The 44502-nt window shown below is 56.3% G+C and carries 59 protein-coding genes (1 of these 59 running past the window's edge); 45 read left to right on the top strand and 14 right to left on the bottom strand.

Going from position 1 to position 44502, the window contains the following annotated elements:
• From tuf to BM352_RS17950, 12 genes are all read left to right on the top strand, one after another.
• On the top strand, window positions 1-1176 hold a 1176-nt coding region (gene tuf, locus BM352_RS18005), incomplete at its 5' end, for an elongation factor Tu (protein ID WP_090219728.1).
• Between the two features lie 322 nt (window positions 1177-1498).
• Window positions 1499-1810: a 30S ribosomal protein S10 gene (rpsJ, locus tag BM352_RS18000; RefSeq protein WP_021101968.1), complete on the top strand. Its 312-nt coding sequence runs from the start codon at window positions 1499-1501 to the stop codon at window positions 1808-1810.
• Between the two features lie 13 nt (window positions 1811-1823).
• Entirely contained in the window at window positions 1824-2672 is an 849-nt protein-coding gene (gene rplC / locus BM352_RS17995) for a 50S ribosomal protein L3 (protein WP_090219726.1), read from the top strand.
• Window positions 2662-3282, top strand: coding sequence for a 50S ribosomal protein L4 (rplD, locus tag BM352_RS17990; RefSeq protein WP_090219724.1), 621 nt, complete (start codon window positions 2662-2664; stop codon window positions 3280-3282). The genes rplC and rplD overlap by 11 nt, the downstream gene beginning before the upstream one ends.
• Window positions 3279-3575 carry a 50S ribosomal protein L23 gene (locus BM352_RS17985; RefSeq protein ID WP_090219722.1) on the top strand — a complete coding sequence of 99 codons (297 nt, stop codon included), beginning with the start codon at window positions 3279-3281 and terminating at the stop codon, window positions 3573-3575. The genes rplD and BM352_RS17985 overlap by 4 nt, the downstream gene beginning before the upstream one ends.
• A gap of 130 nt (window positions 3576-3705) precedes the next feature.
• Entirely contained in the window at window positions 3706-4218 is a 513-nt protein-coding gene (locus tag BM352_RS17980; RefSeq protein WP_090219720.1) for a hypothetical protein, read from the top strand.
• Window positions 4219-5129: 911 nt separating this feature from the next.
• Window positions 5130-5972, top strand: a complete 843-nt coding sequence (rplB, locus tag BM352_RS17975) for a 50S ribosomal protein L2 (protein WP_090219717.1) — start codon at window positions 5130-5132, stop codon at window positions 5970-5972.
• Window positions 5973-5975: 3 nt separating this feature from the next.
• Entirely contained in the window at window positions 5976-6254 is a 279-nt protein-coding gene (rpsS, locus tag BM352_RS17970) for a 30S ribosomal protein S19 (protein WP_090219715.1), read from the top strand.
• Window positions 6255-6257: 3 nt separating this feature from the next.
• Complete coding sequence (gene rplV / locus BM352_RS17965; protein ID WP_090219712.1) at window positions 6258-6638, top strand: 50S ribosomal protein L22; 381 nt, start codon at window positions 6258-6260, stop codon at window positions 6636-6638.
• The gene (gene rpsC, locus BM352_RS17960; RefSeq protein ID WP_090219710.1) at window positions 6638-7345 is read left to right on the top strand and encodes a 30S ribosomal protein S3; all 708 of its coding nucleotides are present in this window, start codon (window positions 6638-6640) and stop codon (window positions 7343-7345) included. The genes rplV and rpsC overlap by 1 nt, the downstream gene beginning before the upstream one ends.
• A gap of 14 nt (window positions 7346-7359) precedes the next feature.
• A complete protein-coding gene (rplP, locus tag BM352_RS17955) occupies window positions 7360-7773 on the top strand; it encodes a 50S ribosomal protein L16 (protein ID WP_090219707.1) in 414 nt (137 codons plus the stop codon).
• Between the two features lie 196 nt (window positions 7774-7969).
• A complete protein-coding gene (locus BM352_RS17950; RefSeq protein WP_090219705.1) occupies window positions 7970-8665 on the top strand; it encodes a hypothetical protein in 696 nt (231 codons plus the stop codon).
• A 9-nt stretch (window positions 8666-8674) separates the two neighbouring features.
• Here the strand turns inward: BM352_RS17950 and BM352_RS17945 are convergent, their stop codons facing one another.
• Together BM352_RS17945 and BM352_RS17940 are read right to left on the bottom strand one after the other, a co-directional pair.
• The gene (locus BM352_RS17945; protein ID WP_090219702.1) at window positions 8675-9295 is read right to left on the bottom strand and encodes a TIGR02466 family protein; all 621 of its coding nucleotides are present in this window, start codon (window positions 9293-9295) and stop codon (window positions 8675-8677) included.
• A 91-nt stretch (window positions 9296-9386) separates the two neighbouring features.
• Window positions 9387-9764 carry a hypothetical protein gene (locus BM352_RS17940; protein WP_090219700.1) on the bottom strand — a complete coding sequence of 126 codons (378 nt, stop codon included), beginning with the start codon at window positions 9762-9764 and terminating at the stop codon, window positions 9387-9389.
• A gap of 258 nt (window positions 9765-10022) precedes the next feature.
• Here BM352_RS17940 and rpmC point away from each other — a divergent pair, with 258 nt between their 5' ends.
• The 30 genes from rpmC (at window position 10023) to BM352_RS17790 (ending at window position 31981) form a co-directional block, all read left to right on the top strand.
• Window positions 10023-10229, top strand: coding sequence for a 50S ribosomal protein L29 (gene rpmC / locus BM352_RS17935; RefSeq protein ID WP_090219698.1), 207 nt, complete (start codon window positions 10023-10025; stop codon window positions 10227-10229).
• Between the two features lie 3 nt (window positions 10230-10232).
• A complete protein-coding gene (gene rpsQ, locus BM352_RS17930; protein WP_090219696.1) occupies window positions 10233-10463 on the top strand; it encodes a 30S ribosomal protein S17 in 231 nt (76 codons plus the stop codon).
• Between the two features lie 70 nt (window positions 10464-10533).
• Window positions 10534-10902: a 50S ribosomal protein L14 gene (rplN, locus tag BM352_RS17925; RefSeq protein ID WP_025045929.1), complete on the top strand. Its 369-nt coding sequence runs from the start codon at window positions 10534-10536 to the stop codon at window positions 10900-10902.
• Between the two features lies 1 nt (window position 10903).
• Complete coding sequence (rplX, locus tag BM352_RS17920) at window positions 10904-11209, top strand: 50S ribosomal protein L24 (protein WP_090219693.1); 306 nt, start codon at window positions 10904-10906, stop codon at window positions 11207-11209.
• A complete protein-coding gene (rplE, locus tag BM352_RS17915; protein ID WP_090219690.1) occupies window positions 11209-11772 on the top strand; it encodes a 50S ribosomal protein L5 in 564 nt (187 codons plus the stop codon). The genes rplX and rplE overlap by 1 nt, the downstream gene beginning before the upstream one ends.
• Window positions 11773-11791: 19 nt before the next feature.
• Window positions 11792-12097, top strand: coding sequence for a 30S ribosomal protein S14 (gene rpsN, locus BM352_RS17910; protein WP_073142245.1), 306 nt, complete (start codon window positions 11792-11794; stop codon window positions 12095-12097).
• A 15-nt stretch (window positions 12098-12112) separates the two neighbouring features.
• Window positions 12113-12505, top strand: a complete 393-nt coding sequence (gene rpsH, locus BM352_RS17905) for a 30S ribosomal protein S8 (protein ID WP_090219686.1) — start codon at window positions 12113-12115, stop codon at window positions 12503-12505.
• A 12-nt stretch (window positions 12506-12517) separates the two neighbouring features.
• Complete coding sequence (gene rplF / locus BM352_RS17900) at window positions 12518-13051, top strand: 50S ribosomal protein L6 (protein ID WP_089947407.1); 534 nt, start codon at window positions 12518-12520, stop codon at window positions 13049-13051.
• Window positions 13051-13410 carry a 50S ribosomal protein L18 gene (rplR, locus tag BM352_RS17895; RefSeq protein WP_090219683.1) on the top strand — a complete coding sequence of 120 codons (360 nt, stop codon included), beginning with the start codon at window positions 13051-13053 and terminating at the stop codon, window positions 13408-13410. The genes rplF and rplR overlap by 1 nt, the downstream gene beginning before the upstream one ends.
• A gap of 126 nt (window positions 13411-13536) precedes the next feature.
• Window positions 13537-14109, top strand: a complete 573-nt coding sequence (gene rpsE / locus BM352_RS17890) for a 30S ribosomal protein S5 (RefSeq protein ID WP_090219680.1) — start codon at window positions 13537-13539, stop codon at window positions 14107-14109.
• A gap of 11 nt (window positions 14110-14120) precedes the next feature.
• The gene (rpmD, locus tag BM352_RS17885) at window positions 14121-14309 is read left to right on the top strand and encodes a 50S ribosomal protein L30 (protein ID WP_090219677.1); all 189 of its coding nucleotides are present in this window, start codon (window positions 14121-14123) and stop codon (window positions 14307-14309) included.
• A 165-nt stretch (window positions 14310-14474) separates the two neighbouring features.
• Complete coding sequence (locus BM352_RS17880) at window positions 14475-15113, top strand: MarC family protein (protein WP_090219674.1); 639 nt, start codon at window positions 14475-14477, stop codon at window positions 15111-15113.
• Between the two features lie 355 nt (window positions 15114-15468).
• Complete coding sequence (gene rplO / locus BM352_RS17875; RefSeq protein WP_090219671.1) at window positions 15469-15936, top strand: 50S ribosomal protein L15; 468 nt, start codon at window positions 15469-15471, stop codon at window positions 15934-15936.
• A 110-nt stretch (window positions 15937-16046) separates the two neighbouring features.
• Window positions 16047-17408, top strand: a complete 1362-nt coding sequence (gene secY / locus BM352_RS17870; protein WP_090219669.1) for a preprotein translocase subunit SecY — start codon at window positions 16047-16049, stop codon at window positions 17406-17408.
• Complete coding sequence (locus BM352_RS17865) at window positions 17405-18049, top strand: adenylate kinase (RefSeq protein WP_090219667.1); 645 nt, start codon at window positions 17405-17407, stop codon at window positions 18047-18049. Before secY ends, BM352_RS17865 begins: the two co-directional genes overlap by 4 nt.
• A 208-nt stretch (window positions 18050-18257) precedes the next feature.
• Window positions 18258-18626: a 30S ribosomal protein S13 gene (gene rpsM / locus BM352_RS17860; RefSeq protein ID WP_090219665.1), complete on the top strand. Its 369-nt coding sequence runs from the start codon at window positions 18258-18260 to the stop codon at window positions 18624-18626.
• A gap of 14 nt (window positions 18627-18640) precedes the next feature.
• Window positions 18641-19030 (top strand): 30S ribosomal protein S11, encoded by a 390-nt coding sequence (gene rpsK, locus BM352_RS17855; protein ID WP_090219662.1) that lies wholly within the window; start codon window positions 18641-18643, stop codon window positions 19028-19030.
• A 117-nt stretch (window positions 19031-19147) separates the two neighbouring features.
• On the top strand, window positions 19148-20164 hold the full coding sequence (locus BM352_RS17850) for a DNA-directed RNA polymerase subunit alpha (protein ID WP_090219659.1): 1017 nt from the start codon (window positions 19148-19150) through the stop codon (window positions 20162-20164).
• 138 nt (window positions 20165-20302) lie between these two features.
• A complete protein-coding gene (gene rplQ, locus BM352_RS17845) occupies window positions 20303-20719 on the top strand; it encodes a 50S ribosomal protein L17 (RefSeq protein WP_090219657.1) in 417 nt (138 codons plus the stop codon).
• Window positions 20720-20880: 161 nt separating this feature from the next.
• Window positions 20881-21426: a hypothetical protein gene (locus BM352_RS17840; protein WP_245781018.1), complete on the top strand. Its 546-nt coding sequence runs from the start codon at window positions 20881-20883 to the stop codon at window positions 21424-21426.
• Between the two features lie 70 nt (window positions 21427-21496).
• Window positions 21497-22879 carry a trypsin-like peptidase domain-containing protein gene (locus BM352_RS17835; RefSeq protein ID WP_090219652.1) on the top strand — a complete coding sequence of 461 codons (1383 nt, stop codon included), beginning with the start codon at window positions 21497-21499 and terminating at the stop codon, window positions 22877-22879.
• Complete coding sequence (locus BM352_RS17830) at window positions 22879-24177, top strand: replication-associated recombination protein A (RefSeq protein ID WP_090219649.1); 1299 nt, start codon at window positions 22879-22881, stop codon at window positions 24175-24177. Before BM352_RS17835 ends, BM352_RS17830 begins: the two co-directional genes overlap by 1 nt.
• A 37-nt stretch (window positions 24178-24214) precedes the next feature.
• Window positions 24215-24592 (top strand): fluoride efflux transporter CrcB, encoded by a 378-nt coding sequence (gene crcB, locus BM352_RS17825; RefSeq protein WP_090219647.1) that lies wholly within the window; start codon window positions 24215-24217, stop codon window positions 24590-24592.
• Window positions 24589-25647: an RluA family pseudouridine synthase gene (locus tag BM352_RS17820; RefSeq protein ID WP_090219644.1), complete on the top strand. Its 1059-nt coding sequence runs from the start codon at window positions 24589-24591 to the stop codon at window positions 25645-25647. The genes crcB and BM352_RS17820 overlap by 4 nt, the downstream gene beginning before the upstream one ends.
• Window positions 25635-26318, top strand: a complete 684-nt coding sequence (locus BM352_RS17815; RefSeq protein WP_090219641.1) for an HAD-IA family hydrolase — start codon at window positions 25635-25637, stop codon at window positions 26316-26318. Before BM352_RS17820 ends, BM352_RS17815 begins: the two co-directional genes overlap by 13 nt.
• On the top strand, window positions 26315-27022 hold the full coding sequence (locus tag BM352_RS17810; RefSeq protein ID WP_090219638.1) for an ATP12 family chaperone protein: 708 nt from the start codon (window positions 26315-26317) through the stop codon (window positions 27020-27022). Before BM352_RS17815 ends, BM352_RS17810 begins: the two co-directional genes overlap by 4 nt.
• 243 nt (window positions 27023-27265) lie before the next feature.
• Window positions 27266-28282, top strand: a complete 1017-nt coding sequence (locus tag BM352_RS17805; RefSeq protein WP_090219635.1) for an amino acid ABC transporter substrate-binding protein — start codon at window positions 27266-27268, stop codon at window positions 28280-28282.
• A 142-nt stretch (window positions 28283-28424) separates the two neighbouring features.
• Window positions 28425-29642, top strand: a complete 1218-nt coding sequence (locus tag BM352_RS17800; protein WP_090219633.1) for an amino acid ABC transporter permease — start codon at window positions 28425-28427, stop codon at window positions 29640-29642.
• 1 nt (window position 29643) lies between these two features.
• The gene (locus tag BM352_RS19185) at window positions 29644-31200 is read left to right on the top strand and encodes an amino acid ABC transporter permease (RefSeq protein ID WP_245781017.1); all 1557 of its coding nucleotides are present in this window, start codon (window positions 29644-29646) and stop codon (window positions 31198-31200) included.
• Between the two features lie 13 nt (window positions 31201-31213).
• Complete coding sequence (locus BM352_RS17790; RefSeq protein WP_090219629.1) at window positions 31214-31981, top strand: amino acid ABC transporter ATP-binding protein; 768 nt, start codon at window positions 31214-31216, stop codon at window positions 31979-31981.
• A gap of 70 nt (window positions 31982-32051) precedes the next feature.
• Here BM352_RS17790 and BM352_RS17785 read toward each other — a convergent pair whose 3' ends face one another.
• The 9 genes from BM352_RS17785 to ttcA form a co-directional block, all read right to left on the bottom strand.
• A complete protein-coding gene (locus tag BM352_RS17785; protein ID WP_090219627.1) occupies window positions 32052-32564 on the bottom strand; it encodes a SixA phosphatase family protein in 513 nt (170 codons plus the stop codon).
• On the bottom strand, window positions 32561-33223 hold the full coding sequence (locus BM352_RS17780) for a ferredoxin (RefSeq protein WP_090219624.1): 663 nt from the start codon (window positions 33221-33223) through the stop codon (window positions 32561-32563). Before BM352_RS17780 ends, BM352_RS17785 begins: the two co-directional genes overlap by 4 nt.
• Window positions 33220-34014 carry a sterol desaturase family protein gene (locus BM352_RS17775; protein WP_090219622.1) on the bottom strand — a complete coding sequence of 265 codons (795 nt, stop codon included), beginning with the start codon at window positions 34012-34014 and terminating at the stop codon, window positions 33220-33222. Before BM352_RS17775 ends, BM352_RS17780 begins: the two co-directional genes overlap by 4 nt.
• A gap of 78 nt (window positions 34015-34092) precedes the next feature.
• Window positions 34093-34962 carry an acetylglutamate kinase gene (gene argB / locus BM352_RS17770; RefSeq protein WP_175500721.1) on the bottom strand — a complete coding sequence of 290 codons (870 nt, stop codon included), beginning with the start codon at window positions 34960-34962 and terminating at the stop codon, window positions 34093-34095.
• Between the two features lie 72 nt (window positions 34963-35034).
• Window positions 35035-35688, bottom strand: a complete 654-nt coding sequence (gene yihA, locus BM352_RS17765) for a ribosome biogenesis GTP-binding protein YihA/YsxC (RefSeq protein WP_090219616.1) — start codon at window positions 35686-35688, stop codon at window positions 35035-35037.
• A complete protein-coding gene (locus tag BM352_RS17760) occupies window positions 35685-36428 on the bottom strand; it encodes an MOSC domain-containing protein (RefSeq protein WP_090219613.1) in 744 nt (247 codons plus the stop codon). The genes yihA and BM352_RS17760 overlap by 4 nt, the downstream gene beginning before the upstream one ends.
• Window positions 36425-38251 carry a membrane protein insertase YidC gene (gene yidC / locus BM352_RS17755; protein WP_090219611.1) on the bottom strand — a complete coding sequence of 609 codons (1827 nt, stop codon included), beginning with the start codon at window positions 38249-38251 and terminating at the stop codon, window positions 36425-36427. The genes BM352_RS17760 and yidC overlap by 4 nt, the downstream gene beginning before the upstream one ends.
• A 118-nt stretch (window positions 38252-38369) precedes the next feature.
• On the bottom strand, window positions 38370-39893 hold the full coding sequence (locus BM352_RS17750) for a bifunctional diguanylate cyclase/phosphodiesterase (RefSeq protein WP_090219606.1): 1524 nt from the start codon (window positions 39891-39893) through the stop codon (window positions 38370-38372).
• 58 nt (window positions 39894-39951) lie between these two features.
• Window positions 39952-40842 carry a tRNA 2-thiocytidine(32) synthetase TtcA gene (gene ttcA / locus BM352_RS17745; protein WP_090219603.1) on the bottom strand — a complete coding sequence of 297 codons (891 nt, stop codon included), beginning with the start codon at window positions 40840-40842 and terminating at the stop codon, window positions 39952-39954.
• Window positions 40843-40929: 87 nt separating this feature from the next.
• On the opposite strand from ttcA, the gene BM352_RS17740 reads away from it, so the two are divergent.
• Complete coding sequence (locus BM352_RS17740; protein ID WP_090219600.1) at window positions 40930-41457, top strand: DUF3833 domain-containing protein; 528 nt, start codon at window positions 40930-40932, stop codon at window positions 41455-41457.
• An 8-nt stretch (window positions 41458-41465) separates the two neighbouring features.
• Here the strand turns inward: BM352_RS17740 and yidD are convergent, their stop codons facing one another.
• The 3 genes from yidD to rpmH are packed head-to-tail and all read right to left on the bottom strand — an operon-like array spanning window position 41466 to window position 42247.
• Window positions 41466-41687: a membrane protein insertion efficiency factor YidD gene (gene yidD, locus BM352_RS17735; RefSeq protein WP_090219597.1), complete on the bottom strand. Its 222-nt coding sequence runs from the start codon at window positions 41685-41687 to the stop codon at window positions 41466-41468.
• A complete protein-coding gene (rnpA, locus tag BM352_RS17730) occupies window positions 41684-42082 on the bottom strand; it encodes a ribonuclease P protein component (protein WP_090219594.1) in 399 nt (132 codons plus the stop codon). Before rnpA ends, yidD begins: the two co-directional genes overlap by 4 nt.
• Before the next feature lie 27 nt (window positions 42083-42109).
• A complete protein-coding gene (rpmH, locus tag BM352_RS17725; protein ID WP_021101915.1) occupies window positions 42110-42247 on the bottom strand; it encodes a 50S ribosomal protein L34 in 138 nt (45 codons plus the stop codon).
• 282 nt (window positions 42248-42529) lie between these two features.
• Between rpmH and BM352_RS17720 the strand changes: the two genes are divergently transcribed.
• On the top strand, window positions 42530-43255 hold the full coding sequence (locus BM352_RS17720) for a TVP38/TMEM64 family protein (protein ID WP_425434562.1): 726 nt from the start codon (window positions 42530-42532) through the stop codon (window positions 43253-43255).
• A 3-nt stretch (window positions 43256-43258) separates the two neighbouring features.
• A protein-coding gene (locus tag BM352_RS17715; protein WP_090219589.1) for a dihydrolipoyl dehydrogenase family protein crosses the window boundary here: on the top strand, window positions 43259-44502 show its 5' portion. It continues 175 nt past the right edge of the window; 1244 of the gene's 1419 nt are visible here — the first part of the coding sequence; it begins with the start codon at window positions 43259-43261; its stop codon lies beyond the right edge, outside the window.

The raw sequence follows: 44502 nt of genomic DNA, 5'->3' as shown, positions 1-44502 counted from the left end.
ATGGCTAAGGAAAAATTTGCACGTAACAAACCGCACGTAAACATCGGCACGATTGGTCACGTTGACCACGGCAAGACGACGTTGACGGCAGCGATCACGAAGTACTTTGGCGACTTCAAAGCCTATGACCAGATTGACGGCGCGCCAGAAGAGAAAGCCCGCGGGATCACGATCTCGACAGCGCACGTGGAATACGAAACCGAAGCACGTCACTACGCTCACGTTGACTGCCCCGGCCACGCCGACTACGTCAAAAACATGATCACCGGTGCGGCGCAAATGGACGGCGCGATCCTGGTTGTGAACGCGGCTGACGGCCCAATGCCACAGACCCGTGAGCACATCCTGCTGGGCCGCCAGGTTGGTATCCCTTACATGGTCGTTTACATGAACAAAGTTGACCAGGTTGACGACGCCGAGCTGCTGGAACTGGTGGAAATGGAAATCCGCGAGCTTCTGTCCTCGTACGAGTATCCTGGCGACGACATTCCTGTGATCCCTGGTTCGGCTCTGGCCGCTCTTGAAGGTCGCGACGAGGACATCGGCGAGAACTCGATCCGTGCGCTGATGGAAGCTGTCGACAGCTACATCCCGACCCCTGCGCGTGCGGTTGACCAGCCGTTCCTGATGCCGATCGAGGACGTGTTCTCGATCTCTGGCCGTGGCACTGTTGTGACCGGTCGTGTCGAGCGTGGCGTGATCAACGTGGGCGACGAAATCGAGATCGTGGGTATCCGCGACACCTCGAAGACCACCTGTACCGGCGTTGAAATGTTCCGCAAACTGCTGGACCGCGGTGAAGCTGGCGACAACATCGGCGCGCTGCTGCGCGGCGTTGACCGTGAAGGCGTCGAGCGTGGTCAGGTTCTGTGTAAGCCAGGTTCCGTGAAGCCTCACACCAAGTTCGAAGCCGAGGCCTACATCCTGACCAAGGAAGAGGGTGGCCGTCACACGCCGTTCTTCGCCAACTACCGCCCACAGTTCTACTTCCGCACGACGGACGTGACCGGCACTGTTGAGCTGCCATCCGGCACCGAGATGGTTATGCCAGGCGACAACCTGAAGTTCGACGTCGAGCTGATCGCGCCGATCGCCATGGAGCAAGGCCTGCGCTTTGCTATCCGCGAAGGCGGCCGGACTGTTGGCGCGGGCGTTGTGTCCAAAATCACCGAGTAACGGCGGGTTCTCCCGCCACGTGGGTGGCAGTTGCTCGCAAGAGCAATGAGAACCCACTCGGTTGTTAATGATTAGAAAAGGCCGCTCCGAAACGGGGCGGCCTTTTTTTACGTTCAGTTTCCGAGATATGCCTAGCTTGTGTCCCGCGAAAACTGCGCAAAAGGTGTTGCGCGCGCGACCGACTCCCCCTATAGCACCCACACGGAACAGGGGTATGCCACGCATGCCCCTCTTTATGTTCCACATATAACGACGCGACGAGGGGTGTGGATGAGCCACATTCGTCCAATCCGTTGAGACCCCAAATCCAAGGGGAAATGTCATGGCTGCTAGCCAAAACATTCGTATCCGCCTGAAGGCGTTCGACTACCGGGTCCTGGATGCATCTACCCAAGAGATCGTAAACACCGCAAAGCGCACTGGCGCTGACGTGCGTGGTCCGATCCCTTTGCCCAACAAAATTGAAAAATTCACCGTTCTGCGTGGCCCGCACGTGGACAAGAAATCCCGCGACCAGTTCGAGATCCGCACGCATAAGCGTCTGCTCGACATCGTGGACCCGACGCCGCAGACCGTGGACGCGCTGATGAAGCTCGACCTCGCCGCTGGCGTTGACGTCCAGATCTCGGTTTAAGGAGGGCTTCTGAATGTTGCGCTCTGGTGTAATTGCGAAGAAGGTCGGCATGACCCGCCTCTTTATGGAAGACGGCAAGCAGATTCCTGTTACCGTTCTTCAACTCGACAAGCTGGAAGTGGTTGCCAACCGCACCATGGAGAAGGACGGCTACACTGCTGTTCAGCTCGGTGCTGGCACTGCCAAAGCCAAACGGACTTCTAAAGCCATGCGCGGCCACTTCGCCGCTGCAAAGGTGGAGCCTAAGCGCAAGATCGCTGAGTTCCGCGTAGCTGAAGAGAACCTGATCCCAGTTGGTGAAGAAATCATCGCGGCCCACTACTTTGAGGGTCAATTCGTGGACGTTGCCGGCACTTCGATCGGTAAAGGTTTCGCGGGTGCTATGAAGCGCCACAACTTTGGGGGCCTTCGCGCTACTCACGGTGTGTCGATCTCTCACCGTTCGCACGGCTCGACCGGCCAATGTCAGGACCCTGGTAAGGTGTTCAAAGGCAAGAAAATGGCTGGCCACATGGGTGCTGCTCGGGTGACCACGCAGAACCTGCAAGTGGTTAAGACCGACATCGACCGTGGTTTGATCATGATCAAAGGCGCTGTTCCTGGCTCCAAAGGCGGCTGGGTCACAGTTAAAGATGCTGTTAAGAAACCGCTGTCCGAAAACGTGATCTTCCCTGCCGCATTGGCGTCTGCTGCGAAAGAGGCTGCGAAAGCTGCTGAAGCCGCCGCCGCTGCCGCTGCCGCCGAAGAAGAAGCCGCAGCAGCCGCTGCAGCCGAGGCCGAACAAGCCGCAATCGAAGCTGCTGAAACTGAGGCACCTGCCGCAGATGCAGCCCCTGAAGGAGACAAGTCCGATGAAAGCTGATGCCATCAATCTCGACGGCAAGAAGGCTGGCTCTGTAGAGCTGGACGACGCCATCTTCGGCCTGGAGCCCCGTGCGGATATCCTGCACCGTGTGGTCCGCTGGCAGCGTAACAATGCGCAGGCTGGTACCCACAAGGTGAAGACCCGTTCCGAGGTTAGCTACTCGACCAAGAAGATCTATCGCCAAAAAGGCACCGGTGGCGCACGTCACGGCGCTCGTTCGGCTCCGATCTTCCGCGGTGGTGGTGTTTACAAAGGCCCAACCCCTCGCAGCCACGGCCACGATCTTCCTAAGAAGGTTCGTAAGCTTGGCCTGATGCACGCATTGTCTGCGAAAGCAGTTGCAGGCGAATTGGTCATCATCGACAGCATCGAGATCAAGGACGTGAAAACCAAAGCACTGGCCGCACAGGTTAAAGAGCTGGGTTGGAAACGCGCGTTGATCATCGACGGTGCGGAAGTGAACACCGATTTCGCACAAGCCGCGCGCAACATCGCTGGTCTGGACGTTCTGCCTTCTATGGGTGCCAACGTCTTCGACATCCTGAAACGCGACACCTTGGTGATCACCAAGGCCGGTCTCGAAGCACTGGAGGCTCGCCTGAAATGAGCACGAAGTCTGAGCATTACGATGTGATCCGCAAGCCGATCATCACCGAGAAGGCCACCATGGCCTCCGAGGCGAACGCGGTTGTGTTTGAAGTCGCTATCGAAGCAAACAAGCCAATGATCAAAGAAGCGGTGGAAACACTCTTCGGCGTCAAGGTGAAGGCGGTGAACACCACCATCACCAAAGGTAAGGTCAAACGTTTCCGGGGCCAGCCTGGTAAACGTAAAGACGTTAAGAAGGCCTATGTTACTCTCGAAGAGGGTAACACGATCGACGTCTCCACCGGTCTGTAAGTCCGGTACACAATAGATTTGAAAGCCCCGGCTCGCACAATGCGATCGGGGCTTTTTATATTTCGGGCGGGTATAGTCACCGTCTCTGCCGCCTCATGAACGCGGGGTTATTTCTTGAGGAGAATGCACCATGGAAGCTTCACTGAGCGTACCTGAATTGGTCGCCGCGGCACTGGACACGGCGAAGACCCCTCAAGACTGGATATCAGAGGTGCTGGCACAGATGGGTGGCCAAGACGGTAGGATCACCCAAGCCGAAGAGCTGCGCGACGCAACCGTGGCGCTTGAGGCGGTGGCCGTTGATCTATTCTCGGCCTTCGAGGCGCGGATGCAGCATAATTTCAAACGCGGTCCGTTTTCGCGCAAATTGAAATCGCTGCTGTTGGAGGAAGGTTACCCTGACCTGGCGGACAGGCTTCACCAGTACTACCTTGCGATCAACGTCCTAAAGCACGGAAAAGGTGCCAGTTATCGCGAGCTGCTGGAGGCGCGTCGCAGCTTTGTGGTGGTCAAACCTGCTGATGAGGCCATCGCCGATGACATGATCCCTGCGGCGGGGCTTATCGACGTTACTGTCGCGGGCTTCTTTGAGGGGCTGGCCTCGACCATACTTGAAGCCTACGACTTCCTTGAAAGCCGATAGCAAAATCGGCTCCAAGATGTACGCGATCTAACCGAGCCACCCTGTTAGGAATCAAGCCGCAGGCGCCGAGCATCGCTGGCCCGTCCCACGGGCTGGCGATTTGGTTGGGCTTGGTTTTACCTTGAAGGGGAGGACGTGCTCGGCTGCCATAAAGTGGTGTCCACGGAAGTTAGATCGCCATCCCCCGGTCCAGCGATGCTCGACTTGAAGTTGCCTCCGTTTGTTCCGAGCCCGTTCGGTGAGACTGATCCTTGCTTCTACTTAATTCCCGTTGGATGATGATATTCTGGCAATATTGAGGAATCCTATGCGGAATGTCTGTGCTTTAGCTTTTTCGATGATTCCAACATTTGCGAATGCGACCGATATTTCTTTTCTATGTAGCTGGTCAAGTCGAGCGCCCATAGAGATTATAGTGAAAGTTGATGCGGGAACGGCAATTCGAAGCGACGGCGGAAGTTAGTACCGAGTAGTAAAAATTTCGGATTCTGCTGTTTGGCTGGCGGTTAATGAGCCAAACAATTCCGAACGTTTGGCGATTCAAACTATTCAGCGTCAACCAGCTGATAGTGTAGAAGCTGGAACTTGGTTGGATCTAACTATTGGATATGATGGAGCGTTAAGCCCGATTGGCGGCGGCATCTGTTGGGAACAGTAATTCTTTTTCAAACTGCTTGAGGTTAAATAGGTTGGGGGCTCTTTGTAATATGCCGATCTTTAGTGTTGAGAAAACCTGACTTCCCGCTTGACCCCACACCCCCTCTTTCCTACACACCGACATCGGCCAAGCCCCAGATTCGTCTGGGGCTTTGTCGTCGTCTGCAAAGACATCTAACCGGAGACCTTCGGGGCTCTATAAACTAACGCTGCGGGGCTTGCCCTTGTATGCTTCAAAACGGAAGACAGAAAGCATGGCACTCAAGTCGTATAAGCCGACGACGCCAGGCCAACGTGGGTTGGTTCTGATCGACCGTTCGGAACTCTGGAAAGGCCGCCCGGTCAAAGCCCTCACGCAGGGTCTGACCAAGAATGGCGGACGGAACAATACCGGACGGATCACGATGCGTCGCAAGGGTGGGGGCGCCAAGCGTCTTTACCGGATCGTTGACTTCAAGCGGACGAAATTTGACGTCGCTGCTACGGTTGAACGGATCGAATATGACCCGAACCGGACCGCGTTTATCGCACTGGTGAAATATGAAGACGGCGAGCAGGCCTATATCCTCGCTCCACAACGCCTTGGCGTTGGTGACACCGTCATCGCATCGGCCAAGGCCGACGTGAAACCGGGCAACGCAATGCCGTTCTCGGGCCTGCCAATCGGCACAATCATCCACAACATCGAGTTGAAGCCCGGCAAAGGCGGCCAGATCGCCCGTGCGGCTGGGACTTACGCCCAGTTTGTGGGGCGTGACGGTGGATACGCTCAGATCCGTCTGAGCTCTGGCGAACTTCGCCTCGTCCGTCAGGAATGCATGTGTACCGTTGGTGCCGTGTCGAACCCAGACAACTCCAACCAGAACCTCGGTAAAGCCGGTCGCAACCGTCACAAGGGCATCCGCCCATCTGTGCGTGGTGTTGTTATGAACCCGGTCGACCACCCTCACGGTGGTGGTGAAGGTCGGACCTCTGGTGGTCGTCACCCGGTTTCCCCATGGGGCAAGCCGACCAAAGGTGCTCGTACCCGCAACAAGAACAAAGCGTCGCAGAAGCTGATCATCCGCTCGCGTCACGCCAAGAAGAAGGGACGTTAAGATATGTCTCGCTCCGTATGGAAAGGCCCCTTCGTCGACGCATATGTGTTGAAGAAAGCCGAAGCCGCGAAAGACAGCGGCCGCAACGATGTGATCAAAATCTGGTCCCGCCGTTCTACCATCCTGCCTCAGTTCGTTGGCCTCACCTTTGGGGTCTACAACGGCAAGAAGCACATCCCAGTGAACGTGTCCGAAGACATGATCGGTCAAAAGTTTGGTGAGTATTCGCCAACCCGGACCTATTACGGTCACGCCGCTGACAAAAAAGCGAAAAGGAAGTAAGCCATGGGTAAGGAAAAGAACCCCCGCCGCGTGGCAGATAACGAAGCAATGGCAAAGCTGCGCATGCTCCGTACTTCCCCGCAGAAACTGAACCTCGTGGCTCAGCTGATCCGTGGCAAGAAAGTGGACAAGGCTCTGGCCGACCTCACCTTCTCCAAGAAGCGTATCTCTGACGACGTGAAAAAATGCCTGCAATCCGCCATCGCGAACGCTGAGAACAACCACAACCTCGACGTGGATGATCTGATCGTGGCCGAGGCCTATGTTGGCAAAAACCTGACCATGAAGCGCGGTCGCCCTCGGGCCCGTGGCCGGTTTGGTAAAATCGTCAAGCCATTCTCGGAGCTGACCATCAAGGTGCGCCAAGTTGAGGAGCAAGCATAATGGGTAACAAAGTAAATCCTATCGGCATGCGTCTTCAGGTCAACCGCACCTGGGACAGCCGCTGGTACGCTGAGAGCAAAGACTTCGGCAATCTTCTTCTGGAAGATATCCGCATGCGCGAATTCATCAAAGAAGAGTGCAAGCAAGCCGGCATCAGCCGTGTGATCATCGAACGCCCTCACAAGAAGTGCCGCGTTACGATCCACACAGCACGCCCGGGCGTCATCATCGGCAAAAAAGGCGCCGATATTGAAGGCCTGCGTCGTAAGCTGGCCGCGTTCACCGAGAGCGAGCTACACCTCAACATCGTTGAGGTCCGCAAGCCTGAACTGGACGCAGCACTAGTTGGCGAGTCCATCGCCCAGCAGCTGGAACGTCGGGTGTCCTTCCGTCGCGCTATGAAGCGTGCCGTGCAGAACGCCATGCGTATGGGTGCCCTCGGCATTCGTGTGAACCTCGCTGGCCGCCTTGGCGGTGCCGAGATTGCGCGGACCGAATGGTATCGTGAAGGCCGCGTGCCTTTGCACACCCTGCGTGCCGACATCGATTACGCACACGTTGAAGCGATGACCGCCTATGGCATCATCGGGATCAAAACCTGGATCTTCAAAGGCGAGATCATGGAGCACGATCCACAAGCGCGTGACCGTAAGCAACAGGAACTCCAAGACGGCCCAGCACCTCGCGGTGCAGGCGGCCGTCGCTAAGGGGGGCATGAACAATGCTGCAACCAAAGCGTACTAAATTCCGCAAGATCCACAAAGGCCGGATCAAGGGTGAAGCAAAGGGCGGGTCTGACCTGAACTTTGGCACTTACGGCCTGAAGGCAACTGAGCCTGAGCGTATCACTGCGCGCCAGATCGAAGCTGCCCGTCGTGCCATGACGCGCCACATGAAGCGTCAAGGCCGTGTATGGATCCGTATCTTCCCTGACACTCCAGTGACCTCTAAGCCCGTCGAAGTTCGTATGGGTAAGGGTAAAGGGTCCGTGGACTTTTGGGCATGTAAGGTCAAACCAGGCCGTATGATGTTCGAGATTGACGGCGTGGCTGACTCCATCGCACGTGAAGCCCTGCGCCTTGCCGCGATGAAGCTGCCGATCAAAACACGCGTCGTGGTCCGCGAGGACTGGTAATCCCGTCGCGCATTGCGCCACGGTTGAAATCAAAAAAAGCCCCCGCTGAGAAATCGGCGGGGGTTTTCTTCTTTATTCAGCCAAGCTATCTCAAATCAGGTAGTAACGTGACGCGCATGGGGCGTCTAAACTCCCGCCTTTGCCGCAATCTCCACTTTCTGCTACACTCGTCTCATTTAGCGAGAAGGTTATTGGTATGCGTATCATCTTGTTCGTTTTAACGGCTTTCTATTTTCTAGCGTCTCCTTCGCTGGCGGCTGATCCCAAGGCTCTGCGAGAGGTTGTGGCATTGGCCCGAGAAGTTTGCGGCGAGTATCAGCGAGCTGGCTCCAAATCGGATTTTGAGTTGTCTGGTACGGCTCAAGCTAAAGTGCGCGGACTTTTCAGCAATTTTGTTGATGCGGGGATTGAGGGAACTGCCAAAACCTCTGGCGCGGAGTATGACAACGTGGTGCGGGATGAGTTGGCGAATGAGCTTAAGAGTACCCGTGATTGTCGTCAGGATATGACAAAGTTCTTCATCGAGAAGCTTGATCTGTCGAGTACAGATGGCGGCGGCGATAGCGGTCGCCAAGTGGCTCGCCTAGGCTACGACCTGTCTGGCACTTGGAGCTACACCGGCACTTGTCCCAATGGGTTCAGCAACGTGCCAGTTCAGGGTGAATTTCAAATGCAGCGGGTTAGCGATACGCAATATGCAGGCCAAGCTTATTCGAGCTTGGGGCTGACGGGCCAATTCCAGTCCACCGTCTCTGGCAGCAATGTGCGCTCTGACATTCAATGGTCGGACTACTCTTACGAGACGGCCCACGGTCAACTCTCTCCTGACGGCCAAGTCATGGAAATCACCGATACTGCAGGTTGTCGGACACGTGCCTTTCTCGTGAACTAAGGCGTCGCGTTAGTCCCACCGATAATTGAAGCTCACCGATATCCGATCATCCTCGGCCATATTCATCGGCACCTCATGCCGCAGGAAGCTTTCCCACAGCAGGACATCACCGACCTCGGGCGCAACGTAGATGAATTGCCGCATCTCCTCGCGGGCATCTTTCAGGCGGGTAGGGGCTGCCATCATCATTTGGGACCGAGGGTCCTCGAACTTGATGGCTGACGCGCCGGAGGGCATGGCCACATAGGTAGTGCCGGAAATGACCGAATGCGGATGGATGTGTGATGTGTGAATGCCGCCTTGGGGCAGGATATTGATCCAGATGTCTTCCAGCTTCAGTTTTCGTCCGTCCAGATCGAACTGCAAATCCTTGGCGAAGTCTGCCACATGTTTGTCGAGCACTTTCACCAGTTCCTTGACGATCGGCGAGCGCCACGGAAGGTCCGTTAGTGAGGCATAGCTGGTGTAGCCCGCATAGCCATTCTCTTCACACCAGTCCTGACCGGCTTCGTCATCTTCGGCGATGCCAAGGCAGTTATCCTCCAACTCCTCCGCGTCGATGGGTTTGCCGTGATCGGCAAGGCGGGCTTGGTAGAGGCGGGTCACGAAGAGGGACGATATATTAGGCATAGAAAGGTGTTATCCCCACTTCGTAGCGCGGGCAAGCGAGACCATGCCGTCGGGCAGCTTCCAAATTGTTCGGAGGCCGCGCATCTGGCCGTTACATGCTGCTCTCTTCTCGAGCACTGATTTCGAAGAGTTGCCGTGGAATGCGTTTCTCAAAATCTTTGATACATTGCTCCACGGTGTTTTCGAGACCATCACACGCTAAGACGCTTCCTTTGACATTGACCGTGTAATCCACGCCCTTCGCTTTGGAGCCTGCGCCGAAGTTTTCGGACTCGCGGCGGTATACAGTGTAGTACTGGCCGCCGACCTGGATTTCCCGGACCTTCGAGCCCGGCGAGTATTGCTTCCCAAAGTCGTCGCGCTGCGCTTCATCGAGAGTTTTTGGACCGATAACTTCGCAGCCGGAGACGCCAAGCGCGGCGGTTCCGGCAATCAGGATCACTACAGTCTTGAATATCGTCGATGTCATATCAGAAGTCCCCCCTTTACATTTTGTCCCTTTACGGTACTTCAGCTGACGCATTTGAGCAAATTTGGGCATTTTGCAGAGGCGGGTCTGACTAGATCATTCCAGAAAATCCTCTTGGTTCCTAAAGTTGGCGAGAGGGCTTGCCAACTCCTCTCAAACCCCCTAAACGCACGGCTTCTACACCACTCCACTGGAATCAGGGTGACCGCGTGTGTTCTGCACTCAGGGCTCTCCAGTGTTTGAAAGAAGGAAACGGCTATGAACGCCAGCGAGCTTCGCGAGAAGACTGCTGACCAGCTCAATGAAGAGCTTGTCGCACTGAAAAAGGAAGCCTTTAACCTGCGCTTCCAACAGGCCACCGGCCAACTTGAAAACACTGCACGTATGCGCGAAGTCAAACGCGGCGCAGCACGTGTGAAAACTATTCTGAACGAAAAGGCCCGCGCGGCCGCTGGGGAGGCTTGATAGATGCCCAAACGTATCCTGACAGGCACCGTCACCAGCAACCAAAACGAGCAAACGGTTACCGTTTCCGTTGAGCGTCGCTTTCGCCACCCCGTTCTGAAGAAGACGATCCGTAAGTCCAAGAAATACCGGGCTCACGACGAGAACAACACGTTCAACGTGGGCGACGCCGTTCGCATTCAAGAATGCGCGCCGAAGTCCAAAACCAAACGTTGGGAAGTTATCGTCGCTTAACGATAGCTTTTCGATTTAATTCGAAACCCTGGGGCCGAGGCATCGGTCCCCAAAGGTCGGGAGACATCAAATGATCCAGATGCAGACCAACCTGGATGTAGCTGACAACAGCGGCGCTCGCCGTGTTCAGTGCATCAAGGTTTTGGGTGGTTCCAAGCGTAAATACGCATCCGTCGGCGACATCATCGTCGTTTCGGTTAAGGAAGCCATCCCACGCGGCCGCGTGAAAAAAGGCGACGTCCGCAAGGCTGTCGTTGTGCGCACCGCCAAAGAAGTTCGTCGCGACGATGGCACCGCCATCCGCTTCGACCGTAACGCAGCTGTTATTCTGAATAACAACAACGAGCCTGTTGGTACCCGTATCTTTGGCCCAGTGGTTCGCGAACTGCGCGGCAAAAACTTCATGAAAATCATCTCGCTCGCCCCGGAGGTGCTGTGATATGGCTGCTAAACTGAAAAAAGGCGACAAGATCGTCGTGCTGACCGGCAAAGACAAGGGCAAAGAAGGCACTATCGCCTCCGTGAACCCGAAGACCGGTAAAGCAATCGTGGAAGGCGTCAACATCGCCATCCGTCACGTGAAGCAAAGCCAGAACAACCAAGGTGGCCGCGTGCCACAGGCGATGCCTATCCAACTGAGCAACCTCGCTTTGATCGACTCCAATGGTAAGGCCACCCGCGTGGGCTTCAAAATGGACGGCGACAAGAAAGTGCGTTTTGCGAAGACAACAGGGGACGTGATCTAATGCTTGACCAAGCAAACTACACCCCGCGCCTGAAGACTGCTTATGCCGACACGATCCGTGCCGCCATGAAAGAAGAATTCGGCTATAAAAACGACATGCAGATCCCGCGCCTTGAGAAAATCGTTCTCAATATCGGTGCTGGTCGCGCGGCCGTGAAAGACAGCAAGAAGCCTGCGGGCGCTGCTGCCGATCTGACCGCCATTGCAGGTCAGAAAGCCATGGTTACCCGTGCCAAAAAATCGATCGCGGGCTTCCGTCTGCGTGAAGATATGCCGGTCGGTGCCAAGGTGACTCTGCGCGGTGAGCGCATGTACGAATTCCTTGATCGTCTGATCACCATCGCAATGCCTCGCATCCGTGACTTCCGCGGCGTGCCTGGCAAGTCGTTCGATGGCCGTGGCAACTACGCCATGGGCATGAAGGAACACATCGTGTTTCCTGAAATCGACTTCGACAAGATCGATGAGGCCTGGGGCCTGGACATCGTAATCTGCACCACCGCAACCACCGACGCTGAAGCAAAGAGCCTGTTGAAAGCTTTCAACATGCCTTTCAACAGCTGATCGCTGGAGGGAATTAGACATGGCTAAAAAAGCAATGATCGAACGCGAGAAGAAGCGCGAAAAGCTGGTGAAGAAATACGCCGCTAAACGTGCCGCTCTGCTCGCAATCGCAAACGACCAAGAGAAGCCGATGGAAGAGCGTTTCAAAGCGCGTCTGAAACTGGCTGAACTGCCGCGCAATAGCTCGGCGACCCGTTTGCACAACCGCTGCCAACTGACCGGCCGTCCTCACGCTTACTACCGTAAGCTGAAGATTTCCCGGATCATGTTGCGGGACTTGGGCTCTGCTGGCCTGATCCCCGGCATGGTTAAGTCCAGCTGGTAAGGAGGGCATTAGATTATGAACGATCCTATCGCAGATATGCTCACCCGCATTCGCAACTCGCAGTTGCGCGGCAAAGCCACCGTTGAGACACCGGCGTCCAAGCTTCGTGCTTGGGTTCTGGATGTGCTTGTCGACGAGGGCTACATCCGTGGCTACGAGAAGACGACGGGCAAAGACGGTCACCCGGCTTTGAACATCGAGCTGAAGTATTACGAAGGCACTCCTGTCATTCGCGAACTGAAGCGGGTCTCCAAACCCGGTCGTCGCGTTTACATGGGCGCCGATGACATCCCAGTGGTCCGTCAGGGCTTGGGCGTGTCGATTGTCAGCACACCACGCGGTGTGATGTCGGACGCGAACGCTCGCAGCCAGAATGTTGGCGGCGAAGTGCTTTGCACGGTCTTCTAAGGAGCGCCAGTTATGTCTCGTATTGGTAAAAAACCAGTCGATCTGCCCTCCGGCGTGACCGCGTCCGTCTCTGGCCAGACCATCGAAGTTAAGGGCCCTAAGGGCGTCCGTACCTTCAAAGCCACCGATGATGTGACCCTCGCTGTCGAAGACAACGTAGTGACCATCACGCCTCGCGGCTCCTCCAAGCGCGCGCGCCAGCAGTGGGGCATGAGCCGCACGATGGTCGCAAACTTGGTCACCGGCGTGACGGACGGCTTCAAGAAAGAGCTTGAGATCCAAGGTGTGGGTTACCGCGCCGCGATGGAAGGCAAAAATCTGAAGCTGAACCTCGGCCTGTCGCATGACGTTGTTTACGAAGTGCCTGAAGGTGTAACGGTTGTGGCTGCCAAGCCCACCGAGATCACCATCGAGGGGATTGACGAGCAAGTTGTCGGCCAAGTGGCTGCCAACATCCGCGCATGGCGCAAGCCAGAGCCTTACAAAGGCAAAGGCATCCGCTACAAAGGCGAGTTCGTCTTCCGCAAAGAAGGGAAGAAGAAGTAATGGCTAACACGAAACGTGATTTGTTCATCAAACGCCGCCTGCGCGTTCGGAACAAGCTTCGCAAGGTCAACGCCGGGCGTCCTCGCCTGTCGGTGCACCGCTCCAACAAGAACATCAGTGTTCAGCTGATCGACGACGTTAACGGCGTAACTTTGGCTTCGGCTTCTTCTCTCGAGAAGGATCTGGGCGTAGTTGGCAAAAACAACGTTGAAGCTGCTGCTAAAGTCGGGGCCGCTATTGCGGAACGCGCCAAGAAAGCTGGCGTGACCGAGGCTTACTTCGACCGTGGCGGTTTTCTCTTCCACGGTAAGGTGAAGGCCTTGGCCGAAGCCGCCCGTGAAGCTGGTCTGAAAATCTAAGTCTTTGGGCGCTCCTTTTGGGGGCGCCCATTTTTGCAGGTCTTGTGGCCTCGATGATCGGGGGGCTTTGGCCCACTGCGATTGAACAAAACAGCGCTTCGGCGCAGGAAATAAAGGATTTGCCCAATGGCAAGAGAACCAGGAAACCGCGGTCGTCGCGATCGGGATGAAACCCCCGAATTCGCAGATCGCCTCGTTGCAATCAACCGTGTCTCCAAGACGGTTAAAGGTGGTAAGCGCTTCGGCTTCGCAGCCCTTGTCGTTGTGGGCGACCAAAAAGGCCGCGTAGGCTTCGGTAAAGGTAAAGCGAAAGAGGTCCCAGAGGCCATCCGCAAGGCTACCGAGCAAGCCAAGCGCCAAATGATCCGCGTTCCACTGCGCGAAGGCCGCACGTTGCACCACGATGTCGCTGGCCGTCATGGCGCTGGCAAAGTTGTGATGCGTACTGCACCACAAGGTACTGGTATCATCGCCGGTGGTCCAATGCGTGCTGTGTTCGAGATGCTCGGCGTGCAAGACGTTGTTGCGAAGTCCATCGGTTCGCAGAACCCTTACAACATGATCCGCGCTACGCTGGACGGCCTCGTCAAAGAAGCTTCCCCACGTATGGTCGCGCAGCGTCGTGGTAAGAAAGTGGCTGACATCCTGAAGTCGGACGCCCCTGCTGCTGAGGCCGCACCGGCCGAAGCTGAAGCGTAAGGAGCTGATCAATGGCTAAAACTATCGTCGTAAAGCAGATTGGCTCGCCAATCCGTCGCCCACAAAAACAGCGTGCTACGCTGGTTGGCTTGGGCCTGAACAAGATGCACAAAACCCGCGAGCTGGAAGATACACCTTCCGTGCGCGGCATGGTCGAAAGCATCCCGCACCTCGTCGAGATCGTCGAAGAGCGCGGCTAAGCTTTAAACGAAGCAATTCGTTGGCTTGAAAATTGAAACGCCTCGCTGAAAAGTGGGGCGTTTTTGCATTGTGGAATGCAGGCACACAGAAATGTGCGTCGAAAGCAGGGTGCTTGCGTCGGGGTGCCATTGCGCAGAGTTTGGCTGGGCTGCTAATGCAGCGCCATGTTCGAGATCAATTCAGCCCAGCTTATCCGAGAGTTCATCACACTTTTCGTTGTCGTGGACCCGATTGGCTCGTTGCCTGTCTTCTATTTCGCAACATCCTCAGTTGCCGCACGGTTTCACTGGAAGTTTGCTATCCGGGCGGTGTTGGTCGCAGCATTGGTGCTCTATTTCTTTCTGATTGCAGGGCAGTTGGTAATAGAAGCGATAGGCTTGCGGCTTGGGTCTTTCCAGATTGCAGGGGGCATCATCCTGTTCTTGTTTGCGCTGACTATGATTTTCGGCGCCTCTAAACCTGCACGTGAGATCGAAGAGGCCGAACATACGGATCTGTCTGGCGCGGTGTACCCATTGGCCATTCCTTCCATCGCGTCACCGGGGGCGATGCTGGCAATTGTGATCTTGACAGATAACAATAGAAACTCAATTTCCGATCAAGTGGTTACAGCCGGAGTGCTTGGGATAGTCTTGTTATTTACCTTGCTACTGCTGCTGTTGGCCGCGCGGCTTAAGAAGGTTATCGGAACCACAGGCGCGGATGTTATCAGCCGTGTAATGGGAATGATTTTAGCGACTGTCGCGGTCGATTCGGTGTTAAACGGGTTTGAGACTCTTGGACTTTTCTCAGTTCCGGGCTGACCCATGCAATTGCATCAATCCTGACATTCCTATTTAGACATGGCGATGGAGGAGGGGGAGGCATAGTGAGCGCGCTAACATTCGCACTTCAACTGGAACTAAACCAACATGACCGCTCTCATCCTGCTCAAAGCTTTCGGGCCGCGCATCATAGCCATTCTGAAATCTGATCCTGCGCCTTGCTGGACCGACTACTTGCGTCAGACGGCGACCAAGGGGTAAGCCAACCCTTGCAACGCGTGGCGGGGCGGTTTATAGCCCGCCGGTGGCCTGCTACAGGTCCGACTCATAAACAAGAAACGCCGTGTTTGGTCCATTTCGCTTCGAGGACCCTTCCGGCAATAGGAGAAGCGATATGAAACTGCACGAACTTCGTGACAACCCCGGTGCAACCAAAACCAAAAAGCGCGTGGGCCGTGGCCCGGGCTCTGGCAAAGGTAAAATGGGTGGCCGTGGTATCAAAGGTCAAAAATCCCGTTCGGGTGTTGCCCTGAATGGCTACGAAGGTGGCCAAATGCCACTTTACATGCGTCTGCCAAAGCGTGGCTTCAACAAGCCGAACCGCAAAGCATTCGCCGTGGTGAACCTTGGGCTGATCCAAAAATTCATCGACGCCAAGAAATTGGACGCCAAAGGCGAGATCACCGAAGACGCCCTGATCGAATCCGGTCTTGTACGTCGTAAGCTGGACGGCATTCGCGTTCTGGCGAAAGGCGACTTCTCCGCGAAGGTGACTCTGAGCGTTACCGGCGCTTCCAAGTCGGCTGTTGAAGCCGTGGAAAAAGCCGGCGGCAAGCTCAACACTGCAGCGGCTGCTGAATAAGCCTTGTGAGAGGCCTGAGCGCCTCTTACATAACTGACAAGTTTTCCAGCGCCGCGACGGGAAGCCCCGTTCGCGGCGCTGTGCATATCTAGACAGGGATACCCAAGCACATGGCATCAGCCGCCGAGCAAATGGCACAGAACATGAGCTGGTCCGCCTTCGGGAAGGCCACCGAGTTACGCCAACGCATTCTCTTCACCATCGGTCTGCTGATCGTCTACCGTCTTGGCACCTACATTCCCGTGCCCGGTATTGACGCCGAAGCACTGCGCCAGTTCGTCGAACAAGCCCAGCAGGGCATTGGTGGAGTTCTGAACATGTTTACCGGCGGCGCGATTGGCCGCATGGGGCTGTTTGCCCTAGGTATCATGCCTTACATCTCGGCTTCGATCATTGTTCAGCTGATGACCGCCATGGTCCCGAAGCTGGAACAACTGAAGAAAGAAGGCGAGCAGGGCCGAAAGAAGATTAACCAGTACACCCGCTACGGCACCGTGTTCTTGGCGACCTTGCAGGCCTACGGCCTTGCTGCCGGTCTTGAAGGGTCAAACCTGGCTCACGATCCCGGCTGGTATTTCCGTATTTCTGCTGTGATCACCCTTGTGGGCGGCACCATGTTCCTGATGTGGTTGGGCGAGCAGATTACTCAACGTGGCATCGGAAATGGCATCTCTTTGATCATCTTCGTAGGTATCATCGCCGAGATCCCTGCCGCACTGGCTCAGTTCTTTGCGCAAGGCCGCTCCGGCTCCATCAGCCCCGCTGTCATCGTGGGTGTGTTGCTGGTCGTTGTCCTGACCATCATGTTCGTGGTGTTCATGGAGCGCGCGCTGCGTAAGATCCACATTCAATACCCGCGCCGCCAAGTTGGCATGAAGGTTTATGATGGTGGCTCCTCACACCTGCCGGTCAAGGTGAACCCCGCGGGCGTCATCCCTGCGATTTTCGCCTCGTCGCTGCTGTTGCTGCCGACGACTGTGTCGACCTTCTCGGGCAACCAGACCAGTGAAATCATGGCGACCGTTCTGGCCTATTTTGGGCCGGGACAGCCACTGTACCTTTTGTTCTTCACGTCGATGATCGTGTTCTTCGCATATTTCTACACCTTCAACGTGGCCTTTAAGCCCGAGGAAGTGGCCGAGAATCTGAAATCCCAGAACGGGTTTATCCCTGGGATTCGCCCCGGTCCTGCAACTGCGAACTACCTAGAGTACGTTGTAAACCGCATCCTTGTTGTGGGCGCCGCCTATCTGGCCGCCGTGTGTCTGCTGCCGGAAATTCTGCGCAGCCAGCTGGCGATCCCGTTCTACTTCGGAGGCACCTCGGTGCTGATCGTTGTGTCGGTGACCATGGACACCATCCAGCAGGTTCAATCGCACATGTTGGCTCATCAATATGAGGGCCTGATCGAGAAGTCCCAACTGCGCGGTAAAAAGCGTGGGGGTAAAACCAAAGGGCCGTCCCGCCGATGAATATTATTCTGCTTGGACCGCCCGGCGCTGGTAAGGGAACTCAGGCCCGTAAGCTGGTCGAAGAGCGCGGCATGGTGCAACTGTCCACGGGTGACATGCTGCGCGAGGCCAAAAGCTCCGGCACTGAGATGGGCAAAAAAGTTGCTGCCATCATGGATGCGGGCCAGCTAGTCACCGACGAGATCGTCATCGGGCTTATCGAAGAAAAGCTGGAGGGCGACCACGCCGGCGGTTTCATCTTCGATGGCTTCCCACGCACGCTGCCGCAGGCAGATGCTTTGGGCGATCTGCTTCAGAAACATGGTGCCAATTTGGACGCCGTGATTGAGATGCAAGTGGATGATGAGGCGTTGGTTGCTCGTATCACGGCACGCTCCACATGCGGCGATTGCGGTGAAGTCTATAATGACCTGACCAAGCCAATTCCTGACGATGGCAAATGTTCCAATTGTGGCGGGACCGAGTTCAAGCGTCGCGCTGACGACAACGAAGAGAGCCTGCGCACGCGCTTGATGGAGTATTACAAGAAAACCTCTCCGCTGATTGGCTATTACTATGCCAAAGGCGATTTGCACTCGGTTGACGGGCTCGGCGAAATTGACGCAGTTGCCTCGGCTATTTCGGGCCTTTTGAACCGATAGGTGCGGCGAGTATCGGCGGGGCTCTTGACCACATGTTAAAAACCTCCTAAGCCGCACCATCCCTCATGGGAATCGCACCACGGCCTAGCTAGCTGACACGGTGTTGACCATATCTAAGCCAAGCCCGCAGGTTTTGAAAAACCTTCGGGCTTACGTTGTGAAAAAAGGTTCCGGAGCTACGGAACCGCGACTGAAAAGGATCGGCCACTTGGCACGTATTTCCGGCGTTAACCTGCCAGACGCAAAGCGCGTCCCCATCGCACTGACCTACATTACCGGCATCGGCCACACTTCCGCAAAAGCGATTTGTGAAGCTATCGGTATCGACTCCGCTCGCCGCATGAATGATCTCTCGGATGCAGAGATCCTGAAAATTCGTGAGCACATCGACGAAAACTACAACGTCGAAGGTGACCTGCGTCGCGAGACCACGATGAACATCAAACGTCTGATGGATCTGGGTTGCTACCGTGGCCTGCGCCACCGTCGTAACCTCCCTGTTCGCGGTCAACGGACCCACACGAACGCACGTACCCGCAAAGGCCCCGCTAAGGCCATCGCTGGCAAGAAGAAGTAAGGGGAATCTGATCCATGGCACGTGAAAAACGCACCGTTAAGAAGAAGGTTCGCAAGAACATTGCCGCAGGCGTGGCACATGTGAACTCTTCGTTCAACAACACCAAAATCCTGATCTCTGACGTTCAGGGCAACGCCATCTCTTGGTCCTCGGCTGGGACCATGGGCTTCAAAGGGTCGCGTAAATCGACACCTTACGCTGCTCAGATGGCCGCCGAAGACGCAGGCCGCAAGGCTCAGGAACATGGCGTGAAGACGCTCGAAGTCGAAGTTCAGGGTCCAGGTTCTGGTCGTGAGTCCGCACTGCGTGCGCTGGCTGCTGCTGGCTTCCAGATTTCGTCCATTCGCGACGTGACGCCTATGGCACATAACGGCTGCCGCCCACCAAAGCGCCGCCGCGTCTAACTTACGATTTCTATCGCGCGGTCCCCGTCCGGAATGGGCGGGGTCCGTGTTTGTCATTTCAACCTCGAGTGGCCCCGATATTGGACATGATCCGGGCCGAGCATGGAGGCGACACATATGATCCACAAGAACTGGCAAGAGCTGATCAAGCCCACCCAACTGGACGTTAAGCCCGGCAACGACCCTGCACGCAAAGCAACTGTGATTGCCGAGCCGCTGGAGCGTGGTTTTGGTTTGACCATGGGCAACGCCCTGCGCCGCGTGCTGATGAGCTCGCTGCAAGGTGCGGCGATCACCTCTGTACAAATCGACAACGTTCTGCACGAGTTTTCCTCGATTGCAGGCGTACGCGAAGATGTGACGGACGTGATCCTGAACCTCAAAGGCGTGGCCATCCGGATGGAAGTCGAAGGGCCGAAGCGCCTGTCGGTTTCCGCCAAAGGGCCAGCAGTCGTGACAGCTGGCGATATCTCTGATTCCGCTGGCATCGAGATTCTGAACCGCGACCACGTGATCTGCCACCTTGATGACGGCGCCGAGCTGTTCATGGAACTGACAGTGAACACCGGTAAAGGCTATGTTTCCGCTGACAAGAACAAGCCTGAAGATGCTCCAATCGGTCTTATCCCGATCGATGCAATCTTTTCGCCTGTCAAAAAAGTGTCTTACGACGTGCAACCGACCCGCGAAGGTCAAGTGCTCGACTATGACAAGCTGACGATGAAAGTCGAAACCGACGGCTCCCTTACACCTGACGATGCAGTGGCCTATGCTGCTCGCATTCTGCAGGACCAGCTGGGCATCTTCGTCAACTTCGATGAGCCAGAGTCCGCACGTGCGCAGGACGACGAAGACGAACTCGAGTTCAACCCGCTTCTGCTGAAGAAAGTGGACGAGCTGGAATTGTCTGTCCGTTCTGCCAACTGCCTGAAGAACGATAACATCGTCTACATCGGTGACCTGATCCAGAAAACCGAAGCCGAGATGCTCCGCACCCCGAACTTCGGTCGTAAATCCCTCAACGAGATCAAAGAAGTGCTGTCTGGCATGGGCTTGCATCTCGGGATGGACATCGTGGATTGGCCACCAGAGAACATCGAAGATCTTGCTAAGAAATTCGAAGACGCGTTCTAAGATTTGGGGGGTTCGCCTGTCGGGCGGACCCCACCCAATTCCGGCGAAATGACCGGGAATATATGGGCAATTCCGCCCCAACAGAGGCACCGACACGCATCGGTGACCCGTACAAAGTATAGTAGAAGGAACGACCAAATGCGTCACGCAAGAGGCTACCGCCGCCTGAACCGTACCCATGAGCACCGCAAAGCGCTGTTTATCAACATGTGCGGCTCGCTCATTGAGCATGAGCAAATCAAAACAACCCTGCCGAAAGCCAAAGAGCTTCGCCCAATCATCGAAAAGATGATCACGCTGGCGAAACGTGGCGATCTGCACGCCCGCCGTCAGGCCGCATCGAAGCTGCGCCAAGACAAGGACGTCGCCAAGCTGTTCGACATCCTGGGTCCACGCTACAAAGACCGCCAAGGTGGTTATGTGCGGGTTATGAAAGCCGGCTTCCGCTATGGCGACATGGCGCCGATGGCGATCATCGAGTTCGTCGATCGCGACGTCTCTGCCAAGGGTGCTGCGGACAAAGCCCGTGTCGAAGCTGAAGAAGCTTCCGAATAATTAGCCGCGAACGCGGCAACTGGAGAGCCCCGCCCTAACCGGCGGGGCTTTTCACTTTTTGGTCATAGGCTCGACAACGGATCGAGTGCCGCATAGCTTGCGGAAAAAACGAATATCCGACGAGGCCGGCCATTTTTAGACGCGCAATTCTCATTTTTCCGTTGGTCACACTGCTGCTTGCCGCTTGTGGCGCGCCCGAAGGTGGTCCACCGAAAGCGACGGACGCGCAAATAACCGCTTTGGCCGCTAGCATCAGTGCCCTGCGAAGTGATGTCGACCCTCAGGAAGCCGCTCGTGCCGCGCGCATTGCCTATGACTATCCTCTGCAATTGGCTAAGCAATATGGCATCACCGACACGCCACTCGCCCATAACCGCAAGGTGAACAGGGGGGACCGCCCTCGTGGTCTGTGCTGGCATTGGGCAGAAGACTTGCAGGCGAAGCTCAACAGTGAAAATTTCAAGACGCTTGAGATTCATCGCGCGATTGCCAATGGGCTGAACCCGATCCTGATTTCTCACAGCACTGCGCTGATATCAGCTAAAGGCGACACGATGTACGAGGCGATTGTGCTGGACCCGTGGCGCTATGGCGGAAAGCTCTTTTGGAGCAAAACGCTCGAAGACAAGCGCTATGACTGGTATCCTCGCTTGGAGATCCTTGCAGAACGCCGCAAACGGCGGCTTGCATATGAAGGGGCGCTGTAGCGTAGCATGCGCATTGAATTCCTGTGGCTGCGACGGCATATCAAAGAGACGCGCAACAAAGGGAAGCCCCATGCGACTGATTTTACCCGTTCTCATTAGCCTTGCCTGTGTCCTGCCCGCTGCCGCTGAAGTTAAGGTGCCTCAAAGCCAGACAGAGATCAGCCTGAGTTTCGCGCCCTTGGTGAAAGAGGCGGCGCCTGCTGTGGTCAACATCTTTGCCAACCGCGTCGTGCAACAATCGGAAAGCCCCTTCCGCGGCAATCCGATGTTTGAAGATCTGTTCCGCGGCTTCGGCCTTTCGCAACCCCGAGTGCAGAACTCGCTAGGCTCAGGCGTTATCCTGTCCGAAGATGGTATCGTGGTTTCCAACTACCACGTTGTCGGCATGGCGACCGAAATTCGTGTGGTTTTGACGGATCGGCGGGAATTCGAGGCAGAGATATTGCTAGCTGACCAAGATAGCGACCTCGCCATTTTAAAGATCAACGCGGATACGCCATTGCCCCACCTTAGCTTTCGCGACAGTGATGACGTTGAAGTTGGCGAACTGGCTCTGGCGATTGGCAACCCCTTCGGCATTGGGCAAACCGTGACGTCGGGCATTGTCTCGGGTTTGGCAAGGTCGGGCACTGCCACCGGAAACGCACGTGGCTATTACTTGCAAACTGACGCCGCCATTAATCCTGGCAACTCCGGTGGAGCGCTAATTGACGTCAACGGGCGCCTGATCGGGATCAACACATCGATCCTGACGCGGTCCGGGGGGTCTAACGGCGTGGGCTTCGCGATACCAGCCAACCTAGTAGCGCGCTATGTCGAGCAGGCGCGTGCGGGCAATGACAGGTTCACCCAAGCATGGGCGGGCATCTTTGGCCAAGCTGTGGATTCGTCACTGGCGGAAGGCTTCGGCCTGAGCGTGCCCGAGGGTGTGGTAATCTCTTCGATGCATCCCGACAGCCCCTTTGCGCAAGCAGGGTTAGCATTGGGCGATATCGTCCTGTCGGTTGACGGGCAACCGGTGAACTCACCCCCAGAAATGCTATTCCGCATGTCGGTGCGACCCGTCGGGGACACTATTATCGTCGAGTACCTTTCGGGTGGTGAGATCGAGCAGGCCGAAGTTTCGCTTATTGTAGCTCCTGACCTTCCACCCCGCGATGCCCGCATGGTGAAGGGTGGGACACTGGCAGGGTTGGGGGTCGTCAACATTAATCCCGCTGTGCAGTCCGAACTGAAACTACCAACGGCGATGTCCGAAGGCGTCGTGGTCACGGAGGTCTCTGGGCCTCTTGGCCGTATTGGCCTTCGCGTCGGCGATGTGCTGCTAGAAATCAACGGCGAAACGATCAACACGACGGCTGACGTCGAAGATGCGTCTGACACCCGCGGCCGCAATTGGCGCATTGACGGGGTTCGAGGCGGGCAGCGGTTTTCATATCGGTTCCGCATCTAATGGCAGACCTTTTCGACACCGACGCAAAGGCGCCTTCCAAGATGCAGCCCTTGGCGGATCGGTTGCGTCCGAAAACGCTGGGTGAGGTGATCGGGCAGGAGCAGGTGTTGGGGCCGGACAGCCCGTTGGGAGTTATGCTGGCGTCAAATGCACTGTCATCGCTGGTTTTCTGGGGGCCGCCAGGGGTTGGAAAGACCACGATTGCTCGATTGCTCGCGGATGAAACGGACCTGCATTTCGTGCAGATCAGTGCCATCTTCACTGGCGTTCAAGATCTAAAGAAAGTCTTCGAGGCCGCGCGTATCCGCCGCCAGAACGGGCAGGGGACGCTCCTGTTCGTCGACGAAATACACCGGTTCAACAAAGCGCAGCAGGACGGCTTTCTGCCCTACATGGAGGACGGAACGATCCTTTTGGTGGGCGCCACCACCGAGAACCCGTCATTCGAATTAAACGCGGCTGTGCTGTCGCGTGCGCAGGTGTTGGTGCTGACGCGGCTTAGCCTGTCCGATCTGGAGCGACTGGCACAGCGTGCGGAAAAAGATTTTGGCCGAAATCTTCCTTTGGCCCCCGATGCCCGTGCGGCGCTGCTGGAAATGGCGGATGGGGACGGTCGGTCGTTGTTGAACCTGATTGAACAAGTTGCTGCGTGGAAAGTCGAAGGCAAGCTTGATACGGAAAGCTTGGCCAAGCGACTGATGCGTCGCGCGGCGCAATACGACAAATCGGGGGACAGCCATTACAACCTGATCTCGGCCTTGCATAAATCAGTGCGTGGCTCTGACCCCGACGCTGCCTTGTATTGGTTCGCGCGGATGCTCACGGGCGGCGAAGACCCACGCTATCTGGCCCGCAGGATTACCCGCATGGCGGTTGAGGATATAGGGCTGGCGGACACCCATGCGCACAGGGTGTGTCTGGATGCTTGGGAGACGTTTGAACGGCTTGGCTCGCCCGAAGGGGAGTTGGCGTTGGCGCAGGCGGTGACTTATCTGGCCTTGGCGCCCAAGTCGAACGCAGGCTATGCGGCGTATAAGAATGCGATGGCGGCGGCGAAAAAGACCGGCTCGGAGCCGCCTCCGAAGCATATCCTGAACGCGCCGACCAAGCTGATGAAGGATCAAGGCTACGGCGACGGCTATGCCTATGACCACGACGCGGAGGACGGGTTTTCGGGGCAGAACTACTTCCCCGAAACGATGAAGCGCGGGGTCTACTACAACCCCGTGGAGCGCGGGTTTGAGCGGGAGTTGAAGCGGCGGCTGGACTATTTCACCAAGCTGCGGGCGAAACGCTGAACTTGACTCTGCGTCGCGCAGGGCAGAGAGAACGCGCATGTTTTATACCACTTTACAGGTTGCCCTTGGCGGGGCCATTGGGGCTGCGTTGCGGTTCTTGGTCGGCGTTGGCATTTTCAAGCTGACTGGGCCGGGGTTCCCGCTGGCGATCCTGACGGTCAATATCGTTGGCAGCTTTGTCATGGGGGTGTTTGTGGTGTTCGCAGCCAAGACGTCGAATACGCATCTTAGCCCCTTCGTAATGACCGGTATCTTGGGCGGATTCACCACGTTTTCTGCCTTTTCCCTTGAGGCATATACCCTATTTGAGCGTGGCCAGACGGGCGCTGCCGGTCTATACGTGCTGGCTTCCGTAATCCTGTCCATCGCCGGACTGATCGCAGGCGTGATGATCGCCAGAGGACTATTCGCATGAGCAAGGTTCAGACCCTTAGAGTTGGCCCCGACGAGGCAGAGCAGCGGCTGGACCGCTGGTTCCGCAAGCAATTCCCGCATGTACCGCAAGGGCGGATCGAGAAGATGTGCCGCAAGGGCGAAATTCGCGTCGATGGCGGTCGGGTGAAATCGAACACCCGTGTGGGACCGGGGCAGGAAGTGCGCATTCCACCGCTGCCGACCGAAGAGGACATGGAGGCGCAAACGCGTATGCCGCATGTCTCCAAGGCGGATGCGGAGATGATCCGCGGCTGCGTGATCTACAAGGACGACCACATCATTGCGCTAAACAAGCCGCCGGGGCTGGCGGTGCAAGGCGGATCGAAGACAACTCGCCATGTTGATGGCATGGCGGCTGCGTTGAGCTTTGATCGCCATGACACGCCAAAGCTAGTCCACCGATTGGATAAAGATACTTCTGGTGTTTTGGTTCTGGCGCGCACGCCTGCGATGGCGACGGCTCTCACGGCGGCCTTCCGGCACCACGGCACCCGCAAGATCTACTGGGCGATGGTTGCTGGCGTGCCGTATCCGAAAATCGGGACGATCAAATACGGACTGGTGAAGGCTCCGGGCCACGGCAAAGGGGGCGAGGGTGAGAAAATGCACTGCGTCCACCCGAATGAGGTCGCGAACACACCCGGCGCAAAAAGAGCGCAGACAGATTACGCGACACTCTGTTTTTTGGGGCAACGTGCCTCGTGGATGGCGCTTGTGCCCGTGACGGGCCGGACGCATCAGTTGCGCGCGCACATGGCGGAGATGGGTCACCCGATTGTGGGCGACGGCAAATACGGTGGTTCGGGGCAGGAAAACATGGGCGACGGCTGGGGCTCGCAACTGGGTGACGAGATCAGCAAAAAGCTGCACCTGCACGCGCGTTCGCTGGAATTTGAGCATCCTGTAACCGGGAAGATGATAACGCTGAAGGCAGAGTTGCCAGATCATATGAAGCGCACTTGGGATTTTCTGGGTTGGGCCGAAAGCGACGTGCCAAACGACCCCTTCGATGCGGATGAGAAATGGCAGAGCTGAAGCTGGTCGTCTTTGACGTCGACGGAACTTTGGTAGACAGCCAAGACGATATCGTTTCGGCCATGACTGCGACCTTCGAAGCGATCGAGGAACCGGTGCCGACGCGCAGCGAAATCTTGGGCATTGTTGGACTGTCGCTGCATTCGGCGTTCGAGAAGTTGTCGCCGGCGCTCTACCAACTGCATGGGGACGCGCTGGTGGACGGGTATAAATCCTCCTTCATGACCTCCAGAAAGCTGCGCGATAGCACCAAAAGCAGCCCGCTTTATCCCGGTGGACTTGATGCAATCAGGCGCCTTCATGCACAAGACAATGTCTTGCTGGGTATCGCCACTGGCAAGTCGCGCAGGGGATTGGATCACTTGCTGGACGCTCATGATTTGCGCGGGTATTTCGTTACGACACAGGTAGCGGATGACCACCCCTCAAAGCCGCATCCTTCAATGTTGGAGCGCTGCATGTACGATGCTGGCGTAGAAGCTGCGCACGCTGTGATGATCGGCGATACCAGCTACGACATGGACATGGCCGCCAATGCCGCGATGGCGTCAGTCGGGGTCAGCTGGGGTTACCACGCGCCAGAGATTTTGAGGACGCGCGCGACAGCGCTCATTGATACTTACGCGGATTTGGACGCCGCATTGAGCAACATCTGGAGAGAGACACCATGAGCGAATGGGCCGCAAAACGCTTCTGGAAAGAGACGACCGCTGATGAGGTCGAGGGCGGGTATGCTGTCCATCTGGACGGTCGTCCGGTTCGCACGCCATTAAAGACACCGTTAATTGTGCCGACTCTGAAGATGGCGGAAGCCATGCGCGAGGAATGGGACTCCCAAGGCGAGAAAATCGATCCGTTTTCTATGCCTGTGACCCGTGCGGCGAACGCGGCATTGGACAAGGTTGCAGTACAGCATCCAGAGGTCGTCGATATGCTTGCGGCCTATGGGGATAGCGACCTTTTATGTTACCGTGCTGAGAGTCCGGAAGAGCTGGTGGCAAAGCAGGCAGAGGGGTGGGATCCATTGGTTGATTGGTCTGCCACAGAGTTGGGTGCGCCTCTCCAGTTGCGAACCGGGATTATGCATCTACCGCAGGACCCAAAGACGCTGTCGACTTTGCATGGGCATGTCTCGGGGTTGGATGCGTTTCGACTAACGGCCTTCCATGATCTGGTGGCGATCACCGGCTCTCTTATTCTGGCATTGGCCGTGACGCGTGGCCGGTTGGATTCGAGACAGGCTTGGGACCTGAGCCGAATCGATGAGGAATGGCAGATTGCCCAATGGGGTGCCGATGACGAGGCAGAAGCGCACGCTAAACTCAAAAAGCGGGACTTAATGCGCTCCGAGGCGTTTTTTCTCCTTTGTGCATGAGTTAGGGCCGTTTGGGTCGTATCGCGATGCTTTGTTGGACTTTTTGCGAAAAAGCCCTGATTTTCTTAAGAAATGTGATGCTTTACCAAGCGTTAATCTAGCAAAGTGCCTTGACGTCCAAGGCGCGATTTGGCCTTATTCACGCTCACCAACGGGGTATATCTCCCGTTTGTATCGCTCCCGGCCTTCACTCGGTCGGAAAAACCATCCCGCAAAGGGGTGGACCATCAGGAAGAGGTAAACATGAAAAAATCCGTTTTTCTTGGCGCCCTGACCGTTGCCGGCATCATTGCTGGCGGCGCATCGGCAGCCACGCTTGACGAAGTTAAAGCACGCGGCAAGCTGAACTGCGGTGTGACAACTGGCGTTCCAGGCTTTGCTGAGCCAGACGCATCCGGCGTATGGCAAGGTTTCGACGTGGCTGTTTGCCGCGCCGTAGCGGCTGCAGTCCTGGGTGACGGCAATGCTGTAGAATTCGTTCCAACAACCGGCAAAACACGCTTCACCGCGCTGGCTTCCGGCGAGATCGACATGCTGGCACGTAACACCACATGGACTTTCTCCCGTGACGTCGACCTGAAGTTCGAATTCACTGGCGTTAACTACTATGACGGCCAAGGCTTCATGGTTCCAAAAGAGCTGGGCGTTGCTTCCGCGAAAGATCTGGACGGTGCTACCGTCTGTATCCAAACGGGTACCACCACAGAGCTGAACTTGGCGGATTTCTTCCGTGCAAACGGCATCTCTTATGAGCCAGTTCCAATCGAAACCGGTGCAGAAGCTGTTCAGCAATATATTGCTGGAGCTTGCGACGTTTACACCACTGACGCATCCGCACTGGCTGCTCAGCGCGCAAACTTCGAAGATCCATCGGCACATGTTCTGCTGCCAGAAATCGTATCCAAAGAGCCTCTGGGCCCGCTGGTACGTCATGGCGACAACGAATGGGCTGACATCGTCCGTTGGACACTGAACGCACTGATCACAGCTGAAGAGCTGGGCGTGACTTCTGTGAACCTCGAAGAGCTGTCTGCTGGTACCGAGAACCCAGAAATCAACCGTCTGCTGGGCACCGAAGGTGACCTTGGCGGTATGCTGGGTCTGGACGCTGGCTGGGCGAAAGCTGCGATCGGCGTCGCTGGTAACTACGGCGAAATCTTCGAGCAAAACATCGGCGCTGCGACCCCAATCGGTCTGGCCCGTGGCTTGAACGCACAATGGACCGACGGCGGCCTGATCTACTCGCCACCGTTCCGGTAAACACACTAGGGAAAAGGGCGCGGTCAACACCGCGCCCTTTTCCTATCTTTTGACTACAGACCAACCAAAAAAGAGCTGGCAGCGCCGCACGCGCAAATGACGTGCAAATCATAAGCGCCAGCCAAAACAGGGAACGTCCCAGATGACGACATTAGCCGACCCCCACAAGGAGTCGTTCCGGCCGTCGATGCTGTTGAACGATACGCGCTACCGCTCTCTTACATTTCAGTTTATTGCGCTCGTAGCCATCATTGCCACGATGGCTTTCATCGGTGGCAACCTCGTGCGCAACCTAGCCGAGGCCGGGTTGAACATATCTTATGAATTCCTTGGCGCGCAGGCTGGATACGACATCAACCAGCGCCCGATTTCGTATGACAGCCAAGACACGCATGGTCGCGCCGCGATGGTCGGGCTGCTCAATACGCTGATTGTTGCGTTTCTGGGCTGTATCACCGCCACAGTGATTGGCGTGATCGCAGGTGTTTTGCGTCTCTCGCCGAATTGGCTTGTTCGCAAGATCATGTCCTTTTACGTGGAAATCTTCCGCAACGTGCCAGTGCTAATCTGGATCCTGATCATCTTCTCCATCATGATCAACGCGGCGCCTGCGCCCCGTGATTTCCGTGGAGACAGCCCGACCGCAACCATGTGGTTCTTTGACAGCATCGCCATTACAAACCGCGGTGCATATGGGCCCAAGCCCGTATTGGGTGACGGGTCTTGGATGGTCATCACCGTTTTCATCGCGTCGATTGTCGGTATGTTCTTGTTCCGTCGCTATGCGCGTAAACAGCTTTTCGACCATGGCAGATTGATCCCTGTCTTCTGGCCGTCGCTGGCAATTCTGTTCGTTCCTGCAATTCTGGCTCAGCTCGTGCTCGGCGGCCCGATCTCGCTGGAATACCCAGAGCTTAAGGGCTTCAACTTCCGCGGGGGTGTCACCGTACTCGGGTCGCTTATAGCGTTGTGGTTCGCGCTATCGATCTATACCGGGGCCTTTATCGCCGAGAACGTTCGGGCCGGCATTTTGGCTATCTCTAAAGGGCAGACTGAGGCCGCCGCAGCACTAGGTTTGCGCCCGGGTCGGATCATGAACCTTGTGGTTCTGCCTCAAGCGCTGCGGGTCATCATCCCGCCACTGATTTCGCAGTATCTGAACATCACCAAGAACTCGTCCTTGGCGATTGCAGTGGGCTACATGGACCTGACTGGTACACTCGGCGGCATCACGCTGCTGCAAACAGGGCGCGCGATTGAGGCGGTTCTCTTGCTGATGCTGTTCTATCTCATCATTTCGCTATCGATCTCGTTCCTCATGAACATTTACAACAACTCTATGAAGCTGAAGGAGCGCTGAGATGTCGGATACGCACGCTCAAACCGTCGCCTTCGTTCGCGAAACCGCAATCCCGCCTTCGCCACCGCCTGTGTCCGAAGCTGGTGCCATCAAATGGGTTCGGGAGAACCTGTTCTCCGGTATCTTCAACACAGTCCTGACCTTGGTCGCACTTTATGTCGTGGTCCGGTTCGCAGTCTTTGTTTTCCCTTGGTTCTACAATGGCGTTTGGGAAGCGGGCAGCCGTAAGGAATGTATCGACATTCTGCGCGAAGCCGGCAAAGGAACCGGTGCCTGCTTCGCAGTTCTGGTTGATCGTTGGGATCACTTGGTCTTTGGGTTCAAATATCCGCCTGACGGTTACTGGCGCATTCTGGTAGCGTTCTTGCTGCTGATCGTTGCGGTTGCACCGGCTTTGTTCAGCAATCTGCCGCGCAAGATGCTGTTGTTTACGGCGATCTACCCGTTCTTGGCCTTCTGGCTGATTTGGGGCGGTTCTCTCTGGATGCCGCTTACTATCTTGGGTCTGGTGATTGCGACAATGTTCGTTTTCCGCCTGATTTCGGCGCAGATCCCTGTGAATGTCAGGCAGATCATTTCTGCTATCATCGGGGTGATCTGTGGGGCTGGTTTGACCTATCTGCTGTTCATCGGCGCCAAAGAACTGGTGTTCATCGCCAACTCCGTCGGGACAGAAGGTTTGATCGCGACCGTTGCTTATGGTGTTTTCTGGCTCATGGCGATCTTTGCGGGCGTGTTCTGCATACCCATGGGCATGTTTGTTGGCTACGCAATCTACAACAGCTACGAGGATGGTGGTCTGGTTTCAATCGTGGCCTCGCTGTTGTTTGGATATCTGGCATTCACATATCTCTTGGGCCCGATCTGGATGGCTTTGAATGCCGTCGTTCCGATTGAACTTCAAGCAGTTGCCTCGCGTGATATGGGGGGCTTCATGCTCAACATGCTGCTGGGAACGATCTGCGTGTCGCTATCGATCCCGCTGGGCATCTTGCTGGCCCTTGGCCGTCAGTCCCCTATGCCGCTGATCAAAGGCGTCTGCGTCGTGTTCATCGAGTTCATCCGTGGCGTGCCGCTGATTACCTTGTTGTTCGTGGCAAACGTGATGCTGGCTTACTTCTTGCCGCCAAGTTCGAACTTCGACTTGATCCTGCGCGTTATTATCATGATCACGATGTTCTCTTCGGCCTACATTGCCGAGGTGATCCGGGGTGGTCTCGCTGCTTTGCCAAAAGGGCAATACGAAGCAGCAGACAGCCTTGGTCTAGACTATGGCCAAGCGACGCGCCTGATCATTCTGCCACAAGCGCTGAAGATTTCGATCCCAGGCATCGTGAATGTGGCGGTGGGGCTGTTCAAGGACACCACGCTTGTCTCAATCATTTCGATGTTCGACCTAGTGGGGATGATCCGCGGCCCGATCCAAAACTCGACCGAGTGGACCAGCGTTTACTGGGAAGTATACGGCTTCGGTGCCCTGCTCTTCTTCGTCGTCTGCTACTCGATCTCGCAATATTCCCAGTGGCTTGAGCGTCAGCTCAACACCAGCCATCACTAAGGAGACCTGAACTATGAATCAAACATCTCAAATGACGGTCTCGGACGAAGTCGCGATCGAGATTACCAATATGAACAAGTGGTATGGCACGTTCCACGTGCTGCGCGACATTGATCTTACGGTGCAACGTGGGGAACGGATCGTGATCTGCGGGCCGTCAGGCTCGGGTAAGTCCACACTGATCCGTTGCATCAACGCGTTGGAAGAGCACCAGAAGGGCAAGATCGTTGTAGACGGCACCGTGCTATCCTCTGACCTGAAGAACATCGACAAGATCCGGTCGGAAGTTGGCATGTGTTTCCAGCACTTCAACTTGTTCCCACATCTGACCATTCTGGAGAACTGCACGCTGGCCCCGATCTGGGTGCGTAAAACGCCCAAGAAGGAAGCCGAAGAAACGGCAATGCACTTCCTTGAGAAGGTGAAGATTCCGGAGCAGGCTGACAAGTATCCGGGTCAGCTTTCTGGCGGTCAGCAACAGCGTGTGGCCATCGCGCGCTCGCTCTGCATGAAGCCGCGCATCATGTTGTTCGATGAACCAACCTCGGCGCTTGATCCGGAAATGATCAAAGAGGTGCTCGATACCATGATCGAGTTGGCGGAGGAGGGCATGACTATGCTTTGCGTAACCCACGAAATGGGCTTCGCCCGTCAGGTCGCCAATCGCGTTATCTTCATGGATGCGGGCCAGATCGTGGAGCAGAATGAGCCGGAAGAGTTCTTTAACAACCCGAAATCCGAGCGGACCCAGTTGTTCCTAAGCCAGATCCTCGGCCACTAAGCTTATTTACATCAGGCAAGAAAAAGGCCCCGAGTTTCTTCGGGGCCTTTTTTCGTTAAGCGCTGTTGGATTAGGCGATATTGAGTTCTTTCAGTTCGCGCGGGACGATGAACTGAATGACCCGAGCCATTCCGTATTTCAGGTCTGCCCAATCATCGACCGGGACCTCGGCTATCAGCGTGGCGGTTGTGGGGTAGACTCCGAAACGGTCATGGACCGGCCGTACATCCACGATAAGGGATGCCAGAGCGGCAATGCCTGGGTTGTGACCCACGATCATTAGGTCGCCCTTGGGTGCGCGCTGTATGCGGGCCAGAACGGTGTCTGGCGACGCGTGATAGAGACCTTCATCCAATGTCAGGCTGGGCGCGCCGCCCATTGAGGCAATCATTACCTCGGCGGTCTCGCGTGCGCGCGCCGCGTCAGACGAGATCACCTGAGACGGCACGTGGCGGCGACCCTCAATCCATTTGCCCATCCGCTGAGCTGCTGACTGGCCCCTTTCGTTCAAAGGTCGGTCATGGTCATCCAGCGAAAGATCGTCCCAGCTGGATTTGGCGTGGCGGGTGAGGATGAGTTTCAAGTAGTGGCCCCCTTATGGAATATCGACATGTGATATGCCGACTGTTCTTCCACCCTGCCATAGCTTTGTGACACCGGGCAAGCGCGGCGCACGTTGCATCCTTGTGATAGGTGCGAACGGCCTTCTTTGGTGTCGAGAAAGGCGTGGCATTTGGGAACGTCATACCCTTCGCGGGTCAGCGCGGCAGAGGGGCAAGCCGATAAGCAGGGCTTATCCGCGCAGCTATCGCATGGTTTGGGCGGTGCGGGCGGTAGCTCCAATCGCTCTGGTAGCGCCAGCGCGCCGCGATAAGACGCCATTAACCCTGCTTGCGCGTGCACTAGGAGGGAAACAGGGCTTTGCCATGCGTGGCCGGACGCGAGCGCCCAACGAAAAAATGGCTGATAAGGCGGACCACCGAACGGGAAAAGTGCCGTAGCACCAATTTGCTCGGCCAGCGCAGAGATCACGCGGACCGACCAACGATCGATTGGGTCGGGCTCATTGTCCAGCCATTCAGGGCTTTGAGTGAAGCCAGCCCAAAACCCAGGTTCGCGCGGGCCTAGAAGCACAAGGGTGCCGCATCCAACAGGAGCAATATCTTCCTGAGCAGGGTGGAACGCCCCTAGAATATCCAAATGCACCGTTCTACACGCGGCTTTTAAATCCGCGAGCGTCACTTGTTTTTGAAGGGCAGGGCAAGAGACCAGCCGAGTTTTGACGGTCGTTCATCCTGCCAACGCAGACCGATCTTCATCTCGTCGTGGCCCTCGGCGGGTTGGGCAATATAAGTGCGGAATATGCGGTCCCAGATCGACAGAGAGAACCCGTAATTGCTGTCATGTTCGGAGCGATGGACCGAATGGTGGACGCGGTGCATGTCGGGCGTCACCAGAACCGTCCGCACAATCGCATCCAGCCAGAGTGGCAGCTTGATGTTGGCGTGGTTGAACATCGCTGTGCCGTTCAGGATAATCTCGAACAAGATCACTGCGAGACCTGCTGGGCCCATCACATAGACAATGCCGATCTTCAGCATCATCGACAAAGCGATCTCGACCGGGTGAAAACGTATAGCCGTGGTAACATCAATGTCGACATCAGCGTGATGCACCTGATGTAGGCGCCACAACAATGGTACTTTATGTGTGATCAAGTGTTGCGCCCAGATGGCGAAATCCAAGATCAAAACGGCTAGAACAACCTCGACCCATAAGGGCCAGTCGACCGCATTGAAGAACCCCCAACCTTTGTCAGCCGCGTCATAGGCGGCCCCGACCGCGAGCAACGGGAGGAAAATCGCCAGCGCTCGCAGCGTCACCGTATCAATGATGATGATGGCCCAGTTTGTGAACCAGCGGGACTTGCGGGTCTGGGTTCGGTCACGACGTGGAGCCAACGCTTCCATTGCTGCGAACAGGGCAAATAGCCCGGCGAATACCGCAAGGCGGATGAGAGCTTCATTTTCCATATCGCACAATCTACGTGAGCGGCGCAGTCTGGCAAGTGGCGCGGTGCCGCAGCATAGGCACAACTGCGTGATAGGGCGTTAGCTGTCCTGACGGATCATGGAGCCCGCACCATGTGGCGTGAAGAGTTCCAGCAGACACGCATTGGGCGCGCGCCCGTCCAGAATGACAGCTGCCCGTACGCCGCCATCAAGGGCGGCCAAAGCGGTCTCTGTTTTAGGGATCATGCCACCTGCAATGATCCCGTCCTCTGTCAGCTTACGGATGTAGGATGCAGTCAGCTCCGTCACGACCTCCCCCGACGCATCTTTGACGCCCGCCACGTCTGTCAGCAGCAACAGGCGGTCGGCTTTCAGCGCGGCGGCAATGGCACCCGCTGCTGTGTCGCCGTTAATGTTGAACGTCTCGCCATTGTCACCAAAGCCGAGAGGGGCGATAACAGGGATTATCTCCGCCTCGAAGAGCTGGCGCAGAACGTCTGGTTTCACTTCGACGGGATCACCCACAAAACCGAGCTCTGGATGAGACGCCTCGCACCGGATCATCCCGGCGTCTTTGCCCGACAGGCCGACACCGCGACCGCCTTGGCGGTTGATCGCTTGAACAATGCGCTTGTTGACCGAGCCGGACAGCACCATCTCAACGACCTCTACGGTGGCGGCATCGGTGACGCGCTTACCGTTCACGAAATCGGACTTAACACCCAGTCGCGCAAGCATGTCGTTAATCATCGGGCCGCCGCCGTGCACGATCACTGGATTGACCCCAACTTGCTGCATCAACACAACGTCACGCGCAAACAGGTCCATGGCTTCGTCGCTGCCCATCGCGTGACCACCAAGCTTGATCACCACAATCGCGCCGTCATACCGCTGCAGGTACGGCAGGGCGGCCGACAAGGTTTGCGCGGTTTCAATCCAGTTGCTGTTCATAGCGGTCTGCTTTTTCATGATGAGCCGGTCAGTTGCGGGTTTCAAAGGGTTTATCGTCTGGCATCGCTGCTGCCAAGCACCGCATGGCTACTAGACCAGCGTGCCAATGATATGGCGCAGCGTGGGGATGCCGATGCCTTTCTCAGACGAGGTCAAAACGATCTCGGGAAACGCGGCGGGGTGCTTTTGCAACGCGGTGCTGACTTGGGTGATGACTTTGTCTAGCTCGCCCTTTTTCAGCTTGTCCGTTTTGGTCAGCACCACTTGGAACGTCACAGCGGATTTGTTCAAAAGCGATAGGATTTCTTCATCCACGGGCTTAACCCCGTGACGTGAATCGATCAGAACAAAGGCACGGCGCAGAGTTTGACGACCCGATAGGTAGGCCTTCAAAAGGCGTTGCCATTTTTGCACGATGGCCACAGGGGCTTCGGCAAAGCCGTAGCCGGGCAAGTCGACAAGGTAGTGGCTTTCGGCGAGCGTGAAAAAGTTGATTTCCTGCGTCCGGCCGGGCGTGTTTGACGTCCTGGCCAAGGCTTTTCGCCCCGTCAATGCGTTGATCAGGCTGGACTTTCCCACGTTGGAGCGCCCTGCAAAGCAGACCTCCAAGCGGTCGGCAGGCGGCATCCCATCCATTGCGACGACGCCTTTTAGAAAGTCGGTTTCGCCCGCGAATAGCACGCGGCCATTCTCGCCCTCTTCAGGCGTCGGCTCTTCTGCGATCTGGAAAGTAAAATTGGTCATACAAGCTCTGCTTTGTCGCCGATGCGTATCGTACCGGGTGTTTTGACCGACGCGTAGATACCAAAATCTTGATGGCCCCAGGATTTGAGCGCGGCCAACGTGTCAGCGTCACGCTCGCCGGTGTCAGGGTTTGCAGTGGTGGCAAGGCATCGGGTGATGCGTTCCTTGATGGAGAACTCAACTTCGCCGATGCGTAGGGTTTTCCCCAGCCATTCAAATTCTTCCCAAGCCTCAAGCCCGTCAAGCCAGAGGTTCGCGCGCCAGCGCTTTTGAGACAGAGATTGACCAACTTGCGAGGCAACTGCTTGGTGGCTGGCGGAATTGGCGATTGAGATCGAAGGGAACGGAGTATCTGTCATGCCCCGTCCCGCAACTCGCACGACGCGTGCCGACTGGGCGCGATCTTCGGGCATAAGCGCGCGAGTCCATTCGATCAACTGCGCTGCTTCCCGCTCCGGGTGGAGTGTGACCGTTGGAAGATCTGGATGGGAGAACGTGACAGTTTCGCTTTCTTCATCCAGCGAACAATTTATGGCCATCAGTTTCGGTGCTTTTGACCCCCGAGAGAAATTCGCGCAGGGGCCCCATTCGGTGCCGTCTATTCTTGCGCCTTCGTGGGCCACAGCCCAAGTGCGATCCCAGGGCATGGTTTGACCTGCCTCAAGGGCCACTTCAGGCAGCGCTTCCCGCCCATGTGATTTGACGGGATGCCGCCATATATGGGCGAGGGTCACTGTCATTTTTTGTCACTCGCAGGCTTTTTCGTTCGCTTGAAGCCAGAGAGGATATTGCCGAACACATCGGGCTTATATCCTTGGCTCCGCATAATTGTGTATTGCTGCGTGAAGGTGATGACGTTGTTGGCAATCCAGTAGATAACCAGGCCGGAGGCAAAGCTTCCCAGCATGAACATGAACACCCAAGGCATCCACGCGAAAATCATCGCCTGAGTTGCGTCAGTGGGCGCTGGATTCAGTTTTTGCTGAAGCCACATCGAAATACCGAGGATGATTGGCAATACGCCTAGCGACAGGATGTAGAAGATAGATCCGGGCTCTGGCGTTGCGTAAGGAAGCGCACCGAACAGGTTCAGTATTGACGATGGATCCGGCGCAGACAGGTCGCGAATCCAACCGATCCATGGTGCGTGGCGCAGTTCGATCGTATTGAAGATCACCTTATAGAGCGAAAAGAAGATCGGAATCTGGAGTAGGATCGGTAAACAACCTGCAGCAGGGTTCACCTTCTCCTTTTTGTATAGCTCCATCATTTCTTGCTGAAGCTTCTGGCGGTCGTCGCCGGCCTTCTCTTTGATCTTCTCCATCTGCGGCTGGAGTTCTTTCATCTTCGCCATCGAGACATAGGATTTGTAAGCAAGCGGGAAGAGCAGAGCTTTGATCAGCAATGTCAGGGCGATGATCGACCAGCCCATGTTGCCGATGATGTTGTTGAGCCAGTGCAGCACGGCAAAGATTGGCTTGGTCAGGAAGAAGAACCAACCCCAATCGATGCTGTCAATGAAACGGTCAACGCCGCTGGCCTCGTAGGCCTTGATTTCTTCCCATTCCTTTGCACCTGCAAACAGACGCGTCGTGACTTCAGCGGTTGCACCTGCGGCGATATCGACGGGCTGAAGGCGGGCTTCAGTTTGATAAATGTCCGCACCGGGCACGTATTTCACGACCGAAGTGAATGGTGTTTGGTTTTCAGGGATGAGTGTGGTCATCCAGTATTTGTCAGCAAACCCAACCCAGCCGGTTTCGGCTACAGTCGTCACTTCCGCATTTGCAGCTTCGCGTGCAATTGTGGGGAAGTCTGGCATGTCGTCATAGTCGATTTCGCTTAGTACGCCGTCGGCCATGACCACAACGCCCTCATGGGCGATGAAGAACTGCTGGATGTCAGGCTCGCCGTGCCGTGCCACGATGCCATAGGGCTGGATGCGTTGCGCCGTGCCGGTCGCGTTTTCGACTTTCTGGGTCACGGTGAACATGAAATGTTCGTCGACTGAGAAGACGCGGCTGAAGATGAGCCCTGCGCCATTGTCCCATGTCAGGGTGACCGGGCTGCCAGGGGCTAGTGTCTCGCCCTCGGCCAGCGTCCATTGGGTGTTTGCACCAGGCACCTGATCGTAGGTGAGCGCGCCGGACGGAGCCCATCCGTAAAGAGCGTAGTAAGCCTGTTCCGTGCCGACGGGAGACAGAAGCGTCACATTGTCGGAATCGGCATCGAGAGTTTCGCGATAAGTCGATAGAGACAGATCATCAAGGCGGCCGCCGGTAAGAGAGATGGAGCCAGTCAGGCGAGGCGTTTCGATTTTCAACCGCGTGTTCGCAGCCAATGTCGTCGCGCGTGTCTGAGCGATGGAGACCGGCGCCGGTGCAGGGGCAATCGTGGCCGCGCTGGGCGGAAGCACCGCTGAGCCGTCCGATTGCGTTGTCGCGGTCGGTGTCGCATTTGGGTCGACTGCGACCTCTTCCGGAGGGAACATGAAGAACCAGACCAGGATCACCAAAAAGCTGAGCGCAGTTGCAAGAATAAGGTTCTTGTTTTGATCGTCCATTACGGGGCCGCCACCTGTCATTTTTAAGTCAGGCTGGTTCAACAGGCTGGGGACCGAAAGGTCAAGCGGTATTGGACATTTCGACGTGTTTGACCACTTTCGGACGCGGCTTCATAGGCTATCGTCGCAGTTTGCTCTCACGTGGGAAGTAGCTTGCCTTTGATGCCGCGGATGTATGCTCTTGAAGCCACAGGAGCGTTTGCTCGAACGGCATTGGGCGCGCGATTGCGTATCCTTGCATGTGGGTGCATCCGAGTTGTGAAAGAATGCTCTTCTCTCCGATTGTCTCCACGCCTTCCGCCACGGTGTCGATTTCCATTTGCTCAGCCATGCTGATGATGGCGTTGATCATGCGTTGCTGCTCAGGGTCTTCGTCAGCGCGGGTAATGAATGACCGGTCGATTTTGATTCTGTCGACAGCAAAACGCCGGATATTGGACAGTGACGCGTGCCCGGTCCCAAAGTCATCGAGGTCAATGCGATAACCTTGGTCACCCAAAGCTCTGATATTGCGAGTTATAATGTCATCGTCGTGCTCGGACACCACAGTTTCCAAGATCTCGACCGTCAAGCGGGCAGGGTCAATCTCAAAGCGGTCGACGTCCCATTTGATCCGCTCGATCAAGCTGGGGTTTCGCAGGTCTTCCGTGGCAAAGTTCACTGCGACAGAGGGAATTTTATGCCCCGCAACATCCCATGCCCGTATCGCGCGCAGGGCGTGTTGCAGCATGGTTTCGCTCAAGAGTTCCATTGCGTGCGCGGTTTCTAGAGCAGGTAGAAACTCCGCGGGGGAAAGGACGCCTCGTGTCGGGTGGCTCCAGCGTGCGAGCGCTTCGAACCCGCTGACAAGTCCTGTGTCTGTCGACAATTGTGGTTGGAACCATGCAACGATCTGCCCGTCCTGCAAAGCGCGCAAGACGGCTTGGACATGAGCATCGGGCTTCTTGAAGTGAGGCGTCGTTTTCGCGGAGTATCCGCGCGAGCTTTCGACGCCTTGGGACTTTGCGTCCAAAAGCGCGAGATAGGACGCCTCAATCAGCGCCGCTGCGGAGTTGTCCGCGGCGCGCCCCTCAAGGCAAAAGCCTGCGCTGAGCGTGACATAGGCGTTGGCGCTGTCAATACGGACTGCGGGGCGTGCCGCAGTCTGCAGGCGGTCAATCAAGGAGATGACCGCACCGAGTTCTGGCACGCGAATAGAGGGCAGGGAAATGGCCAGGCGACTTTCAGACAACTGAACAATGATGTCGCTGTTGCGAAGCATCGAACACAATCTGTCGGCAATTGCGGACACTATTGTCTCAAGGCCTTCGACGCCCCATGTGTCTCGTACAACATCAATTTCGTCGAGTTCCAGCATCACAACAGCGCAACGATGTGTGCCGTTTGATTGCGTAAGGGCTGTTTCCACGGCGCTGGTGAACTCGGCTTCGCCCCCTGCGCGCAGTCGTGTATTTTCTGGAGCCGTTTGGGGCAGGCGGAAGCCGGACAGTAAAACAGGAATGGCAATGCAAGCGATCACAAGAATCTGCCAATGCCCAGTCGCATAGGACAGCCCAGCCAATATTGGAAGAAATGCCAAGCCGATCCGTTTCGCGGAGCCGGATCCTGTCAGTTGCGCCGCCCACACCCCTAGCTTTTTCATTGTTGACCCTTTCGCATTCGAACTGGGTCAGCACTAGGTCGGGACCATTGTCAGTGCATTAATCGTCTGGCAGCAAGTTTGGCGGGTTTTGCTCAAATTTTATTGGGTCTCGGGTCAGACCAGCAAAGTCGAACAGGCTAGGGTCCAAGAGGTGGGAAGGGTTCGTGTTTGTCAGCGCACGGAACATCTTCTGTCTGCGGCCGGGTGATTTTTGTTCCCAAACATCAAGCATTTGTTTGATGTTCTGCCGCTGAAGCCCGTCTTGCGAGCCGCACAGATCACAAGGAATGATCGGGTAGTTCATATTGCGGGCAAAACGCTCGCAATCGGCTTCGGACACATAGGCCAACGGGCGGTAGACGAAGACGTCCCCTTCTTCATTCAGCAGCTTTGGGGGCATCGCTGACAGCCGAGAGCCGTGAAAGAGGTTCAGAAAGAACGTCTCTAGAATGTCGTCGCGATGATGACCCAACACGACGGCGGAACACCCTTCCTCGCGGGCAATGCGATACAGGTTTCCGCGACGCAGTCGCGAACATAGAGCGCAATACGTGCGACCAGCAGGCACCTTATCCTTCACGATGGAGTATGTGTCTTGATACTCAATGCGATGGGGGACGCCCATTTTTTCAAGAAATTCGGGCAAAACGGTCGCCGGAAAATTTGGCTGCCCTTGGTCGAGATTGCAGGCCAATATTTCTACAGGCAGTAAGCCGCGCCACTGCAACTCCGTCAGTGCTGCAAGCAGGGTGTAGCTGTCCTTCCCGCCTGAGAGGCAGACAAGCCATTTTGCGCCTCGCTCGATCATGCCGAAATCATCAATCGCTTGGCGCGTGTCGCGAACGATCCGCTTGCGCAGCTTTTTGAACTCGGTGGTCGAGGGCGCGCCGTGAAACAGCGCGTGGATGTCGTCAATCGCTTCAGTGGGGGTGTCAGGTTTGTCCAGCATGGCCGCGTGTATAGGGCGAGTGCGACGTCAAAGGAAGATACATCTGATCCGCACCGCAAAGCGTATCCTTCTAAAAGGAGATCGCTAATGAGATATGCCGTTCTTGCCTTGGCGCTAGTTCTTGGTGCCTGCACGGGAAAGCCGTCGTTCGAGGATTCGAGCCTCAGCACCCTCGAGTTGAACCTTGAAGAGTACTTCGTCGGGGACCTGCGCGCTTACGGACAGTTTCAGGATATTTTTGGAACCGTGCGACGGCAGTTTGTGGTAGACATCAAGGGGACATGGGATGGTGCAGTTTTGCGTCTTGTCGAGGATTTTACCTACGAAGATGGTTCGACCGAGCAACGCATTTGGTCGTTGACCAAGACTGGCCCTGATTCATGGCGGGGCACCGCGCCCGGTGTGATCGGGGAGGCCACTGGCGAGGAACAGGGTGATCGATTCAACTGGCGTTACACGATTGATTTGCCAGTTGGCGACGGAGCGACCACACGCGTCAGCTTTGACGATTGGATGTGGCTTCAGGACGATGGTCGACTTTTGAACCGCGCCTACATGAAGCGCTTCGGCGTCGATGTCGGAGACGTTACGATCAGCTTCGAGAAGCGGCGTTGACCGCCAGTTCAATCAGGGACGTCGTCCACGCCCATGCCACCCCAAGGGTTGCAGCGCGCAATGCGCCGCGCGGCGAGGCATGATCCTTTGATCCCGCCATGCTTTTTCAATGCTTCCAGGGCGTAAGCGGAGCAGGTTGGGTCATAGCGGCAATTATGCCCTACCCAAGGGCTAAACACAGCGCGATACCCGCGCACGGGGAGGGCGCATATCCATGCGAGGGGCGTCATGCGTGGACCTTCGCCACAGCGCGCGTGAGGTCGGCGACAAGCTGTTCGAAGCTGCGGGAAACGGTCTCGTTCGGGCGACCTACCAAAACATAGTCCCACCCTTGCTTGGCGTGCGCGCCCAGAACTAAGCGCGCGACTTCACGCAAGCGGCGCTTGGCGCGGTTGCGGATGACTGCATTGCCGATTTTCTTGGAGCAGGTGTAGCCGACACGCGGCGCTTCTTGGTCTTCCCGAGCGCGGGCTTGCAAAAGAAATCCGGGCTGGCCAGAGCGTTTGGCGCGAGCGGCCCGCAGGAAGTCAGCGCGTTTGCGCATAACCTCCAGACAAACGGAAGCCGCCGGTGGCACATCCGCGACCGGGACGTCTTGTCCTGTCACGTGGGCCTCCGGCGGCATCTAGGTCAAAAAAGGAGAAGGAGGCGCTTACGCGCTCAGCTTCGCCCGGCCTTTCGCGCGACGCGCGTTCAGGATTTTACGGCCAGCTTTGGTTGCCATGCGCGCACGGAAGCCGTGGCGGTGCTTGCGAACCAAGTTCGACGGTTGGAATGTACGTTTGCTCATGAGCGAGGCTCCTGCGGATCGAGGACAAATCCAAGAAGGATTCGAACCCATATGTGTTCAGAGCCTGCGTCATAGACAGCCCTGCGTTCTGCGTCAACGGGCAAACCCGCCCATTTTTGCAACAATTCTCCCGCGACTTGTAACCTACGCCATGTGAAAGGGCTATAGGGCGCGTATTTCCATCACCGCTGATCAAGCAAGCGTGAGTGGTGGTATCCTATTCACTGATTTTCGCCCATCAACGTGGCAACTTACACTTCAGGATTCCAATAAATGGCGGATATGATGACCAACCCAGAAAAATCGGCCTTTCAGAAGAAGCTGCCGATCCTCTTGATTGTCGCCGTAGCGTTGATCGGGGCGTTTACCTTGCGTGACTACCTGAGCTTTGACGCCCTGCGTGACAATCGCGAGGCGTTGATCGCCTTTCGGGATGCGAACTATCTTGTGGCCGTGTTGGGGTTTATTGCCATCTATGTGGTGATTGTCGCATTTTCCTTGCCGGGGGCTGCGATTGCGACGCTGACGGGCGGCTTCTTGTTCGCGACCTTTCCGGGGTTTCTCTATAATATTATCGGCGCAACCATCGGGGCGACGGCCATTTTTTCTGCGGCACGCATGGGGTTCGGCGACAAACTCGCGGCCAAGATGGAGAGCGGCGACGGGATGGTCAAAAAGATCAAGGACGGCATCGACGAGAACCAGTGGTCCGTCCTGTTCTTGATCCGCCTCGTGCCAGCTGTTCCATTCTTCGTGGCCAACCTTGTTCCAGCTTTGGTCAACGTGCCCTTGCGACGTTTCGTAATCTCAACCTTTTTCGGAATCATTCCGGGCTCAATTGTCTACACATCTGTCGGTGCGGGTCTTGGCGAAGTGTTTGAGCGTGGCGAGACGCCAAATCTTGGCGTCATTTTCGAGCCTCACATTCTGTTCCCAATTCTTGGCCTTTGCGCACTTGCTCTGCTGCCGATCATTCTTAAGGCCGTGCGCGGAAAAGAAGGTATCTGACCCATGAAAAAGATCAAAACTGACCTGTTGGTTATTGGCGCAGGTTCTGGCGGATTGTCGGTTGCAGCGGGTGCGGTCCAAATGGGGGCAAAGGTGGTTTTGCTGGAAGACCATAAGATGGGCGGGGATTGTCTGAACTATGGGTGTGTACCCTCCAAAGCGCTGATTGCAGCAGGCAAGCAGGCCTACACCGTGCGCAATGGCTCGAAATTCGGTATCGCTGATATGGAGCCGCAAGTTGATTACGCGGCCGCCAAGGATCACGTGAACAACGTTATTGCGACAATTGCACCTGTGGATAGCGAAGAGCGCTTCGAAGGCATGGGCGTCACAGTTATCCGTGAGCGCGGGAGATTCACCGGTAAGACAACCGTCCAGGCAGGCGATACCGAGATTTCAGCGCGTCGCATTGTTGTGTCGACCGGTTCGTCGCCTTTCGTTCCACCTATTCCGGGGCTGGAGAATGTGCCTTACCTGACCAATGAAAGTTTGTGGGATCTGCGAGATTTGCCGGAGCATTTGCTCATCGTAGGCGGCGGCCCTATCGGGATCGAGATGGCGCAGGCGCATTTGCGGCTCGGCTCTAAGGTCACGGTGATTGAGGGCGATAAGGCCATGAACAAGGATGACCCAGAGTTGGCCGCTATCGTCCTCGACCGGATGCGCGAGGAGGGCATGGTCATCGAAGAGAACGCATTGGCGGAAGAAATCACCGGAACTGCAGGCAATATTGAAGTGAAGGCAAAAGATGGCCGTATTTTCAAAGGCTCCCATCTGCTGATGGCAGTAGGTCGCGCGGCAAACGTCAACGATCTTGACCTAGAAAAAGCGGGCATCGAATATTCCCGTCGCGGTATCGATGTTGATGCATCGATGAAGACGAGCAACAAAAAGGTCTATGCCATCGGGGATGTCGCGGGGCAGCTGCAGTTTACGCATGTTGCCGGATATCACGCAGGCGTCGTGATCCGCTCCATCCTGTTTGGATTGCCCTCCAAAGCGAAGCAAGACCACATCCCTTGGGCGACCTACACGGACCCCGAATTGGCGCAGGTTGGCCTGACCGAGGCGCAAGCGCGTGAGGAATACGGAGACAAGGCAGAGGTCTACCGCTTCCCGTTCCACGAAAACGACCGCGCCATTGCCGAGGGTAAAACCACGGGATTGATTAAAGTGATGGTTATGAAGGGGCGCCCCGTCGGGGCCTCGATCGTTGGGGCGAGTGCGGGCGATTTGATCGGTGTTTG

The organism is Litoreibacter janthinus (assembly GCF_900111945.1).
GTDB classification, from domain to species: domain Bacteria; phylum Pseudomonadota; class Alphaproteobacteria; order Rhodobacterales; family Rhodobacteraceae; genus Litoreibacter; species Litoreibacter janthinus.
This window is presented reverse-complemented; position numbering and strand designations above follow the sequence as displayed.

What these genes read in the sequence shown, in the direction of transcription:
- rpsJ (WP_021101968.1), top strand. Translation starts at nt 1,499, where the DNA reads ATGGCTGCTAGCCAAAACATTCGTATCCGCCTGAAGGCGTTCGACTAC.
- rplC (WP_090219726.1), top strand. Translation starts at nt 1,824, where the DNA reads ATGTTGCGCTCTGGTGTAATTGCGAAGAAGGTCGGCATGACCCGCCTC.
- rplD (WP_090219724.1), top strand. Translation starts at nt 2,662, where the DNA reads ATGAAAGCTGATGCCATCAATCTCGACGGCAAGAAGGCTGGCTCTGTA.
- BM352_RS17985 (WP_090219722.1), top strand. Translation starts at nt 3,279, where the DNA reads ATGAGCACGAAGTCTGAGCATTACGATGTGATCCGCAAGCCGATCATC.
- BM352_RS17980 (WP_090219720.1), top strand. Translation starts at nt 3,706, where the DNA reads ATGGAAGCTTCACTGAGCGTACCTGAATTGGTCGCCGCGGCACTGGAC.
- rplB (WP_090219717.1), top strand. Translation starts at nt 5,130, where the DNA reads ATGGCACTCAAGTCGTATAAGCCGACGACGCCAGGCCAACGTGGGTTG.
- rpsS (WP_090219715.1), top strand. Translation starts at nt 5,976, where the DNA reads ATGTCTCGCTCCGTATGGAAAGGCCCCTTCGTCGACGCATATGTGTTG.
- rplV (WP_090219712.1), top strand. Translation starts at nt 6,258, where the DNA reads ATGGGTAAGGAAAAGAACCCCCGCCGCGTGGCAGATAACGAAGCAATG.
- rpsC (WP_090219710.1), top strand. Translation starts at nt 6,638, where the DNA reads ATGGGTAACAAAGTAAATCCTATCGGCATGCGTCTTCAGGTCAACCGC.
- rplP (WP_090219707.1), top strand. Translation starts at nt 7,360, where the DNA reads ATGCTGCAACCAAAGCGTACTAAATTCCGCAAGATCCACAAAGGCCGG.
- BM352_RS17950 (WP_090219705.1), top strand. Translation starts at nt 7,970, where the DNA reads ATGCGTATCATCTTGTTCGTTTTAACGGCTTTCTATTTTCTAGCGTCT.
- BM352_RS17945 (WP_090219702.1), bottom strand. Translation starts at nt 9,295, where the DNA reads ATGCCTAATATATCGTCCCTCTTCGTGACCCGCCTCTACCAAGCCCGC.
- BM352_RS17940 (WP_090219700.1), bottom strand. Translation starts at nt 9,764, where the DNA reads ATGACATCGACGATATTCAAGACTGTAGTGATCCTGATTGCCGGAACC.
- rpmC (WP_090219698.1), top strand. Translation starts at nt 10,023, where the DNA reads ATGAACGCCAGCGAGCTTCGCGAGAAGACTGCTGACCAGCTCAATGAA.
- rpsQ (WP_090219696.1), top strand. Translation starts at nt 10,233, where the DNA reads ATGCCCAAACGTATCCTGACAGGCACCGTCACCAGCAACCAAAACGAG.
- rplN (WP_025045929.1), top strand. Translation starts at nt 10,534, where the DNA reads ATGATCCAGATGCAGACCAACCTGGATGTAGCTGACAACAGCGGCGCT.
- rplX (WP_090219693.1), top strand. Translation starts at nt 10,904, where the DNA reads ATGGCTGCTAAACTGAAAAAAGGCGACAAGATCGTCGTGCTGACCGGC.
- rplE (WP_090219690.1), top strand. Translation starts at nt 11,209, where the DNA reads ATGCTTGACCAAGCAAACTACACCCCGCGCCTGAAGACTGCTTATGCC.
- rpsN (WP_073142245.1), top strand. Translation starts at nt 11,792, where the DNA reads ATGGCTAAAAAAGCAATGATCGAACGCGAGAAGAAGCGCGAAAAGCTG.
- rpsH (WP_090219686.1), top strand. Translation starts at nt 12,113, where the DNA reads ATGAACGATCCTATCGCAGATATGCTCACCCGCATTCGCAACTCGCAG.
- rplF (WP_089947407.1), top strand. Translation starts at nt 12,518, where the DNA reads ATGTCTCGTATTGGTAAAAAACCAGTCGATCTGCCCTCCGGCGTGACC.
- rplR (WP_090219683.1), top strand. Translation starts at nt 13,051, where the DNA reads ATGGCTAACACGAAACGTGATTTGTTCATCAAACGCCGCCTGCGCGTT.
- rpsE (WP_090219680.1), top strand. Translation starts at nt 13,537, where the DNA reads ATGGCAAGAGAACCAGGAAACCGCGGTCGTCGCGATCGGGATGAAACC.
- rpmD (WP_090219677.1), top strand. Translation starts at nt 14,121, where the DNA reads ATGGCTAAAACTATCGTCGTAAAGCAGATTGGCTCGCCAATCCGTCGC.
- BM352_RS17880 (WP_090219674.1), top strand. Translation starts at nt 14,475, where the DNA reads ATGTTCGAGATCAATTCAGCCCAGCTTATCCGAGAGTTCATCACACTT.
- rplO (WP_090219671.1), top strand. Translation starts at nt 15,469, where the DNA reads ATGAAACTGCACGAACTTCGTGACAACCCCGGTGCAACCAAAACCAAA.
- secY (WP_090219669.1), top strand. Translation starts at nt 16,047, where the DNA reads ATGGCATCAGCCGCCGAGCAAATGGCACAGAACATGAGCTGGTCCGCC.
- BM352_RS17865 (WP_090219667.1), top strand. Translation starts at nt 17,405, where the DNA reads ATGAATATTATTCTGCTTGGACCGCCCGGCGCTGGTAAGGGAACTCAG.
- rpsK (WP_090219662.1), top strand. Translation starts at nt 18,641, where the DNA reads ATGGCACGTGAAAAACGCACCGTTAAGAAGAAGGTTCGCAAGAACATT.
- BM352_RS17850 (WP_090219659.1), top strand. Translation starts at nt 19,148, where the DNA reads ATGATCCACAAGAACTGGCAAGAGCTGATCAAGCCCACCCAACTGGAC.
- rplQ (WP_090219657.1), top strand. Translation starts at nt 20,303, where the DNA reads ATGCGTCACGCAAGAGGCTACCGCCGCCTGAACCGTACCCATGAGCAC.
- BM352_RS17835 (WP_090219652.1), top strand. Translation starts at nt 21,497, where the DNA reads ATGCGACTGATTTTACCCGTTCTCATTAGCCTTGCCTGTGTCCTGCCC.
- BM352_RS17830 (WP_090219649.1), top strand. Translation starts at nt 22,879, where the DNA reads ATGGCAGACCTTTTCGACACCGACGCAAAGGCGCCTTCCAAGATGCAG.
- crcB (WP_090219647.1), top strand. Translation starts at nt 24,215, where the DNA reads ATGTTTTATACCACTTTACAGGTTGCCCTTGGCGGGGCCATTGGGGCT.
- BM352_RS17820 (WP_090219644.1), top strand. Translation starts at nt 24,589, where the DNA reads ATGAGCAAGGTTCAGACCCTTAGAGTTGGCCCCGACGAGGCAGAGCAG.
- BM352_RS17815 (WP_090219641.1), top strand. Translation starts at nt 25,635, where the DNA reads ATGGCAGAGCTGAAGCTGGTCGTCTTTGACGTCGACGGAACTTTGGTA.
- BM352_RS17810 (WP_090219638.1), top strand. Translation starts at nt 26,315, where the DNA reads ATGAGCGAATGGGCCGCAAAACGCTTCTGGAAAGAGACGACCGCTGAT.
- BM352_RS17805 (WP_090219635.1), top strand. Translation starts at nt 27,266, where the DNA reads ATGAAAAAATCCGTTTTTCTTGGCGCCCTGACCGTTGCCGGCATCATT.
- BM352_RS17800 (WP_090219633.1), top strand. Translation starts at nt 28,425, where the DNA reads ATGACGACATTAGCCGACCCCCACAAGGAGTCGTTCCGGCCGTCGATG.
- BM352_RS19185 (WP_245781017.1), top strand. Translation starts at nt 29,644, where the DNA reads ATGTCGGATACGCACGCTCAAACCGTCGCCTTCGTTCGCGAAACCGCA.
- BM352_RS17790 (WP_090219629.1), top strand. Translation starts at nt 31,214, where the DNA reads ATGAATCAAACATCTCAAATGACGGTCTCGGACGAAGTCGCGATCGAG.
- BM352_RS17775 (WP_090219622.1), bottom strand. Translation starts at nt 34,014, where the DNA reads ATGGAAAATGAAGCTCTCATCCGCCTTGCGGTATTCGCCGGGCTATTT.
- argB (WP_175500721.1), bottom strand. Translation starts at nt 34,962, where the DNA reads ATGAAAAAGCAGACCGCTATGAACAGCAACTGGATTGAAACCGCGCAA.
- yihA (WP_090219616.1), bottom strand. Translation starts at nt 35,688, where the DNA reads ATGACCAATTTTACTTTCCAGATCGCAGAAGAGCCGACGCCTGAAGAG.
- BM352_RS17760 (WP_090219613.1), bottom strand. Translation starts at nt 36,428, where the DNA reads ATGACAGTGACCCTCGCCCATATATGGCGGCATCCCGTCAAATCACAT.
- yidC (WP_090219611.1), bottom strand. Translation starts at nt 38,251, where the DNA reads ATGGACGATCAAAACAAGAACCTTATTCTTGCAACTGCGCTCAGCTTT.
- BM352_RS17750 (WP_090219606.1), bottom strand. Translation starts at nt 39,893, where the DNA reads ATGAAAAAGCTAGGGGTGTGGGCGGCGCAACTGACAGGATCCGGCTCC.
- ttcA (WP_090219603.1), bottom strand. Translation starts at nt 40,842, where the DNA reads ATGCTGGACAAACCTGACACCCCCACTGAAGCGATTGACGACATCCAC.
- BM352_RS17740 (WP_090219600.1), top strand. Translation starts at nt 40,930, where the DNA reads ATGAGATATGCCGTTCTTGCCTTGGCGCTAGTTCTTGGTGCCTGCACG.
- yidD (WP_090219597.1), bottom strand. Translation starts at nt 41,687, where the DNA reads ATGACGCCCCTCGCATGGATATGCGCCCTCCCCGTGCGCGGGTATCGC.
- rnpA (WP_090219594.1), bottom strand. Translation starts at nt 42,082, where the DNA reads ATGCCGCCGGAGGCCCACGTGACAGGACAAGACGTCCCGGTCGCGGAT.
- rpmH (WP_021101915.1), bottom strand. Translation starts at nt 42,247, where the DNA reads ATGAGCAAACGTACATTCCAACCGTCGAACTTGGTTCGCAAGCACCGC.
- BM352_RS17720 (WP_425434562.1), top strand. Translation starts at nt 42,530, where the DNA reads ATGATGACCAACCCAGAAAAATCGGCCTTTCAGAAGAAGCTGCCGATC.